Annotated in this window: 46 protein-coding genes, 1 rRNA gene and 1 other RNA gene (2 of these 48 running past the window's edge); 32 read left to right on the forward strand and 16 right to left on the reverse strand. The window is 30.4% G+C overall.

Annotated features, from left to right (window positions below):
• Positions 1-2644, forward strand: a 23S ribosomal RNA gene (locus tag M9396_RS02910); it begins 336 nt to the left of the window's first position.
• Positions 2645-2722: 78 nt separating this feature from the next.
• Here the strand turns inward: M9396_RS02910 and pssA are convergent.
• From pssA to smpB, 4 genes are all read right to left on the reverse strand, one after another.
• On the reverse strand, positions 2723-4099 hold the full coding sequence (gene pssA, locus M9396_RS02915) for a CDP-diacylglycerol--serine O-phosphatidyltransferase (protein WP_250256629.1): 1377 nt from the start codon (positions 4097-4099) through the stop codon (positions 2723-2725).
• A 482-nt stretch (positions 4100-4581) separates the two neighbouring features.
• Positions 4582-4911 (reverse strand): DMT family transporter, encoded by a 330-nt coding sequence (locus M9396_RS02920; protein ID WP_250241490.1) that lies wholly within the window; start codon positions 4909-4911, stop codon positions 4582-4584.
• A gap of 301 nt (positions 4912-5212) precedes the next feature.
• Positions 5213-5604, reverse strand: a transfer-messenger RNA (tmRNA) gene (ssrA, locus tag M9396_RS02925).
• A gap of 55 nt (positions 5605-5659) precedes the next feature.
• Positions 5660-6124 carry an SsrA-binding protein SmpB gene (gene smpB, locus M9396_RS02930; protein WP_250241488.1) on the reverse strand — a complete coding sequence of 155 codons (465 nt, stop codon included), beginning with the start codon at positions 6122-6124 and terminating at the stop codon, positions 5660-5662.
• Positions 6125-6216: 92 nt separating this feature from the next.
• On the opposite strand from smpB, the gene M9396_RS02935 reads away from it, so the two are divergent.
• Positions 6217-6663 (forward strand): type II toxin-antitoxin system RatA family toxin, encoded by a 447-nt coding sequence (locus M9396_RS02935; RefSeq protein ID WP_250256630.1) that lies wholly within the window; start codon positions 6217-6219, stop codon positions 6661-6663.
• 23 nt (positions 6664-6686) lie between these two features.
• On the opposite strand, the gene M9396_RS02940 is transcribed toward M9396_RS02935, so the two are convergent.
• Positions 6687-6947 (reverse strand): outer membrane protein assembly factor BamE, encoded by a 261-nt coding sequence (locus tag M9396_RS02940; protein ID WP_250256631.1) that lies wholly within the window; start codon positions 6945-6947, stop codon positions 6687-6689.
• A 183-nt stretch (positions 6948-7130) separates the two neighbouring features.
• A complete protein-coding gene (gene nadK / locus M9396_RS02945; protein ID WP_250241482.1) occupies positions 7131-8024 on the reverse strand; it encodes an NAD(+) kinase in 894 nt (297 codons plus the stop codon).
• A gap of 130 nt (positions 8025-8154) precedes the next feature.
• Here nadK and grpE point away from each other — a divergent pair, with 130 nt between their 5' ends.
• Positions 8155-8742: a nucleotide exchange factor GrpE gene (gene grpE, locus M9396_RS02950; RefSeq protein ID WP_250256632.1), complete on the forward strand. Its 588-nt coding sequence runs from the start codon at positions 8155-8157 to the stop codon at positions 8740-8742.
• A gap of 369 nt (positions 8743-9111) precedes the next feature.
• On the opposite strand, the gene ung is transcribed toward grpE, so the two are convergent.
• The gene (gene ung, locus M9396_RS02955; protein WP_250256633.1) at positions 9112-9792 is read right to left on the reverse strand and encodes a uracil-DNA glycosylase; all 681 of its coding nucleotides are present in this window, start codon (positions 9790-9792) and stop codon (positions 9112-9114) included.
• Positions 9793-10182: 390 nt separating this feature from the next.
• Between ung and lepA the strand changes: the two genes are divergently transcribed.
• From lepA to glyA, 7 genes are all read left to right on the forward strand, one after another.
• The gene (gene lepA / locus M9396_RS02960; protein ID WP_250256634.1) at positions 10183-11985 is read left to right on the forward strand and encodes a translation elongation factor 4; all 1803 of its coding nucleotides are present in this window, start codon (positions 10183-10185) and stop codon (positions 11983-11985) included.
• Positions 11986-12003: 18 nt separating this feature from the next.
• On the forward strand, positions 12004-12999 hold the full coding sequence (gene lepB / locus M9396_RS02965) for a signal peptidase I (protein WP_250256635.1): 996 nt from the start codon (positions 12004-12006) through the stop codon (positions 12997-12999).
• 118 nt (positions 13000-13117) lie between these two features.
• A complete protein-coding gene (gene rnc / locus M9396_RS02970; RefSeq protein ID WP_250242474.1) occupies positions 13118-13831 on the forward strand; it encodes a ribonuclease III in 714 nt (237 codons plus the stop codon).
• Between the two features lie 673 nt (positions 13832-14504).
• A complete protein-coding gene (pdxJ, locus tag M9396_RS02975) occupies positions 14505-15239 on the forward strand; it encodes a pyridoxine 5'-phosphate synthase (protein ID WP_250241468.1) in 735 nt (244 codons plus the stop codon).
• Positions 15239-15619 carry a holo-ACP synthase gene (acpS, locus tag M9396_RS02980; protein WP_250242472.1) on the forward strand — a complete coding sequence of 127 codons (381 nt, stop codon included), beginning with the start codon at positions 15239-15241 and terminating at the stop codon, positions 15617-15619. The genes pdxJ and acpS overlap by 1 nt, the downstream gene beginning before the upstream one ends.
• Positions 15620-15764: 145 nt before the next feature.
• A complete protein-coding gene (gene tadA, locus M9396_RS02985) occupies positions 15765-16232 on the forward strand; it encodes a tRNA adenosine(34) deaminase TadA (RefSeq protein WP_250256636.1) in 468 nt (155 codons plus the stop codon).
• A 303-nt stretch (positions 16233-16535) separates the two neighbouring features.
• Positions 16536-17789 carry a serine hydroxymethyltransferase gene (gene glyA, locus M9396_RS02990; RefSeq protein WP_250256637.1) on the forward strand — a complete coding sequence of 418 codons (1254 nt, stop codon included), beginning with the start codon at positions 16536-16538 and terminating at the stop codon, positions 17787-17789.
• Positions 17790-17886: 97 nt separating this feature from the next.
• On the opposite strand, the gene M9396_RS02995 is transcribed toward glyA, so the two are convergent.
• Positions 17887-18681 (reverse strand): inositol monophosphatase family protein, encoded by a 795-nt coding sequence (locus M9396_RS02995; protein WP_250256638.1) that lies wholly within the window; start codon positions 18679-18681, stop codon positions 17887-17889.
• 846 nt (positions 18682-19527) lie between these two features.
• Between M9396_RS02995 and M9396_RS03000 the strand changes: the two genes are divergently transcribed.
• The 6 genes from M9396_RS03000 to der all read left to right on the forward strand — a co-directional run bounded on the left by M9396_RS03000 (position 19528) and on the right by der (position 27409).
• Entirely contained in the window at positions 19528-20697 is a 1170-nt protein-coding gene (locus tag M9396_RS03000; RefSeq protein ID WP_250241456.1) for an IscS subfamily cysteine desulfurase, read from the forward strand.
• A 537-nt stretch (positions 20698-21234) separates the two neighbouring features.
• Complete coding sequence (gene ndk, locus M9396_RS03005) at positions 21235-21645, forward strand: nucleoside-diphosphate kinase (protein ID WP_250241452.1); 411 nt, start codon at positions 21235-21237, stop codon at positions 21643-21645.
• A gap of 204 nt (positions 21646-21849) precedes the next feature.
• The gene (gene rlmN, locus M9396_RS03010) at positions 21850-22968 is read left to right on the forward strand and encodes a dual-specificity RNA methyltransferase RlmN (RefSeq protein ID WP_250256639.1); all 1119 of its coding nucleotides are present in this window, start codon (positions 21850-21852) and stop codon (positions 22966-22968) included.
• A 223-nt stretch (positions 22969-23191) separates the two neighbouring features.
• The gene (ispG, locus tag M9396_RS03015) at positions 23192-24322 is read left to right on the forward strand and encodes a flavodoxin-dependent (E)-4-hydroxy-3-methylbut-2-enyl-diphosphate synthase (RefSeq protein WP_250256640.1); all 1131 of its coding nucleotides are present in this window, start codon (positions 23192-23194) and stop codon (positions 24320-24322) included.
• 13 nt (positions 24323-24335) lie between these two features.
• Positions 24336-25643 (forward strand): histidine--tRNA ligase, encoded by a 1308-nt coding sequence (hisS, locus tag M9396_RS03020; RefSeq protein WP_250241443.1) that lies wholly within the window; start codon positions 24336-24338, stop codon positions 25641-25643.
• Positions 25644-25993: 350 nt separating this feature from the next.
• A complete protein-coding gene (gene der / locus M9396_RS03025; protein WP_250256641.1) occupies positions 25994-27409 on the forward strand; it encodes a ribosome biogenesis GTPase Der in 1416 nt (471 codons plus the stop codon).
• A 95-nt stretch (positions 27410-27504) separates the two neighbouring features.
• Here the strand turns inward: der and mqo are convergent, their stop codons facing one another.
• On the reverse strand, positions 27505-29052 hold the full coding sequence (mqo, locus tag M9396_RS03030) for a malate dehydrogenase (quinone) (RefSeq protein ID WP_250241436.1): 1548 nt from the start codon (positions 29050-29052) through the stop codon (positions 27505-27507).
• Between the two features lie 616 nt (positions 29053-29668).
• Here mqo and guaB point away from each other — a divergent pair.
• The 9 genes from guaB to upp all read left to right on the forward strand — a co-directional run bounded on the left by guaB (position 29669) and on the right by upp (position 40123).
• On the forward strand, positions 29669-31138 hold the full coding sequence (gene guaB, locus M9396_RS03035) for an IMP dehydrogenase (protein ID WP_250256642.1): 1470 nt from the start codon (positions 29669-29671) through the stop codon (positions 31136-31138).
• A gap of 140 nt (positions 31139-31278) precedes the next feature.
• Positions 31279-32856, forward strand: coding sequence for a glutamine-hydrolyzing GMP synthase (gene guaA / locus M9396_RS03040; RefSeq protein WP_250241427.1), 1578 nt, complete (start codon positions 31279-31281; stop codon positions 32854-32856).
• 398 nt (positions 32857-33254) lie between these two features.
• Positions 33255-34091 (forward strand): urease accessory protein UreD, encoded by an 837-nt coding sequence (locus M9396_RS03045; RefSeq protein WP_250256643.1) that lies wholly within the window; start codon positions 33255-33257, stop codon positions 34089-34091.
• 14 nt (positions 34092-34105) lie between these two features.
• Positions 34106-34408, forward strand: a complete 303-nt coding sequence (locus tag M9396_RS03050) for an urease subunit gamma (protein WP_250256644.1) — start codon at positions 34106-34108, stop codon at positions 34406-34408.
• Positions 34409-34431: 23 nt separating this feature from the next.
• Complete coding sequence (locus M9396_RS03055; RefSeq protein ID WP_250242470.1) at positions 34432-34740, forward strand: urease subunit beta; 309 nt, start codon at positions 34432-34434, stop codon at positions 34738-34740.
• A 2-nt stretch (positions 34741-34742) separates the two neighbouring features.
• Positions 34743-36446, forward strand: coding sequence for an urease subunit alpha (gene ureC, locus M9396_RS03060; protein WP_250256645.1), 1704 nt, complete (start codon positions 34743-34745; stop codon positions 36444-36446).
• Positions 36447-36910: 464 nt separating this feature from the next.
• Positions 36911-37597: an urease accessory protein UreF gene (locus M9396_RS03065; protein ID WP_250256646.1), complete on the forward strand. Its 687-nt coding sequence runs from the start codon at positions 36911-36913 to the stop codon at positions 37595-37597.
• 81 nt (positions 37598-37678) lie between these two features.
• Positions 37679-38302 carry an urease accessory protein UreG gene (ureG, locus tag M9396_RS03070; protein WP_250241412.1) on the forward strand — a complete coding sequence of 208 codons (624 nt, stop codon included), beginning with the start codon at positions 37679-37681 and terminating at the stop codon, positions 38300-38302.
• A gap of 1194 nt (positions 38303-39496) precedes the next feature.
• Positions 39497-40123: a uracil phosphoribosyltransferase gene (upp, locus tag M9396_RS03075; protein ID WP_250242468.1), complete on the forward strand. Its 627-nt coding sequence runs from the start codon at positions 39497-39499 to the stop codon at positions 40121-40123.
• 134 nt (positions 40124-40257) lie between these two features.
• On the opposite strand, the gene bcp is transcribed toward upp, so the two are convergent.
• A complete protein-coding gene (bcp, locus tag M9396_RS03080; RefSeq protein WP_250256647.1) occupies positions 40258-40740 on the reverse strand; it encodes a thioredoxin-dependent thiol peroxidase in 483 nt (160 codons plus the stop codon).
• Between the two features lie 465 nt (positions 40741-41205).
• On the opposite strand from bcp, the gene dapA reads away from it, so the two are divergent.
• Positions 41206-42105 carry a 4-hydroxy-tetrahydrodipicolinate synthase gene (gene dapA / locus M9396_RS03085; RefSeq protein WP_250256648.1) on the forward strand — a complete coding sequence of 300 codons (900 nt, stop codon included), beginning with the start codon at positions 41206-41208 and terminating at the stop codon, positions 42103-42105.
• A 47-nt stretch (positions 42106-42152) separates the two neighbouring features.
• On the forward strand, positions 42153-42437 hold the full coding sequence (locus tag M9396_RS03090) for an outer membrane protein assembly factor BamC (RefSeq protein ID WP_250256649.1): 285 nt from the start codon (positions 42153-42155) through the stop codon (positions 42435-42437).
• A gap of 174 nt (positions 42438-42611) precedes the next feature.
• On the opposite strand, the gene dapE is transcribed toward M9396_RS03090, so the two are convergent.
• From dapE to M9396_RS03105, 3 genes are all read right to left on the reverse strand, one after another.
• A complete protein-coding gene (gene dapE / locus M9396_RS03095; protein WP_250256650.1) occupies positions 42612-43766 on the reverse strand; it encodes a succinyl-diaminopimelate desuccinylase in 1155 nt (384 codons plus the stop codon).
• A gap of 180 nt (positions 43767-43946) precedes the next feature.
• Positions 43947-45944 (reverse strand): transketolase, encoded by a 1998-nt coding sequence (tkt, locus tag M9396_RS03100; protein ID WP_250256651.1) that lies wholly within the window; start codon positions 45942-45944, stop codon positions 43947-43949.
• Positions 45945-46056: 112 nt separating this feature from the next.
• A complete protein-coding gene (locus M9396_RS03105; RefSeq protein ID WP_250256652.1) occupies positions 46057-46905 on the reverse strand; it encodes a transaldolase family protein in 849 nt (282 codons plus the stop codon).
• Positions 46906-48111: 1206 nt separating this feature from the next.
• Between M9396_RS03105 and cysP the strand changes: the two genes are divergently transcribed.
• The 4 genes from cysP to cysA are packed head-to-tail and all read left to right on the forward strand — an operon-like array spanning position 48112 to position 51916.
• Positions 48112-49134: a thiosulfate ABC transporter substrate-binding protein CysP gene (gene cysP / locus M9396_RS03110; RefSeq protein WP_250241398.1), complete on the forward strand. Its 1023-nt coding sequence runs from the start codon at positions 48112-48114 to the stop codon at positions 49132-49134.
• The gene (gene cysT, locus M9396_RS03115; RefSeq protein WP_250256653.1) at positions 49134-49967 is read left to right on the forward strand and encodes a sulfate/thiosulfate ABC transporter permease CysT; all 834 of its coding nucleotides are present in this window, start codon (positions 49134-49136) and stop codon (positions 49965-49967) included. Before cysP ends, cysT begins: the two co-directional genes overlap by 1 nt.
• Positions 49967-50827, forward strand: a complete 861-nt coding sequence (locus M9396_RS03120; protein ID WP_284308598.1) for a sulfate ABC transporter permease — start codon at positions 49967-49969, stop codon at positions 50825-50827. The genes cysT and M9396_RS03120 overlap by 1 nt, the downstream gene beginning before the upstream one ends.
• Positions 50828-50848: 21 nt before the next feature.
• Positions 50849-51916: a sulfate/thiosulfate ABC transporter ATP-binding protein CysA gene (cysA, locus tag M9396_RS03125; RefSeq protein WP_250241394.1), complete on the forward strand. Its 1068-nt coding sequence runs from the start codon at positions 50849-50851 to the stop codon at positions 51914-51916.
• Positions 51917-52375: 459 nt separating this feature from the next.
• Here cysA and ptsI read toward each other — a convergent pair whose 3' ends face one another.
• The 3 genes from ptsI to cysK all read right to left on the reverse strand — a co-directional run bounded on the left by ptsI (position 52376) and on the right by cysK (position 55767).
• The gene (ptsI, locus tag M9396_RS03130; protein ID WP_250256654.1) at positions 52376-54109 is read right to left on the reverse strand and encodes a phosphoenolpyruvate-protein phosphotransferase PtsI; all 1734 of its coding nucleotides are present in this window, start codon (positions 54107-54109) and stop codon (positions 52376-52378) included.
• A 64-nt stretch (positions 54110-54173) separates the two neighbouring features.
• Complete coding sequence (locus M9396_RS03135) at positions 54174-54431, reverse strand: HPr family phosphocarrier protein (RefSeq protein WP_250241389.1); 258 nt, start codon at positions 54429-54431, stop codon at positions 54174-54176.
• Between the two features lie 391 nt (positions 54432-54822).
• On the reverse strand, positions 54823-55767 hold the full coding sequence (gene cysK / locus M9396_RS03140) for a cysteine synthase A (protein ID WP_250241386.1): 945 nt from the start codon (positions 55765-55767) through the stop codon (positions 54823-54825).
• 363 nt (positions 55768-56130) lie between these two features.
• Between cysK and ligA the strand changes: the two genes are divergently transcribed.
• On the forward strand, positions 56131-57671 hold the 5' portion of the coding sequence (gene ligA, locus M9396_RS03145) for an NAD-dependent DNA ligase LigA (RefSeq protein ID WP_250256655.1). Its footprint extends 247 nt past the window's final position; only the first 1541 of its 1788 coding nucleotides appear in the window; its start codon is at positions 56131-56133; the stop codon falls past the right edge of the window.

The following is a 57671-nucleotide window of genomic DNA, read 5'->3' on the forward strand; positions in this document are numbered from 1 at the left end:
GATAGCCTCGTATCTGAAAATATATTAATTACCATGACTCAATGAGTAGGACGGGACACGTGATATCTTGTCTGAAGATGGGGGGACCATCCTCCAAGGCTAAATACTCTTGACTGACCGATAGTGAACCAGTACCGTGAGGGAAAGGCGAAAAGAACCCCGGCGAGGGGAGTGAAATAGAACCTGAAACCGTGTACGTACAAGCAGTAGGAGCGTGAATGTTGTTTGTTTGCGTGACTGCGTACCTTTTGTATAATGGGTCAGCGACTTATATTCTGTAGCAAGGTTAACTAAATAAGGGAGCCGCAGGGAAACCGAGTCTTAACTGGGCGTTAAGTTGCAGGATATAGACCCGAAACCCGGTGATCTAACTATGAACAGGTTGAAGGTTAGGTAACACTGACTGGAGGACCGAACCGACTAATGTTGAAAAATTAGCGGATGATTTGTGGTTAGGGGTGAAAGGCCAATCAAACCGGGAGATAGCTGGTTCTCCCCGAAAGCTATTTAGGTAGCGCCTCGTAAATTCATCTTTAGGGGTAGAGCACTGTTTCGACTAGGGGTCCATCCCAGACTACCAACTCGATGCAAACTACGAATACTAAAGCATGTTATTACGGGAGACACACGGCGGGTGCTAACATTCGTCGTGGAGAGGGAAACAACCCAGATCGCCAGCTAAGGTCCTTAAGTCATGATTAAGTGGGAAACGATGTGAGAAGGCTTAGACAGCCAGGATGTTGGCTTAGAAGCAGCCATCATTTAAAGAAAGCGTAATAGCTCACTGGTCGAGTCGGCTTGCGCGGAAGATGTAACGGGGCTAAATCATGCACCGAAGCTGCGGCAATAGAATTTTATACTTAAATATTTTTAAATTTATGATTTATTAATTATTGAGCATAAAACTATTGGGTAGGGGAGCGTTCTGTAAGCCTGAGAAGGTATGTTGTAAAACATGCTGGAGGTATCAGAAGTGCGAATGCTGACATAAGTAACGATAAAGCGGGTGAAAAACCCGCTCGCCGAAAAACTAAGGTTTCCTGTCCAACGTTAATCGGGGCAGGGTGAGTCGACCCCTAAGGTGAGGCCAAAAGGCGTAGCTGATGGGAAACAGGTTAATATTCCTGTACTAGATATAACTGCGATGGGGTGACGAAGAAAGCTAGGTTCGCCGAGGATCGGTAGTCTCGGTTTAAGCGTGTAAGCAGAAAGATTCGGAAAATCTAATTTTTCTAGCGCTGAGGCGTAATGACGAGTCATTAAATATGGCGAAGGAATTAATGCTATACTTCCAGGAAAAACCTCTAAGCTTCAGGTTATATCTAATCGTACCATAAACCGACACAGGTGGTTAGGTAGAGAATACTCAGGCGCTTGAGAGAACTCGGGTGAAGGAACTAGGCAAAATAGTGCCGTAACTTCGGGAGAAGGCACGCTGGGATGTAAGTGAAGGAACAATATTGCTTTTGGAGCTGAAACCAGTCGAAGATAACAGCTGGCTGCAACTGTTTATTAAAAACACAGCACTGTGCAAACACGAAAGTGGACGTATACGGTGTGACGCCTGCCCGGTGCCGGAAGGTTAATTGAGAGGGTTATCTTCTTCAGAAGAAAAGCTCTTGATCGAAGCCTCGGTAAACGGCGGCCGTAACTATAACGGTCCTAAGGTAGCGAAATTCCTTGTCGGGTAAGTTCCGACCTGCACGAATGGCGTAATGATGGCCAGACTGTCTCCACCCGAGACTCAGTGAAATTGAATTCGCCGTGAAGATGCGGCGTACCCGCGGCAAGACGGAAAGACCCCGTGAACCTTTACTATAGCTTGATACTGAATATTAAATATTGATGTGTAGGATAGGTGGGAGGCAATGAATTAAGGGCGCTAGTTCTTATGGAGCCACCCTTGAAATACCACCCTTTAACATTTGATATTCTAACTTAGATCCGTTATCCGGATCAAGGACAGTGTCTGGTGGGTAGTTTGACTGGGGCGGTCTCCTCCCAAAGAGTAACGGAGGAGCACAAAGGTTAGCTAATCACGGTTGGACATCGTGAGGTTAGTGCAAAGGCATAAGCTAGCTTAACTGCGAGAGTGACGATTCGAGCAGATGCGAAAGCAGGTCTTAGTGATCCGGTGGTTCTGCATGGAAAGGCCATCGCTCAACGGATAAAAGGTACTCCGGGGATAACAGGCTAATACCGCCCAAGAGTTCATATCGACGGCGGTGTTTGGCACCTCGATGTCGGCTCATCACATCCTGGGGCTGCAGTAGGTCCCAAGGGTATGGCTGTTCGCCATTTAAAGTGGTACGCGAGCTGGGTTTAGAACGTCGTGAGACAGTTCGGTCCCTATCTGCCGTGGGCGTTGGAAGATTGAGAGGGGCTGCTCCTAGTACGAGAGGACCGGAGTGGACGCACCACTGGTGTTCGGGTTGTCATGCCAATGGCATTGCCCGGTAGCTATGTGCGGAAAAGATAACCGCTGAAAGCATCTAAGCGGGAAACTTGCCTCAAGATGAGTCTTCCCTGAGGGTTAAAATCCTCCTGAAGGGACGTTAAAGACGATGACGTTGATAGGTCGGATGTGTAAGCGCTGTGAAGCGTTAAGCTAACCGATACTAATGGCCCGTGAGAGCTTAACTTCGCAATCCTGAAATTTCCAAACAATTAACGATTGCAATACAAAATAGAGAAAACAGAATACGCAAGTTACATTTAATTTTTATAAAATACGATTAATTAGTCGATCAAATCTAATTTTATGTATTCTATAAAGTAATTGTCCTATTTTTGTAGGATAATCAGATATATGTTGTAATGATGTATAATGCGCTATATAACTCGTATGCATACGAATCATATTTAATTCTTTATTTCTTTGATGAAATAACAATTTACATGGGTCATGAACAAGTAAAGCATTCTCTAAATCAAATCTTACAGATCTAGGATTTAAATTATTTCCAGTAATCAACTGCCATTCATCATCTACCCAAATACCCTTAACATGATACCCGTTATTACCTTCTTTCCACATCCGTACTAATAATCGTTTATTATCAACATATTTTTGCAACTTTTTTAAAAAATAACGTAAATTTAATTCATATAAATATGGTAAAGTACTAATTAGTGTGAATGGCTGATGTACAGGCACATAGAAATCATTAGCAATTTTATCTCCCACAATAATTTCTATATTTATTCCTTGACGTAACAAAGAAATCAAGGCACGTATTAATACAGTAGGCATATTAAAATAAGGTGTACACAATACAACTTGATTTCTTGCAGAATAAATTAAATGATAAATAGTTTTATTAAGAGCACTATTTTTACCTAAACCAACTAATGGTGAAATTGCTAATTCATTAAATGTAGCGTTACCTTGATAACGATAACAAACTCTTCGTAAATTACGACGCAACAAACGAATATTATTCTTACTGTTTTTTAGTTTTTTTAAAGAATTTCCATATCCCAAATTGTTAGTCACTTTTGCAGACAATAATTCTCTATCAATATAATTCAACATAACATCAGATAATTGCGGATTACGTATTATATGATATCGATCGTATCTATATTTAGTATTTATATGTAAATACTCATCATTTAAATTAGCACCACTATACAATATCTGATCGTCGATAATAAATCCTTTTAAATGAAGGACTCCTAAAGCTTCATTTACATGGATTGGTATTCCGCATATTGCAATCTCAGTGTTAGGATACTGTTTTATAATATCTGTATACCAATCAATATTTGTATATTTTTTAGAAGAACCGATACGGACTCTTCGTGCACGATGCCAATCCACTAAAATTCTAATTTTAATTTGAGGACGAAGTTTTTTAACATGAAGTAAAGCATCGATAATTTTTTTACCACCTTGATCATCATCTAGATACAATGTAACTAAACAAATATGATTGTTTGCCCTAGAAATAGCATGCAATAATGCGGTTCTAAATTCTTTAGGGCTGAATAAAATCTTAAAATAATCTACTTTTTGAATAATTTTAGGCAATTCTCTAAGAAATCTTTGATGATCATCATATTTATTCAATTCATTATATTTTCTTTTTTTTATCATAACAAATAAAAATATCTTGTCTTAATTTTAGAAGATACATTACAAAATATAATAATCATACATAATACGAATAATTCAATAAATCAACTCGAATATCATATGCGCATAGAAAGAAAGTGAATGCCATAATATCTAAAATTTTTTAAAAATCCTTTTTATAAAAACTGAATTATTACGAATGATGCTAATATTTTATTATTCACAATATACACATTAAATACATACTTCATCTAGATGAAAACTTTAATAATACAGTACACCATAATATTTCTTAAATAAATCAATTATAAAATAATAGTAAACCGTAATAAATTTCAATAGAAAACTATATATGAAGTATATCGTATGTATTACAAACAATAAATAAGTTAAATACGCTATTTATAATTAAACATTATTAAACATAATAAATATACCTGAAAAATATCCTATACATATCTTCAAAAACACAATAAATTAGTAAATTACTTCTTTAAAAAAAATTAGTGTTCTATCGTGTTAGAAAACATATTAATTAATACAACACCAATAATAATTAAAGCAATACCAATAACAGCTAAACTATCCAATTTTTGATCATAAAATACATATCCTGCTGCAGTAATAAACACAATGCCAAGTCCAGCCCAACAGGAATATGCAATACCCATCGGTATTGTTTGCAATACTAGAGATAACAATACAAAAGAGAGTGTATAACCAATTACTACTACAATAGCAGGATATAATTTACTAAATCCTTCAGATGCTTTTAAGTAAGAGGTAGCAATAACCTCGGAAAGAATAGCAATAAATAAATATAAATAATCCATAATATTTTATTCTTCATTCTTTAAAACTTTTTAATTGCATACAATAGATATTCTTGTATTGAATAAAATTCTTTTATGAAAAAATCTTTTCTTTTATGAAAAAGAATAAACGAGAAATAAACATGATCTCATTAGAGAAATTTTTGAGTGGTGATCAAATAAAATAGAATTTTTATTGATCTAATAAATAAGCTATAACCAAAACTTCAAACCATTCCAAAACATAAAAACCCCTGTAAATTTCATCATCCTGCATCATTCAATTTTTTTCTATTTTCTATTTTATTTGATCTTTAAATCATGGTGGAGCTGGCGGGACTCGAACCCGCGTCCAGAATTCTTTTTATTCTTAGTAACCTACATGCTTAGGTCTTGAATTACATTTAATTGGTGTAGATATATCAAGACCAATCACTAACCAACTAACTTTTTAGTTACTTAACGCTCAGCCAAAAGCAAGCATTTACGCGCACTCTTATTTATATGACCTCTCTATTTATTTTAATATCTAAGAGTAAATATTGAAATGAGAGGGAATCTTCAGAAGTTTAATCTGATTTAAGCTGCTAAAGCAACAGATTCTTTATATGTAGTATTATTTGCATTTATTTTTTGAGGCTTTTTACGAGGCCTGCCTCACCTCGGCATGCACTTTAAATAATAAGATACTCCGTCGAATCCAAAATCAGCCCCATTCTAACATTGAAAGCGATTATATCATCGAAATATTATATATGCAAAACAATTATTATTTCATATATTTTAAGATACGTATTTTTTCTTTCTTCCATTTATGCATATGTATTATATTTCTTTTGTCGTATTTTTTCTTACCTTTAGCAATTCCGATGTTCACTTTAATCCAAGAATTTTTCCAATACAAATCCAAAATAATTGCAGTATAACCTTTTTGATTAATTTTTTCCATTAAAAATGATAATTCATTTTTTTTTAATAACAACTTACGCACACGAACGGAATTGTGAGTTTCATTATAAAGTTGAGTTACATTTGATTGAAATATAGAATTACAAATATACGCTTCCTTGTTATAAAAAGATACGTAACTATTATTAATAGTTACCATATTAGAACGCGCAGATTTTACTTCCCATCCTAATAATGAAATTCCAGATTCAATTTTTTTTTCAATAAAATATTCATGATATGCATGTTTATTTTGCGTAATTTTCTTTAAAATTAACTGATTCATAATAATTTTTTTTAAAATATTATTTTTTTATTACTAAAAACCATTATATTAATATGCATGTAATATTCAAACCCATTCAAAACAGGATTGATATGGCTTACATCAAATATTTTGTCTCAGTACCGTATAGTGTAGAGCAAATGTTTAATTTGGTAAATGATATTAACTCTTATACTAAATTTCTTCCTGGATGCAATGTAAGTAAAATTTTAGAACAAAATAATAACGAATTAATTGCTGAAATGAATATAGTTTCTAATGGAATCGTTAGGTCATTGGTTACTCATAATTTTTTTATAAACAATAAAAGTATCTCAATGCTTTTAGTAAGAGGACCATTCAAATCATTTTATGGATATTGGGAATTTATTCCTATTACTTCTGCTGTCAGTAGAATTGAATATTTTTCTCATTATGAATTTAAATCAATATTTATCGAAAAAATTTTTAATCATATTTTTAAAACTAAATATAAAAACATAATTACAGCATTCATTTCCAGAGCTCATATAATATACGGTACATATCACGCGTTATAACATAAAAACACGTAGGGGTATTATTATCTTTTGTTCATAGTTACCAAAGTATCATGAGCATCAAATTTTAACATTAAAATTTGATGCTCCGATATTTTATTGCCACTACGATAATAAAAAATATAATACCATATATTTGGGTTTAAAAAACCTTCTAATGTCGGATCTCCGATATTAGAAGATATTTCCAGTTTTGTCATTCCAAGACGAATCTTTTTAATATCATATTCATTTAAATAATTGCCTTGTTGAATATCAGAAGATCGAGGCATATATTGCAGCATAGTACAACTCACGCTACATACCAGCATTGTAAAAAAAATACTGGTATGTAACATTCTAAAAAATACTTTCAAATACATAATTTTCTGATCAATCTATTTTTCAAATACAATATAAAATATATACTCATACAATTATTGTTTAATTACACCTATGATCTTTTTGTTGTAATTACCAATACGATATTATTTTTTCATTTCAGCAATATTTTGTGACCAACCAAGCTTAATATTTAACGTCTTAAAATAGTTATAATTATTAGGATGAATCAAATCAAGATAATGATTACTACGTTGAATAAAGATTTCTTCTTCTTTGCATACTAAAACAGGAGTGTGATTATCATAACCTATTTTCAATTCAGATGTTATTTTAGAAAATTTCAGGCAAATCATACTTTTACTATTAATCACAACTGGCCGAGATGACAAAGTATGAGGGCATATTGGTACTAATAAAATAGCATCTACTGTAGGACTAAGAATAGGTCCTCCAGCAGATAAAGCATATGCGGTTGATCCAGTTGGAGTAGAAATAATTAAACCATCAGATCTCTGTGAAAAAATAAAATCATCATCAATATATAACTCAAATTCAATCATATGTCTAATTGTATTTGTATGTAAAATAACTTCATTAATAGCACTACCTAATCTGATTAGATTATTATAGCGTTGTACTGTTACATCTAATAAAAAACGTTTTTCGTTAATAAAATGACCTGATAAAACATCAGATAACTCCACTAGTGCTGAATTGGGATCTAAATCAGTAAGAAAACCAAGAGTTCCACGATTGATCCCAATAACTTTAATATCGTGCTGTGCTAGAATATTCGCAGCTCTTAACATATTGCCATCTCCACCTATAACTATAGCTAAATCTGCGTAATTTCCTATATCATTTAAATCACCTACAACTGCTTTTTGTACATTTAATAAACTAGCAGCATGATGTTCGATGATGACTGTAATCCCTTTACTATATAACCAATGATATAAAATATCATATGTATGTACAGCTTTCGGATAACGAGAATACCCGATAATACCAATAGTACGAAAAATAGAAGAAGTCATATTATTATTGAATCCTTTCTGTTTTTGTTATAACTTTATTCATAATAAATTGATGTCTTGAATACCTGTTATTCATCCTTATAATAACTGAATTATAAAACATATAATCAGTAAACGGAGGAGAAAATTCATGATAGATGATAATGTAAAAAACAATATCGATGAAAGTACATTACAGAATGAAAAAATAGAAAAAGAGGAACTGTTAGAATCTGTTTCGACAGTAGATAATGTTATTGATCCTAAAAATGATCAAATCATTAAATTACAAATAAAATTAGCACAACTTCAAGAACACGAACGTAATACGGTATTACGTCTTACAGCTGAAATAGAAAACATCCGTCGGCGTAACACCCAAGAAATAGAAAAAATCCACAAATTTGGATTAGAACGATTTATCTTTGAATTATTACCAGTAATTGATAATTTAGAACGTACAATGAATATTTCAGATAATTCTAATACTTTATTATCTGCTATAATAGAAGGTATTGAATTAACATTAAAATCTTTTTTAGACACTGTGCACAAGTTTGGATTAAAATCTATATATGAAATTAACGTGCCATTTAATCCTGAAATACATCAAGCAATATCTATAATAGAATCTGAAGACCATAAACCAAATCAAGTATTAACAATGATTCAAAAAGGATACATTTTGAATGGAAGATTAATTCGACCTGCTATGGTCACAGTATCACAATCCAAATGACGGACTATTATGTTTTTTAAAATGTTATAAATAAAAAACAGTACTCATTGTATATTTACAAGTTTCATGTACCTTTTCATGAAATAACAACGTGTTGTATTTTTTTTATCTAATTAATATGATCATACTTCACATAAAATTTTCCATAAATAATATAATTATATTTATTCAATTAATTTAAATTAAAATTTAATAATTGAATTCATTAAATATACAGATTTTTTTTAAAAATATTATAAATTATTAATATATCATTGTTGATTTATTACAATAAATCAACAATGATATCAAAAGTACAAAAGATAAAACAACTAAATTTACATGAAAAGAAGTTATCTTCCATAACATATTTTTAACTTATATTAGTTTTTAGTTAACTATTTTAGGTTGCCAATTAATAATCTGTTTATTTTGTTGCATTAATAATATATTAACCTTATAAAAATGATGACATCCTAAAAATCCACGTCGAGCTGATATAGGTGAAGGATGTGACGCAGTTAAAACATAATGTTTTTTATGGTTAATGATGTTACCTTTTTTTTGAGCATACTTTCCCCATAGTAAAAATATAATTTTTTCCTTATACGTGTTCAGCATACATATTATTTTGTCTGTAAATCGTTCCCATCCAATATCAGCATGAGAACAACTTCTTCCTTCCTCAACAGTTAAAATACTATTAAGCAGTAACACCCCTTCTTGCGCCCAACTCTGCAAACAACCGTGTTCTGGTATTATAAAATTGGGCATATCAGATACAAGCTCTTTATAAATATTCCTTAAAGAGGGAGGAGGCAAAACACCAGGCAATACAGAAAAGGCAAATCCATGTGCTTGATTAGGTCCGTGATAAGGATCCTGACCTATGATAACAACTTTTATAGATTCAAAACTAGTAAAACGAAATGCGTTAAAAACATCCTTTTTTTTAGGATAAATCGTAATACCTTTTTTTTTACGTTCCTCTATGGTAAACAATATATTCTGAAAGTACGGCAATGTTTTTTCTTTTGATAACAAACACTGCCAAGTTAATTCTTGAGACATAGTCTATTTCCGTATTATTATTATGTAATCGTACAAATAAAATTTTCGCTTATCATTGATGTTTTTCATTTATCACTAAAAAATTTACGTATTTAAATACATATAATTTATTTGTAATTTTTTAATTTTAGCACTAAAAATTATAATAAACAGTTAATATCGAAAATTATAATAAATTTTTTACCATACTATATTATATAGTCTAATAATGAAGTATATCCAATGTCTGAATAGGTAACTGCACATACTTGCGAATAATTTTTCAAAACATCGTAAATATTCTTATACAATCATTTTCATATACATCTATAATATCTTATTATTACACTAATTAATCGCTATTTTTATACTAACTATATTTATTTTGTTTGCATTCGACTAATATTAATCATGATAAAATATATACGTAATTTTTCTATTATTGCGCATATTGATCACGGAAAATCAACATTATCTGATCGGTTGATTCAGACTTGCGGTGGATTAAACGAACGCGAAATGACATCCCAAGTATTAGATTCCATGGAGTTAGAAAGAGAACGTGGTATTACTATAAAATCACAAAATGTGACACTCAATTATACGTCTAAAAACGGCCAGCCTTATCAACTGAATCTTATTGACACGCCTGGTCATGTTGATTTTTCTTATGAAGTTTCTCGATCTTTAGCAGCATGTGAAGGTGCCTTATTAATAGTAGACGTTACTCAAGGAGTAGAAGCGCAAACTGTGGCCAATTATCGAATTGCTAAAGAAATGAATTTAAAAATTATTGTGGCATTAAATAAAATTGATTTATCAACAGCAGATCCTAATCGAGTATCTCAAGAAATTAAAAACATCATTGGTATCGACGTAAATAATGCAATACAATGTTCAGCTAAAACTGGTTCTGGCATACCAGAATTAATAGAGTGTTTAATTCATGATATTCCTCATCCTCAAGGAGATCCATGCGCTCCTCTGCAAGCACTAATTATAGATTCTTGGTTTAATAAATATTTAGGTGTTGTATCGTTAATATGTATTAAAAATGGCAAATTATATAAAGGTGATGTATTGAAATCAATGAATACAGGGCAAAAATATACTGTTGATCAAATAGGTATCTTCACTCCAAAACAAGTAAAACGAGAAATATTAGATTGTGGAGAAGTAGGTTGGTTAGTCTGTGCTAACAAAAATATCATAAAAACCCCTGTAGGAGATACATTCACTCTGTCAACTCGTCCCGCAAAAAAAGCATGTCATGGTTTTAAAAAACTTCAACCTTATGTTTATGCGGGATTATTTCCTATAGGTTCTAAAAATCAAAAAATCTTTCGTGACGCTTTATACAAACTTAGTTTAAATGATTCTTCTCTATTTTATGAGCCAGAAAGATCAGAATTTTTAGGTTTAGGATTTCGTTGTGGGTTTCTTGGATTGTTACATTTAGATATAATCCAGGAAAGATTAAGACGTGAATATTCACTTGATTTACTTGTTACAGCTCCAATGGTAATATATGAAATATTAACCATTGACAATCGAATAATGTATGTAGATAGTCCATCAAAATTGCTTTCTTTAACTAGAATTAAAGAAATACGTGAACCTATTGTTTTATGTAACATATTGCTTCCAAAAAAGTATCTTGGAGAGATTATTTCTTTATGCATTAAAAAAAGAGGTACTCAAATTGACATAATATATCATGGTGCTCAAATTACATTAACTTACGAATTGCCTATGTCTGAAATAATATTGAATTTTTTTGATCAAATAAAATCAGCATCTCATGGATATGCTTCATTTGAATATAAATTCATTCGTTTTCAGATATCGAATATAGTATGCATAGAAATATTAATTAATAAAAAACGTATTGATGCATTAACGGTAATTACGAATCAAGAACAATCTATATATCATGGCCGTCTATTAGTTAATAAATTACAAAAATTAATCCCAAGACAACAATTCGATATTGTGATTCAAGCAACTATTGGTAAGAGAATAATATCACGTGATATTGTAAAACAACTGCGGAAAAATGTTTTAGCAAAATGTCATGGAGGCGATGTAACTCGAAAGAAAAAATTGTTATATAATCAAAAAGAAGGAAAAAAACGCATGAAACAAATAGGCAATGTTAATTTACCACATACCGTATTTCTAGCAATCTTTGATGTCAATAACAATAAAAAATAACTAAAGGATTTTATTTATATGATTAACGCATTTTCTTTAATCTTAGTAATTATTACGGGAATATCAGGTATTTTCTGGAGTATAAAAAAATTATATACATTAATGTATAATCGTGATCAACATAAAAAAATATTCCTTCAAAAATCAACCAATACTTATCAACAATCAAAAAATGCTTATTCATTGATAATTTCATATTGTTCAATAATTTCTGAATTTATGTCCTCAATTTTTCCGATATTATTATTAGTATTTATAATACGATCATTTGTTTTTGAACCATTCCGAATACCTTCTGGATCCATGATGCCTACTTTGTTAATAGGAGATTTTATTTTAGTAAAAAAATTCATATATGGCATTAAAAATCCTATTACTCAAAAAACATTAATTAATACTGGATATCCAAAACGCGGAGATATAATAGTATTTAAGTATCCTAAAAATACCGAACTAAACTATATTAAACGAGTAATTGGAGAGCCAGGAGACAAAGTAATCTATAACATTATTACTAAACAATTAATAATATATGCGAATTATGTTAATAATGCTGCATGCATACAACCATTACCCATTGTTTATAGCAATGTTGTTCCTAGTAATTTTATTCAAGTATTTGATAATGACGTAGACGGAAAGGTTAATTCTTCATTTATTCAAATAGGACCGCATCAAAAAGGTCCTCATGGAATTCGACTTATTCAAACCACAGAATCATTCAGTGGAATAGAACACAATATCTTAACAATGATACCACCTGGTGATCAAAACTTAATAAAAATGTATGATCAACATACAAAACACTTAATATCTGAGTGGTTAGTGCCCGCAGGTGAGTATTTTGTAATGGGAGATAATAGGGATAACAGCGCAGATAGTCGTTATTGGGGATTTGTTCCTGAACGCAATATAATAGGAAAAGCAATAATAATTTGGATGAATATCAAAAAACAACAAGAAGGGATATGGCCAATTAGTATCCAATTCCATAGAATTGGTAATATACAATAAGATGTTTATATTCTCTAATCATAGATTAGAATTATTGTATTACATTTTTTGTAATTAATCTGGTTAAAATTGATTATAAAAAATTTTTTTCCATTAACATTGTAAGAATATACAACCCATAAATATTATGTTAGTTAATACATTGCAAGAAAAACTTGGTTATATTTTTAATCGATATGACTTATTATTACAAGCACTAACTCATAGAAGTTCTAGCAATCGACACAATGAAAGACTAGAATTTTTGGGCGACGCTATATTAAACTATGTAATAGCTAACCTATTATATCATAGGTTTCCTCATATTAGCGAAGGAGATATGAGTAGAATGCGTGCAAATTTGGTACGCGAAAATACATTAGCAACACTAGCACGAGAATTTAATTTAGGAGATTATCTACAATTAGGACAAGGAGAACTAAAAAGCGGGGGATATCAACGTGAATCCATTTTAGCTAATACAATAGAAGCGTTGATAGGCGGTATATTTTTAGATAGTAATATTCAAACTATTGAAATATTAATTATTAATTGGTATAAAATTCGTATAGATCACATGGATCCTTATGCTTATGATAAACAAAAAGATCCAAAAACTCGTCTGCAAGAATATATGCAACATCGTCGTTTGCCGTTACCTGTATATTGGATTAATCAAATAATTGGAGAGGCGCACAATCAAATATTTACGATAAATTGTCAAGTTAGTGAATTAACACAACCGATTATTGGATGCGGTTCTAGTCGGCGTAGAGCTGAACAAAATGCAGCAAAAAAAGTTTTAGAAATACTAGAGAAGAACATAACCAAAACATATGATCTGATCACGTGATCATTGATCGAAAATCGCGTAATATATTAAGATCTTAAACAAAATCCCCTCATGTTATTAAGCTTATTCAATAAATAAGTATACAATTGTTAACAGGTATGTTTACTATTTTAAAACAATAACTTCACAAATTCAAAAATCAAATTAATTAATTTATTTCATTAATTACATTTTTGAACAAAAATCATCTCAAAAGAATTGTTAAGTCTAATTATATATTACACATATATAAACAAACGTTCTTTGTCGATCTATTTTATAGAGATATTTTTATTTTGTTGTAATTTCAATACTGCTATATTCATATTATTTGAATCGACACAAATAATTTCAAAGCTGACAATATCAATATTTTCAGTATTCTGTGGAAGTTTAATATCAATAATATTTATATGAATAAAAATCTACATCGTATAATAGTATATTCTTATAAAATGAAATTTATATATCTTCGCATAGTCCATTCAACCATTAAAGAATTATATGTAAAAATTGTAATTTTGAACTAGAAATAACTATTTGTTATCAACATTATATTTTAATAGATCAACAGTACGGCATAATGTAATTTAAATTAAATAGAAACAACAAAAAATACATTTAAAAAGAAATATATATAATTTATATTTATATTCGATAACTATCAAATAACTATATTTAAGGCATACATATAATGTCAAATTTATTATTAGGTGTAAATATTGATCATATTGCAACATTACGTAATGCAAGAAATACTATATATCCTGATCCTATATATGCTGCATTCATTGCAGAACAGTCAGGAGCAGATAGTATTACTATACATTTAAGAGAAGATCGTCGTCACATTACCGATCGAGATGTCGAAATGTTACGTAAAACTATACAAACATCTATGAACTTAGAAATAGCAGCAACAGATGAAATGATTAATATCGCATGTACATTAAAACCACATTGTTGTTGTTTAGTACCTGAAAAGCGTCAAGAACTTACAACTGAAGGTGGTTTAGATGTAATTAATAAAGCAAATAAATTACAAGATATAATATTTAAACTTACTGAAGCTGGAATTAGAGTTTCATTATTTATTGATCCTAATGAACAACAAATTAGTGTTGCATATAATATAGGTGCTCCTTATATAGAACTACATACCGGAATGTATTCTCATGCTACAGATGCAACAACTCAAAACTTAGAATATAAACGTATTAAAAAAAGTGTGCAATATGCTGTAAATAATGGTTTAAAAGTTAATGCTGGACATGGTCTTAATTATTATAACGTACGACCTATTGCGATGTTACCAGGAATACAAGAATTAAATATAGGACATTCTATAATTAGCCGATCAATATTTTGTGGATTATCTAAAGCTATTCAAGATATGAAGAAATTAATACAAGACTCAAGAAGAGGTTAATAGTGATTCACGGAATCGGCATAGATATCGTTGATATTAGGAAAATAAAAAAAATAATAACACATAGCGGAGATAAGTTAGCTACACGTATACTTAGTAAATCAGAATGGAAAATATATAAAAATAAAAAGCATCCTGTGCATTTCTTAGCAAAACGTTTCGCTGCAAAAGAAGCGGTAGCTAAAGCATTTGGCACTGGAATAAGCCAAGGAGTAACATTTAATCAAATTGAAATATTTAACGATAAACTAGGAAAACCAATGCTACATTTATTCTCATGTACAGCTCTATTAGCTAATAAATTATCATTAAAAAAAATGCATATTACTTTATCTGATACCAATTCGTATGCATGTGCGTTTGTTATATTGGAACGATAAAAAATAAGATATCAATATTAATGATCTTGTAATTAAAAAAATTATTTTTATGTTTTGTCGTAACACAGAATGAGTATCTCAATATGCATTTCAGAATGATTTTATTAATTGTGTGGTGTAATATTTTTTTTATTTTACAATCTGAATGTATGAAATAGAAGATGTAGATACGATATGGATGCGCCATGCTATTGCATTAGCTGCCCATGCTGAAATTATTGGAGAAATATCAGTAGGAGCTGTTTTAATTCAAAATGGTAAACTTATAAGTTACGGTTGGAATTCTTCTATTATATGCCATGATCCAAGTGCTCATGCAGAAATTGTAGCATTACGTACAGGGGGGAAAATTTTGGGCAATTATCGATTATTAGGTACTACTCTTTATGTTACTCTGGAACCATGTATGATGTGTATTGGCGCGATAATTCATGCTCGTGTTTATCGATTAGTTTGTGGTGCTAAAAACAGTAAAACGGGACAAAGATCATGGCTAAAAAATACACTCCACCATCCAATGAATAATCATCATGTATTTTTAACAACTGGGGTATTAGAGAAAGAATGTGCTTATCAATTGAATAAATTTTTTAAACGTCAACGTCAAACCTGATATCATCAAAGAATATCAATAAAATTGATAATATAAACCAACCTTATATTTGTTTAAACTACACATAAAAACCTATAGGAGAATATCGTAACAAAAAAAGATATAGACCATATCTTACTTAACAAGTAAGTGTTAATTTCATTAAAATAAATGTAATATACTCATATTTATATTTTTATATTTTATATATCATTAATAAAATTGTTATTAAAAGTAATTATTGCTTCATTTCAATTAAAATAGATTGATGTATTTTTACGTATACAATATATTTTTTTATTTAGATAAGATAAGAGGTTATATATGTCCATATGTACAAATTATGATATTGAATTGTGGAAAATAATACAACAAGAAACTATTAGACAAGAGGAACACATTGAATTAATAGCATCTGAAAATTATGTTAGCCCTCAAGTTATGAAAGTACAAGGCTCTCAACTTACTAATAAATACGCTGAAGGCTATCCAGGTAAACGTTATTATGGTGGATGCGAATATGTTGACATGATTGAACAATTAGGTATTAATCGTGCAAAAAAATTATTTTCTGCAGACTATGCAAATATACAACCACATTCTGGATCACAAGCTAATTTTTCTGTTTATAATGCCTTACTACACCCCGGTGATACAATTTTAAGTATGCATCTAAATCATGGAGGACATTTAACGCATGGCTCACAAGTAAACTTTTCAGGAAAATTATATAATGCTGTATTTTATGGGGTTGACGAAAATGGTTGTATTAATTATGAAAAAATATATCATTTAGCTGTAAAACATCAACCGAAAATGATCGTAGGGGGGTTTTCTGCGTATTCTGGTATTATAAATTGGTCTAAAATGCGCCAGATTGCAGATGCTGTTCAAGCATATCTATTTATTGACATGGCTCATATTGCAGGATTAGTTGCTGCGGGTGTATATCCAAATCCGTTACCACACGCACATGTAGTGACTGCTACTACTCATAAAACATTAGCAGGACCCAGAGGTGGTTTAATTTTAGCTAGCGGAGGTAATGATGTATTATACAAGAAATTAGATGCTTCAGTTTTTCCTGGTTCTCAAGGAGGTCCTTTGATGCATGTTATTGCAGCTAAAGCAATTGCTTTAAAAGAAGCCATGGATCCATCTTTTAAGGTATATCAACAAAAAATTGTTCAAAATGCTAAGATAATGGTTAAAGAATTTACATTACGCGAATTCCAGATTATCTCTGGAATGACTCATAATCATCTTTTTTTATTAGATTTAAGAAATAAAAATATCACTGGGAAAGATGCCAGTACAGCTTTAGAACGAGCTAATATTATTGTTAATAAAAATAGCATACCAAATGATTTTAGAAGTCCTTTTATTACCTCTGGTATACGTATTGGTACGCCAGCAATAACTAGACGTAATTTTAATGAAAACGATGTACGAAAACTATCTCATTGGATCTGTGATATATTAAATCATATCGATAACAATGAAATTATTTTTTCCATAAAAACCAAAGTTTTACGTATTTGTTCTCAGTATCCCATATATAATAATAAAAGTTATTAAAATAATATTACTGTAATAAATTATATCTAGAATAGAAAAATACAAATTTGTTCTTTCGAGATACAGAAACTTATTAATATCTTATTGAGGCAGATATTTAAATAATTTGTATAATTGATAAAATAGTCCGGATTATTCTCACATTACCCGCAATTATATTTCCAGACAGTAAATAATTGTCGGTTCCGGTAAAATCTATAATTAAACCTCCCGATTCACGAATTATTAAAAAACCACTAGCTAATTTATTAGTGTAGTTATTTTTTTTAAAAAAAATAGAAACACACCCATCTACACGTCCAACAGCAACATAGGCTAAATCTAAAATAGTTGATCCAGTATAACGAAAATATGCGCATTTATTACTAAACTTACTTAGTAGATTAATAGTCATATGTTGCTGTTCATAAGAACAAGATATAGCAATAATAGCCCTATGTAAACTTTTAGCAGTACCCACACGAATCCGATAACCATTAAGATGAGCTCCTTTTCCACGGCAAGCACTAAATAACTCATTATGTATAGGATCATATATTACTCCTATTTCGATATGGCCTTTAATAAATACGGAAATAGATAAAGCAAAAAAAGGAAACTGCTTAATAAAATTAATATCATTATCTATAGCTCCAATTATCCAGAAAACGCTTTCTTTGCAACTCACATCATTAATATCACGGGCATTCCATGTATTAATAACAGTATGTAGCGGATAAAATTTTCGAATAATTGCCGTAATAATGTAATATGACTCTTTATTGATTTTAGAAATAAGATTATTTATATGATTTGACTGTACACTATTTTTATCAAACAATTCATATTGTTTAACGACAAAGTTCCCCGCCCTTCTTATAGCTTGAATAGCAATATTAAGCATCGGATGCATAAAGTATTCATCCAGTAATTCTCATTAAATGAAAAATAGAACATATCAAAACCTGCCCACATATTATAAAACTATATTTTTTTAAATAACACAGATATTGTATTATAATTGAACTCACCACGTAATACATGTGTTCTTAACATACATAATCACTAAAAATACCTTCAATCTCATGTTATAAATAAAACATTCATTTTCATTACAAATATATGTAGGATATACGATACAGATCCGTTCATAGATTTATTATTTCTGTGAAAATAATAAATTGCATTACAATGAAAGATCGAATTCTTTAAAAATTAATTAAAAAAGTATTTTGTATGGACATGTTGATAAACAGTGATACACAATATAACAATCCACTATTATTTAATATATTTTTTAAAAAAAACTGCATTATTTTCACTAAAAATATTTTTTTATAAATAGTTAATTTTTATTACTACAAATAATACCAATACTTACAATCATTTGTTATGGTCAAATTTTTATTACAACATTACATACGAAAAGTATTGTACATAATTGAAATAACGCTTTACTATCGATTTAATATACACTGCTTACAGCATATATTATAAATATGATGTATCGTTAACATGTATTTATATAACCTCAATTAAACGTTTACAGAGATAAAAATATAAAATAGGTTTCAATATTTTATATAGTAACAAATAATAATATCATATAAAATGAATGTTTTGACGTAAAATATAAATCAATCCTAAGAATAAATATATTTTAGAGCATTTAATTTAATATATTATACAAATAGCGCTGATTTTATAATTTTTATATTTTATACATCAAAATAAGTTTTTGATTTTTGGAGTATGTTAGATGAAGTTACCAATATATTTTGACTATGCTGCTACTACTCCCGTAGATCCCAGAGTAGTAGAAAAAATGATACAATATTTTACCCTAGACGGAATATTTGGTAACCCGTCTTCTCGTTCTCATTATTATGGATGGAAAGCAGAGGAAGCGATAGATTTAGCGCGTAAACAAATTGCTCAGTTGATAGGTGCTGAATCACGTGAAATCATTTTTACTTCAGGAGCTACTGAATCAGTAAATTTAGCTATTAAAGGAATAGCTCAATCTTATCGCAAAAAAGGAAAGCATATTATTACCAGCATGACGGAACACAAATCAGTTTTAGATACTTGTCAATATCTTGAGAATAAAGGGTTTGAAATTACCCGTATAACTCCACAACCCAATGGTTTAATCGCTTTCGAACAAATTAGTAACGCACTACGTGATGATACAATTTTATTATCTATTATGCATGTAAATAATGAAATCGGTGTAATCCAAGACATCAAAAAAATTGGTGAATTATGTCGTCTACATGACATAATATTTCATGTAGACGCAACCCAAAGCGTTGGTAAATTACATATTGATCTATCTGATTTACCGGTGGATTTAATGTCTTTCAACGGCCATAAACTATATGGCCCGAAAGGTATAGGTGGTTTGTACATACGACAACATAGGTATCCAAAACTCCATATTACTGCTCAAATGCATGGAGGAGGACATGAATACGGTATGCGTTCTGGTACATTGCCAGTCCATCAAATAGTTGGTATGGCTGAAGCATATCGTTTAGCTAGAGAAACAATGACGACAGAAATGATTTATTTAAAAAAAATGAGAGATCGTCTATGGCAAGGATTACAACAAATTGAAGGAGTATTAATTAATGGCGATTTAGAGTATAGTATAGGCACATTGTTGAATATTAGTTTTAGTAATATTGACGGCGAAACACTAATTATAGCATTAAAAGATTTTGCATTATCTTCTGGATCTGCTTGTACCTCTGGCACTTTAAATCCATCACATGTATTGCAGGCTTTAGGAAGAAATAATGAACTAGCATATAATTCAATCAGATTTTCTCTAGGGCGTTTCACAACTGAAGAAGAAATAGAGTACGCTATCCATCATATAGCTGCTACTGTTATGAAATTAAATGCTATGATACATTTATTATAATTTTACAATAAAAAATAAATTAATTTATTTTTCATATATGAAGTTTATGACGATAATCAGTATATCTATAAAAAAATCCAAGAAATTTTATTAATATCATTCGAAATAATAAATAAAAAATAATTATTAAAAAGAATATTTTTTTGTAGATTAGGTTTCATCTCTTATTTTTTAATATTTTTATTATTAAGTTTTCCACATAATTAATTTCTATGTAACCATTTTTACGTATTTGTTTTAATGTTAAAAATTTAAGATATTGCATTAATGTTATTCGTAAACGGTAAGGATTTTATTATCAATCAACACTCGGATCATATAATTAAGATCGATAAAAATATTTTATTTCACAATAAAATACAAATATGGATATTTCTACTTGTCTGTTTTGTGTTTATTCTGAGTTTAATTTGTAGTTTTTGAATCGTTGTAGATTTCAAAAGCATTAAATAATATAAACAATATTATCTGTAATAATTATTGTTTTTATATTTATTTCCTATACAATTATATTAATAAAGACTAATAGGAGTTTTTATGGTTTGTAAAGAAAATACGCTGTCAATCATAAAACCAGATGCCGTTGCTAAAAACATAATCGGATCTATAATTAGTAGATTCGAGGCTGCTGGTCTTATTATTGTGGGAGCTAAACTATTACAATTAACATATATACAAGCTTCCGAATTTTATTTTGAACATCAAAAAAAATATTTTTTTGACAGTTTAATAAATTTTATGATTTCTGGACCAGTATTTGTACAAATACTGGAAGGTAATAATTCGATACAACGTAATAGAGAAATTATGGGAGCCACTGATCCAGCGAATGCGTTAGCAGGTACCATTAGATCCGATTATGGTTATAATTATACTAAAAATGCCATTCATGGATCAGATTCTAAAAAATCTGCTATACGTGAAATTTCTTATTTCTTTGATATATAAAAACATGCGGATACATTACCTGTTATCCATAAAAGTAATCATTTTAGCTGCGCAAAAAAACGGTTTTGATTAATGAATTAGTTTATCAAAAAAATATTAACGTAAAATATAGATCAATTTAAAGTTGAAAAAATAGTGGTAATGTAGTCAATTGCTATTGAGCTCGTGCTCATAGAGCATTGCTATTGATCAACTTTCGTAAAAATGGATCTTGAGAAATATATTTTTATGTATACAAAAAAAGTTAATTTACTTAACATGAACAAAGAAGAATTACTAATTTTTTTTGATAAATTAGGTGAAAAACCTTTCCGTTCTCATCAAGTAATGAGATGGATCTATCATTACTATTGTGACGATTTTAATTACATGACAAATTTAAGCAAGTCTCTAAAAATCAAATTGAAGCAAATAGCAGAAATCCGTGCTCCAATAATTATAAAAGAACAACTATCTTCAGATGGAACAATCAAATGGGCTATGAAAATTGATGAACAACAAATCGAAACAGTTTATATTCCTGAAAATAAAAGAACCACTTTGTGCGTTTCATCACAAATTGGATGCCCTTTAGGATGTAGTTTTTGTGGAACTGCGCAGCAGGGATTTAACAGAAATCTGAATGTATCAGAGATAATTGGTCAAGTTTGGAGAGCAGCACAACTTATTAATCTCAATAAAAAAATGAAAATAAAAAATAGATTTCCTATTACCAATATAGTATTTATGGGTATGGGAGAGCCATTGTTAAATATTGTTAATGTTGTATCGGCGATCAGAATTATATTAGATGACCTTGGTTTTAAATTATCAAAACGACGTGTTACGCTCTCAACTGCCGGAATTGTACCAGGCATAGAAAAATTAAAAAATATGATTGACGTACCGTTAGCTATATCTCTACATGCTCCAAATGATACCATTAGAAATAAGATTATGCCAATTAATAAAAAGTACAATATTAATAGCGTATTAGAAGCAGCACGTAGGTATTCGAGAGACACTAAATCTAATCACGGTAGAGTAACAATAGAGTATGTATTGTTAAAAAATATTAATGACGACGTCCTGCATGCCCATCAATTAGCAAAACAACTTCAAGGTATTCCGTGTAAAATTAACTTGATCCCATGGAACCCAATTCCGAATATACGATATGCATGTAGCTCACAGATTCGTATGCATGCATTTCTTAAAGTTTTATTAAAATATAATATAATAACCATCATACGCAAAATAAGAGGAGCGGATATTAGTGCTGCCTGCGGACAATTAACAGGAGAAGTAATTAACCGTATAAAATTACAATATAACTCATTATAAAACAATATCATTGTATTTAATACTATATAAAATTAATAAGACAAAATTTTTAAAAAAAGGGATCATAAATGCAATATAACAATTACGCATATTTACTGTGTATCCTAAAATTATAAAAATTATGATTCCTATTATAAATATAATTAAATCTCTTAATTGATATAATCAATAAATTTAAACAAATATATTTATTGTTTAAAAACATGAAAATATAGGAGATTATATGAATAATATTACGAACATTGTTCGTCGAAAATCTACACGTATTTATATTGGCAATGTTCCTATTGGAGATGGCGCTCCTATTGCGGTACAATCCATGGTAAATACTCGTACTACAAATATTGTAGAAACAGTTACTCAAATTAACGCCCTAAAAAAAGCAGGGGTAGATATTGTCCGAATATCGATACCTACTATGGATGCGGCTGAAGCTTTCAAAATAATTAAACGAAAAGTAATTAATATTCCATTAGTAGCAGATATTCATTTTGATTATCGAATTGCATTGAAAGTAGCTGAGTACGGAGCAGATTGCTTGCGTATCAATCCTGGTAACATCGGGAACAATAAACGTATTCGATCTGTAGTGCATTGTGCTCAAGATAAAAATATATCTATTCGTATTGGTGTAAATTCTGGATCTCTTGAGCGTGATTTACAAAAAAAGTATGACGGAAATCCAACAGAACATGTATTATTAGAATCAGCAATGAGACACGTAGATATTTTAGATAAATTAAACTTTCATCAATTTAAAGTTAGCGTTAAATCTTCTGATGTGCTAATAACAATACAAGCCTACCGCGCATTAGCATCAAAAATAGATCAACCATTACATATAGGCCTTACTGAAGCCGGAGCTTTACGTAATGGGACAGTAAAATCTGCAATGGCTGTAGGTTTCTTATTAAACGAAGGCATCGGGGATACAATACGTATATCATTAGCTACAGACCCTATAGAAGAAGTTAAGGTGGCATTTGATATTTTAAGAGCTTTGAAAATTCGTGCTCATGGTATTAATTTTATAGCTTGTCCAGGATGTGCGCGACAAGAATTTAACGTAATCAATGTAGTTAATGCGTTAGAAGAAAAAGTAAGTGATATTACAACGCCTATGGATGTATCTATTATTGGATGTGTGGTTAACGGACCAGGAGAAGCATTAAAATCAACCATTGGTGTTGCCGGTGCACGTAATAAAAGTGGTATATATGAAGATGGTATACGACAACAAAAACGCTGCGATAATATATCAATAGTTGAAGAATTAGAACGTCGTATTCGAGCTAAATCTAAATTATTAAATCAAAATAACCCACGACACTGCCCTATCACATATCATAAATAATCGAAGATTACAAATGCTTAAATATGATAAAAATATCCAATCTATCCGCGGTATGCATGATTATTTGCCGAAAGATACGATTCTATGGCAATACATAGAAAATATACTTATAACTATATTAAACAGTTACGGATACAAGGAGATTAGATTTCCTATTATTGAAGACACAAATTTATTCAAACGTTCAATCGGAGAAGTAACAGATGTAATAGAAAAAGAAATGTATAATTTTACTGATCGTAACGGTAATAATTTAACGTTACGTCCAGAGGGAACATCTGGATGCGTTCGAGCAGGTATTAAGCATGGTCTGTTTTATCACCAAGAACAACGTCTGTGGTATATTGGTCCGATGTTTCGCTATGAACGTCCTCAAAAAGGACGCTATAGACAATTTCATCAATTTAGTGCTGAAGCTTTTGGTCAAATAGGACCCGACATAGATGCTGAGTTAATTTTAATTACTGCTCGTTGTTGGAAAGAATTAGGAATTAATCATCATTTATCTTTAGAATTAAATTCAATTGGCTCTTTATCATCTAGAATAAATTATCGTAAAAAATTAATAACTTTTTTAGAAAAAAATTTAAACAACTTGGACAACAATGCTCTACGACGTTTATACTCTAATCCATTGCGCATCTTAGATACCAAAAATGCTAAAACTAAAGAATTACTACTTAATGCGCCTATATTAAGCGATCACTTAGATGATGATTCACGTGTTCATTTTTCCGAATTATGTCAATTATTAAATCTCTTAGGAGTGTCGTACAGGGTTAATCCGTATCTAGTACGCGGTTTAGATTATTATAACAAAACCGTTTTTGAATGGGTTACTGATAGTTTAGGAGTAAAAAAAACTATTTGTGCTGGTGGTCGTTACGATGAATTAGTCCAAGAATTAGGAGGGTATTCAGTACCTGCGATAGGATTTTCCATAGGATTAGAACGTGTAATATTATTAATGCAAGAAATTAACAATATTACCATTTTAAATAAAAATATATATATTGATGTATATTTAATTAGTATAGGAGATAATTCTCGAAAACACGCAATGTTATTATCTGAAAATATTCGCTCAACATTACCATCGCTTCGATTAATGGTACATCATGGAGGAGGTGACATAAAAAAACAATTTTATTGTGCTAATAAACATAAACCACAAATCATATTAATCATGAACGAAAAGAATGTTCTTGAAAAAACGATTATTTTAAAAAATTTACAATCAAAAACTCAAGAAATATTAAAACATGATGCAGTTTCCGAAAGATTAAAAAATATACTACATATTACATGCAATTCTACTTGATAATAAGTGATCACAAAAATGATATGAATTTTTCTATAAAATAAAATATCATTAATATTTAACGCATCTTAATAGATTTGAAGAATATACATGAAATTAAAATTATGACGATACAGATGAAAACTATTTAAACATTAATCTATTTATACTTATTTATACATACGTGCAAAAGATAAAAATCTAATCTTTCAGCAATCAATGAGGGCTATTTGCTGGCATTTGTAGTGATTATAATTATACTTTAACCATTCAATAATTACTCAAAACAGAAATAACTTTATTGTGTTATTTAAGACTAATATTATGTATGTTTATTTATATACAACCACTTATTTATGGATAATTAAATAATGCTACCTATCATCACGCTAATTGGGCAAAAAAATGTAGGTAAATCTACTTTATTCAATAAATTAACACATACACATGATGCTTTAATATCTACTTATCCAGGATTAACGCGAGATCGACAATATGGTTATTTTCAATGCAAACAATTTAAATCTATTCTTATTGATACTGGGGGTATTGATAAATTTTGTAGTACAAAAACAAAAAATATTCAAAGTTATGTAACCTATCAAACAACTCTCGCAATGCAAGAAGCTGATATTCTATTATTTGTTATGGATAGACACTCTGTAGGAACATCTATAAATTATGATATTTTTAATTTTCTAAAAAAAATAAAAAAAAACATATTTGTTGTCATTAATAAAATTGATAACATCCCACATCATATACATACCACGATGTGGGATTATTGTTCTTTTGGTATAAAAAATATTATCTTTATTTCAGCGATTCATGGGCATGGAATTGATAATTTATTAGAAAATATATCTTCATTAATTTCAAAAAATATATTTTTTTACAAAAATAAAATACCTGAAAGTAATATAAATAACACTATTTATCAAAACCACATCATTAATCCGTCATTTAATAAAGTAGATTCTGCTATCGCAATAGCTGTTGTAGGACGTCCTAATTCCGGTAAATCTACTTTTGTCAATCATATTTTAGGAGAAACTCGTATGATTGCTTGTAACACACCAGGAACTACTCGAAATTGCGTTCATACGCCTACAATATATGACAAACAAAAATACATATTGATTGATACAGCAGGCGTACAAAAAAGCAAAAGAATAGATAATGTAGCGGAGCAAATTTCTATTCTAAAAACATTTCAAATTATTAAGACCGCGCACATCCTATTATTCATAGGAGATGCAAATATTGGGATATCTGACCAAGATTTACATTTGTTACGATTTATCCTAAATAATGGTAAAACATTAATAATCGTTATTAACAAATGGGATTTGATATCTCCAGATTTGCGTGATACAATTAAAAAAAATTTATACGAAAAAATTAATTTTATTAGTTTTGCTCAAATACATTTTATTTCGGCATTGTACGGAAACGGAATTAAAACATTATTTCAAACAATCAAAGCAACAAACTTGCGGGCTCGTTATACAAAAACCATCAATACCGCACATTTAATTCGAACATTGCACGCTGCAATCGCTAAATGTCCACCTCCATTTTTACAAGGTAAAAGAATTAAACCCAAATATATTCATGTCGGACAACATGAACCATTGACTCTGATTATTCATGGCACTCACGTCAGCAAATTACCTGATGATTATAAACGATATCTAAAAAAACATTTTTATCGTATGTTAAACATCACAGGTATTTTATTACACATTCAATTTAAAGATAATATTAATCCATTTATTAACAAATAAAAATATGTCATATTAACACACACAGATGCAACGAAAACAACTGACATTTATATAGAATTATAGAATTGAAAAAAAATCAGCAAACATATTGAGCTTTAACGATCTATTGCTTCTATATAATTTAATTTCAAAGCATTACAAGTATATTGTCTAATTTTATTTACTAATATAAGATCACCATTTAAACTCTTAGTATATGACGGGATCATATCTATAAGTTTATTTTTCCACACATCACTATTAATTTTATTATTAAACATTGTATCCAAAAGTTGCAATATTATTGAAACTACAGTAGATGCTCCCGGAGATGCGCCAAGAAGTGCCGATAAAGTACCATCACTAGAATTAACTACCTCTGTTCCAAATTGTAACATACCTCTCTTGTTGCTATTTCTTTTAATAATTTGAACACGTTGTCCTGCTGTTACTAAAGTCCAATCTGACGGGTTAACTGCCGGATAGTATTCCCTAAGCTCATCAATACGGTCCATGTTTGACATAACTAACTGACTGATTAAATACTTAATCAAATCAAAATTATCTATCCCAACTTGCAAAATTGGAATAATATTATGCTTATTTAAAGAATGAAATAAATCTAGCCATGATCCATATTTTAAAAATTTACTGCTGAAAGTTGCAAATGGGCCAAACAACAAAATCTTCTCACCATTCAATATTCTAGTATCTATATGAGGTACTGACATTGGAGGCGTGTTAACAGATGCTTTTCCATACACTTTAGCTAAATGTTGTGCAACTATCTTCGGATTTTTTGTGACTAAAAACTGACCTCCTACCGGAAATCCAGCGTATCCACAAACTTCTGGAACTCCAGAACTTTGCAAAAGACTAAGAGATCTTCCTCCGGCTCCTATAAAAACATAATTTGTACGAATACATTTTTTGTGGTTACACCGTCGATCAATTACATGTACATCCCAAGTTGCATCGTTATTATTCTGTACAGATCTAACATCATGCTGTAAATACATTTTAAAATTTACATTTTTTTTCAATTCATTCAATAATTGTTGAGTAAGTGCTCCAAAATTAACATCTGTACCCATCTCCATGCGAGTAGCGGCTATTTTCTGCGATACATTACGTCCGTCAATAATAAGAGGAGCCCACTGACGAATTTGCTGTAAATCTTCCGAATATACCATACCACTAAACAAAACACTATTTAGCAATGCTTGAAAGCGTTTTTTTAAAAAACAAACGTTTTCTTCTCCCCATACAAAACTCATATGCGGTACATTATTAATAAAGGAACTCGGATATTTAAGTACTTTTATTTGTACTAAATATGCCCAAAATTGCCGCGATATTTCAAATGCTTCATTAACAGCAATAGCCTTTGAAATATCAACAGAACAATTTTTATTATTATATTGGGTATAGTTCAGCTCGCAAAATGCTGCATGTCCTGTACCAGCGTTATTCCATACATTAGAGCTTTCCTGTGCTGGCTGATTAAGACGCTCATATATATGAATTCTCCAAGTTGGCTCAAGAATTGTTAAGAACATACCAAAAGTTGCGCTCATAATCCCAGCTCCGATTAGCACCACGTCTGCTGAAGATGTAATTTTAATCAATCGATGTTGTTGATTTATAACAGCAACATTACTCATATAATTACTCAAATAATAGTATACTTAACGTATTTAGTTACCGTAATAAAAACAAAAAACTTTTAATAACATGCAATTTATACACCACACAAAAACCCTTATAATTAGGACCACATCTTAATAAAGAAATAAAAAATAAATTCCAAAAAAACAATTAAAAACAACATTAAATCATATTTTTAACGTTTAATACAAATAACATAATTAAAATAATAATTTTATTTTAACAAAAACTTAACTGTTGACGTTTCATGGATACATAATACACTTACAACTAATACCATATCAATTACACATAACTTTAACAAAATTCTATAATGATTAATTTTTATAAATTGTATTCTAAACTTGATTAATTACATAATTTATGATAGAACTAACACCGTTAGGTGTTAAAGAAATATAATATAACCCACATAATTATAGTCTACAGTGTGCTGTTCCTTGTTCTTCTAGAATTAGTTTGCTGGTGTTCGGGGTTTGGTTTTGGTTTGGTGTCTGTGTTTTAGTGTGCTTTAAATAAAAAAATTTCTTGGTACTGGAAGGTATGGTGATGAAATCGAATTGCCATCGTAGCAGTGTCGCTATTGTAGTTTAGGGTGTACTGATAATTGTAATGTTGACTTTTGTTAAAGAGGCTTTGACTTTTGATGATGTGTTGATCGTTCCGTCTCGTTCGAGAGTACTTCCTGCGGAGACGATTTTAAAAAGTTTTTTGACTAATGCTGTTTCTTTGAACATTCCTATTGTATCATCGGCGATGGATACAGTGACTGAGGCAAGTTTAGCTATTGCTTTAGCGCAAGAAGGCGGGGTGGGTTTTATTCATAAAAATATGTCTTTGGATCAACAGATTAATGAGGTGCGTCGGGTTAAACGTTATGAAAGTGGAATAGTAACAAATCCTCAATGTGTTACTCCTGATACGACTTTACGGCAAGTGAAGGAGTTGACTTCTCGCAATGGATTTGCCGGCTATCCAGTTGTGATGAACACAAATGAGTTAGTTGGAATCGTTACGAGTCGTGATGTTAGGTTTGTCAGTGATTTATCAAATTTTGTTTTTTCTGTTATGACTCCTAAAGAACGTTTGATTACAGTGTTAGAAAAGGAAAATAGAGAAGTAGTATTAAGTAAAATGCATGATAAAAGAGTAGAAAAAATTTTGTTAATTGATGCTTCATTTCGTCTTAAAGGTATGATCACCGCAAAGGATTTTGAAAAAGCAGAACGTAAACCATATGCGTGTAAAGATAATTATGGAAGATTATGTGTTGGAGCTGCTATTGGAGTAGGAAAGGATTATAAAGAGCGTGTTGAAGGATTGGTTGATGCTGGTTTAGATGTATTACTTGTTGACTCTTCTCATGGGCATTCAGAGAGAGTATTAGATTGTATTGCAACAATTCGAAATATGTATCCTAATTTATCAATTATAGGGGGCAATGTTGTTACGAAAGAAGGTGCATTAGGATTAGTCAAATCTGGTGCTAACGCAGTGAAAGTTGGTATTGGACCTGGTTCTATTTGTACAACTCGTATTGTTACTGGTGTAGGGATTCCGCAAATTACAGCTATTTCTGATGTGGCAGAGGCCTTAAAAAATACGAATGTCCCGGTTATTGCAGATGGTGGTATTCGGTTTTCTGGTGACATTGCTAAAGCGATAGCGGCTGGCGCACATTGTGTAATGGTTGGTTCGTTGCTAGCAGGTACAGAGGAATCTCCAGGAGATATAGAATTTTATCAGGGTAGATCTTTTAAGACTTATAGAGGTATGGGTTCTTTAGGGGCTATGTCTCAAGGCTCTGCTGACAGATATTTTCAACAACAGGATCCTGTTATTACTCATAAACTGGTTCCGGAAGGGATAGAAGGACGTGTTCCTTACAAAGGAAAATTAGAGACGATTATACATCAATTGATGGGGGGCTTGCGTTCTTGTATGGGTTTGACGGGCTGCGTTACTATTAATGATTTGAGAACGCAAGCTAGGTTTGTGCGCGTCAGCTATTCGGGCATGCAGGAAAGTCATGTGCACGATGTGATAATAACAAAGGAATCGCCTAATTATCGTTTACGATGATTATTATAGTCAGTTAAGTTTAAGTGTGTATGAATGCATTATTTTTGCAGTTTGTGCGGTGTGGTGCAATGAACGTTGTTGATCATTAATGTGTCGTTGATCAATGATAGATTAATATAAATAATAGAATAATCTATAATGTGAAATGTAACAATTATCGTATTTTAGTGATAGATTTTGGATCTCAATACACTCAGTTGTTGTTGAGAAGAATTCGTGAATTAGGAGTATACTCTGAATCTTGTTCTTGGAACATCAGTGAATCTCAAGTATATGCATTTAATCCTAATGGTATTATTCTTTCTGGAGGTCCTCATAGTGTTATCGATAGTTATTCTCCGTATATTCCTGAATTTGTGTTTCAATTAGGTGTGCCGATATTTGGAATTTGTTATGGTATGCAAATTATGTCGTTTCAATTAGGTGGACGAGTAGAACGTGTTATTGCGCAGCGTGAATTTGGTTGTACTCAAGTAACAATTCTTTCTAAAAGCGTTCTTATAAATGATATCTATGATTATGTTGATGGCGTTACGGGGCGTTTTGCTCTTGATGTATGGATGAGTCACGGGGATGTTGTTACTACTGTTCCCAAAGATTTTACGGTTATTGGTATTAATAAGCATCAACAAGTTGCTATGATGGCTAATGAAAATCGTCATTTATATGGTGTTCAATTTCACCCGGAAGTTACTCATACTAAAAAAGGAAAAAGTATTTTAGAACGTTTTATTACGTGTATTTGTCGCTGTAAATCTTCTTGGAAAATAGCGAATATTATTGATGATATTGTTATGGATACTCGTGTAAAAGTAGGTAATGATAAAGTAGTTCTTGGGTTTTCAGGTGGCATTGATTCCCTTGTTACAGCTTTATTATTACGACGCGCAATTGGTCATCAGTTTATCTGTATTTATATTGATAATGGGTTATTATCAAATTATGAATTTGATCGAATTAAAAATTTTTGTGCTCTAAATTGTAATTTAGATATTATTTATCTGTCGAAAGAACAACGATTTTTCAATGCTTTGATTGGAGTTAACGATCCAGAGAAAAAAAGAAAAATAATTGGTAGAGTTTTTACAGAAGTTTTTGAAGAGCAAATTCGCAATTTAGTAGCTGTAAAATGGTTGGCTCAGGGTACTATATATTCAGATGTTATTGAATCTGGTGTATCTTTATCTTCTTTTAAAAATGTGATTAAATCGCATCATAATGTAGGTGGTTTTTGTGGAATTACGAATATTCAATTACTAGAGCCGATAAGAAATTTATTTAAAGATGAAGTTCGCAGTATTGGATTGGATTTAGGGATACCTTACGATATAGCTTATCGTCATCCATTTCCAGGACCTGGATTAGCTATTAGAATATTAGGTGAAGTAAAAAAAGAATATTGTGATATTTTACGTAGAGTAGATTTGATTTTTATCGAAGAACTTAAGCGTGAACATTTATATTCTAAAATTAGTCAGGCCTTCGCAGTATTTTTACCGACGCATTCAGTAGGAATACAGGGTGATCAGCGTAAGTATAAGTGGGTAATTGCTCTTCGTGCAGTGGAAACTATAGATTTTATGACAGCGCATTGGGCTTATTTATCTTATGATTTTTTAAACAAGGTATCTAATCGTATCGTCAATGAAGTTGAGGAAGTATCTCGTGTGGTGTATGATATTTCCTCAAAACCTCCGGCTACTATTGAATGGGAATAAATGTATTGTATAATATTAATATATTATAGGTTGAATATTTTTGTGTGCTTTTATTGTTTTATGTGACGATAATTTAGATATGTGTTTCCATAGTGGGAGTACTATAATTTACTTACTAAATGTGTATCAATAGTAAAAAATTTATAATAAGACAGGAAGAGTATGTGATGAATGCTGTAAAATTAAATAAGTATGTATGTCATGAGGATTTGTATTTATGTGGATTATTCTGTATTTCTTGCAGAGGTGTTTTCTCTACTTAAAAATAAATAAATATATATATGCATGATAATTATTTCATAGTGTTTAATAAAAGTTAATGTAGTTATTATTGTTTTAATAATTTTTTTAATGGATTTATTGTTTTAATTTTTGAAAATATTTTATTTTTCATTTGAATGAGTGACGAATTATCTCGGAAGTTGATTGACGGTTGGCTAGCGGAGCTAAGATTAAATTTTGCTTTACGTGGTGGACGTAGTGTGTTGACTAAATGCAGGCATGTTGGTCCATTTTACGTGAAAAAGGTTTTTTACTCGGAAAATGATGACATTCCACATGTATATTTGTTACATCCTCCTGGTGGGTTAGTGGGAGGGGACAAATTGGTACTGGATGTTAAATTGGAGTCAGATAGCCGGGTATTATTAACGACCCCTGGTGCTGCTAAATTTTATCGTAGTAACGGTATGTATGCAGAACAGAAACATACGTTTAGGTTAGCACGTAATACTGCTTTAGAATGGGTTCCTCAAAGCAGTATTTTTTTTCCTAAATCTAAAGCAAAAATAGATACTACTTTTATTATAGAACAAGGATCTAGAATTATATCATTTGATATGTTATGTTTTAGAAATTTATCATTAGGAACTTCTATTTATCCAGAGGAAGTAGATATCCATTTGAATATTTGTTTATCTGATTCGATTGGATTACAGGAACGTTTGCGGATTAATGAATCAAATTGTGTTATGAAGTTAGGCGGATTCCGAATAAGTGCTTTACTTTTTGCTGTTCCATCGGATGAAAAAATATTATATGAGGTACGTAAATTAATAACATCAGTTAAACATTTTCAAGTTGGAGGCGCTACATTGTTAGATGAGATTCTTGTAGTACGATTATTAGGTAATGATAATCAGTATTTAAAAAAAATGCTTCATCATATTTGGTATGTTATACGTCCTTTTATAATGGGGAGAAAAGCTATGCTACCTCGTATTTGGCTGACATAAGCTAAGGAAGATCTATGAAGTTATTACCTCGTGAAAAAGATAAATTATTGTTATTTACGGCAGCATTGTTAGCAGAAAAGCGTCGAAATCGCGGGTTAAAATTAAATTATCCAGAAGCGATAGCATTAATTAGCTCTGTAATTTTGGAGGGTGCTCGTGAAGGGAAAAGTGTTGCAGAATTGATGGATATAGGTAAAAACGTATTGACTAGAGATGATGTTATGATAGGAGTGCCTGAAATGATTACTAATGTACAAGTGGAAGCTACTTTTAGTGATGGAACCAAATTAGTAACAGTACATGATCCAATAATTTAATGAATGAAGATACCAATAATATTATGATACCAGGTGAATTCTACATTTCTCATGGAAATATAGAATTGAATGTTGGAAGACAAAAAGTGTTAGTAACCGTTGTAAATACTGGAGATAGACCCATACAGATTGGTTCTCATTTTCATTTTTATGAGGTTAATAGTGCTTTAAAATTTAATCGAGTTATCGCTCGTGGGTTTCGCTTAAATATTCCATCAGGAACAGCAATACGTTTTGAACCAGGACAGTTTAGGACCGTGGAACTTGTAAGATATGCAGGTGCATGTAAAATTTATGGGTTTTGTAAAGCCATTATGGGAAAGTTAGATTAGTTATGTTATTATCTAAACATAATTATGTCTCTCTATTTGGACCAACTATTGGTGATTCTGTGCGATTAGCAGATACTGAATTGTGGATAAGAATAGAAAAAGATTTTACTGTGTATGGGGAAGAAGTAAAATTTGGGGGAGGCAAAGTTATACGAGATGGTATGGGTCAAGGCCAAATGAGTAGTAAAGATTGTGTTGATTTAGTATTGACTAATGCAATAATTATTGATTATTGGGGAATAATAAAAGCAGATATTGGTATCAATAATGGGCGTATATCAGGTATTGGAAAAGCAGGAAATCCGGATGTACAGCCAGATGTGACAATATTTATTGGCCCTGGAACAGAGATAATAGCAGCGGAAGGTAAAATTGTTACAGCTGGAGGAATTGACGCTCATGTTCATTTTATTTGTCCTCAGCAAGTAGAAGAAGCACTGAGTTCTGGAATTACTACATTTATCGGAGGTGGCACTGGACCAGCAACAGGAAGTAATGCAACTACCTGTACTCCAGGTCCTTGGTTTATATCTCGTATGCTACAAGTAGCAGACACCTTGCCTATTAATATTGGGGTTACCGGTAAAGGTAGTGCTTCTTTCCCTGATGCTTTAGAAGAACAAATAATCGCAGGGGCGATTGGTTTAAAGGTGCATGAAGATTGGGGTGCAACTCCTGCTGCTATCGATTGTTGTTTGAATGTGGCTGATCGTTTTGATATTCAGGTTTCTATTCATACTGATACTTTAAATGAATCAGGATTTGTTGAAGATACCTTATCTGCTATCAAAGGCAGAACAGTGCATGCTTATCATACTGAGGGCGCAGGCGGAGGACATTCTCCAGATATTATACGCATGTGTGGATTTACCAATGTGTTACCATCATCTACTAATCCTACTATGCCTTATACTGTTAATACAATAGATGAGCATTTAGATATGATGATGGTTTGTCATAATCTGAATCCTAATCTTCCTGAAGATATGGCATTTTCAGAGTCTAGAATTCGGAGGGAGACAATTGCAGCTGAAGATGTACTACATGATCTTGGAGCTTTATCTATGATTTCTTCTGATTCTCAAGCTATGGGACGAGTTGGAGAAGTGATTTTACGTACTTGGCAGACAGCGCATAAGATGAAACTACAGAGAGGTTCATTATTAGGTGATGCTACTAGATATGATGATAATGTTCGCGTAAAACGGTATGTTGCTAAATATACAATTAATCCGGCGATAACTCATGGAATTTCTCATGAAGTTGGTTCTGTTGAAATAGGAAAATTGGCAGATTTAGTATTATGGTCTCCTGTTTTTTTTGGAGTTAAGCCAGAGTTAATAATTAAAGGCGGTATGATTATCTCTTCTGCTATGGGAGATCCTAATGCTTCTATACCGACTCCTCAACCAGTACATTATCGATTAATGTTTGGAGCACTTGGTAAAGCAAAACATGCTACACGTATGACTTTTGTATCTCAAGTTGCTTATAATTCAGAGTTAACAGATTATTTAAAGTTGGTTAGTTTGATTGGTGAGGTTCGTCATTGCAGAGATATTCAAAAAAAGAATATGATTAATAATTCTTGGCAACCAATTATTGAAGTAGATTCTCAGACTTACCAAGTACGTGCTAATGGAGAATTATTAACTTGTGAGCCCGCATCTGTATTACCAATGTCACAACGTTATTTTCTGTTTTAATATGAAATATAATCACATGTGATATATATATGATGTGGATATTGTTTTTTATTAAATGCTTTGAATAATTTTTTGGTATTGGGATAATAACAGAAATTATTAGTGTTATAATATTCGGTGGTAATGAAGAATTGTATATGTGATTTGTAATGTTTAGTGATCTTTAATGATATTGTATGGAGATAACTGGAAATCCAAATAAATATATTATAAGGATGGATGTTTATGATATAGGTAGAGTTTAATGTTATATTTACACTTATATATTCTTATTAATAAGATTTACAATATAATGTATCGTGGTATGTATTAAGTATATTTAAACAAAATTGCTGATATACTAAAATAAATATTCTTGCGAATAAAGAAACAGAGTTTTTTGTGATTGTTATTTCTGTAATAATTCGAGACTACAATGATATTTATATTAGTAATTTATACATATTATGTAGATTATTATAATTATGTGTGCTGATCACGGTATTAGTTCAGTCTTGTCTTTGATGCAATTGGTTAGTTCTAACTTTCCTGTGGGAGGTTTTTCTTATTCACAAGGTTTAGAGTGGGCGGTAGAATGTAATTGGGTTAATTCTGTAGAAACTTTTTATTCTTGGCAACAACAATGGATTGATGGGCCATTAATTTATTTAGAGTGGCCGATGCTTAAGCGTTGCTACTATTATACTCAAATTAAAGATGAAATGAGTTTTTTTCAATGTGCATTAAGGATATTGTCTTATCGCGATACTCATGAGCTTAGATTAGAAGAACAACAACGCGGAAAAGCGTTGTCGAGAATCATATTGCAATGGTATCCATTTACGGATGGTGGGACTTGGTTATCGGCTTTAGAACATAGTGGCTTAGCATCTATAGCATGGTTAGGGTATATGTGGGATATTTCTTTAGAAAATTTAGCGTTAGGGTATGCCTATAATATGTTGGAATCTGCTACAATGACGGGACTGAAATTAGTGCCTTTTGGGCAAATAACTGCTCAGAAATTATTAAGATCTTTGGTGGAGCGCCTTCCGAATGATTGGAAGAAATCTGATATGATAACAGATCATGAATTGGGCAATGGCTTTCCGTTGCAATCCATAGCATCCTCCTGTCATGAGACACAATATTCACGATTATTTCGTTCCTAAAAGTATTTTATTTTTAATAAAATATACGTATTTAGAATATATTATGTGGATAATCAATTTTTAATTGAGGGAAAATGCATTTTGTTATTAAATCAATATAAACAACCATTTCGTATAGGTGTAGGCGGTCCTGTAGGATCAGGTAAAACCGCATTACTTGAAGTGTTATGTAAAAGAATGAAGGATAGCTATCAATTAGCGGTAGTAACCAATGATATTTATACTAAAGAAGATCAACGTATTTTGATAGATGCAAATGCTTTGTCGGCTGACCGTATTGTTGGAGTAGAAACTGGAGGATGTCCACATACTGCTATTCGTGAAGATGCTTCTATGAATTTATTAGCTGTAGAAGAATTAATATCAAAATTTAATAATTTGGATATTATTTTTATTGAAAGTGGTGGAGATAATTTGAGTGCTACTTTTAGTCCAGAATTGTCAGATTTAAATCTATATGTTATTGATGTAGCTGCAGGTGATAAAATACCGCGAAAAGGTGGACCAGGTATTACACGTTCTGATTTTTTAATAATTAACAAAATTGATTTAGCTGAATATGTGGGAGCATCGTTAGAAATAATGAATCGTGATACAAATATTATGCGTAAAGGTTTACCGTGGTCTTTTACTAATTTAAAAACAGGTTATGGTGTACAATCTGTTGTTGATTTTATTTTGACACAACGATTATCTTTTCGGTAGAACAATATAGTTCATTGAAATTTTTTCGTAATAATGATTTTTTTATGAAAAATAAATGCATGAATTTTTTAAAAATTATATAGATATATATGTTAATTATGTATTTGAAGTAGATGTTTCACATCTACTTATATTTGTGTTTTGTCGTTTTGACGGTCGCTTGATATCAGAACGAGAAATATAAAAATTATTTAATTAAATATTAACTTAATGGACGCGGCGTTTCCGTATGTAACATTCTAGAGCGGTAGTACTATCATAGATAGATTATTGTTTAATTAATGTTATATAGTAGAGTAGGAGGAGTAACAACATTGTTATTATAGGTTTTGTGGTAATTCCAAGCGTTTATAGAAGCGTAGATTAGTCTAGCAAATAATATTGTAAAACTAATTAATAATATCCATTTGGCAACGCGTATTTTTTTCTTTTTTCTTTTCATAAATAACAATAAGAAAATTATTAAAACAACCCCATTGTAACATTTATTGATAAAAAATCACAAATATTCTATGAAATATATATTTTTATTTAATTCTAAAATTATTATTTATTAAAGTATGGAAATGCATTTTCATTGTAAAATGTGTTTTTTTATTTAAAATATTAAATTAAAATTAATAAAAGTTATTTATTTTCGTTTTTGAAGGGATTGATTTTTTTATGGATTTAAAAAATTAATTATTAAATAATTTTTTCGGTTGTTTATTGTATTTATTTTGACGTGAACGATTTTTACGTGAATGAATATATAGAAGTTTTAATTATTGTCAAAATAGCATGAAATATTCATAATCATACTTCTAATTTTTGGTATAGACGTTTTTATATTAGTTTATTTATAGATAAGTACATTGTTATCATAACACACTGTATTTGAATATTTATTTTATTTTTAAACACAAGATAATGATACTATTTGCAATAGTTGTAACGTAAAATGATATCTATTAATTAAATTTAGAAGATTATGTTAAATAATCCTATGTTTACATTTGGTTTGCATTGTATATAGGAGAGTAAATGATTTAATATATTACAAGTGAGTTTTTATTTTATCAATAAAATTCTTCAAATATCAATTTAAATAATATCCCATATTTATTATCTAAATATGGGATATTATTTAAATTGATATTTGAAAGTATAATTGCTCAGTTTTGAGTATTTGCTTTCATGGAGAACAAAATTGATATGAAAATAGTTGAAATTAAACATCCATTAGTACGTCACAAATTAGGATTAATGCGTATTTGTGATATTAGCACTAAACGTTTTAGAGAATTGTCTTCAGAATTAGGCAGTTTATTAACTTATGTAGCTACCGATGACTTAGAAATGGAAATAGTAACTATTAAAGGGTGGTGTGGATTGGTGAAAATTGCGCGTATTAAGGGAAAAAAAATAACAGTGGTACCAATTTTACGCGCTGGATTAGGCATGATGAATGGTGTATTAGAGCATCTTCCAAGCGCACGTATTAGTATAATAGGGATTTATCGTAATGAAATTACTTTTGAGCCGATTCCATATTTTCATAAATTAGTTTCCAATATTCATGAACGTATGGCTATGGTGTTAGATCCTATGTTAGCTACTGGTGGATCAATAATTGCTACTATTGATTTATTAAAGAAATTTGGATGTAATAATATAAAGGTTTTATCGATAGTGGCGGCCCCAGAAGGAATTGAAGCCTTAGAAGAAAAACATCCAGATATTGAATTATATTTAGCTTCTATAGATCAAAAAATTAATAAAAATGGTTACATTATACCAGGATTTGGAGATGCTGGCGATAAAACATTTGGAACTAAATAATATATAATCTTTTATATTAAGAATTTTTTAATTGTTTTAAATCTATTTGCTATATGGATCTTATATTATGGATTTTTCGTCAATAATTAATAATAATATAAAGATGAATGCATATATATATGCATATGCTGTTATCAATGTGATTGATGTTTGTTATTTAGATAACGTAATACGATCTGATCATGATCAATAGGTTTAAAATGTTTAAATACTTGTTCGATAGTACCAGTTTGGTCGATGATGAAACTAATACGATGTATGCCGTTATATGTTTTTCCCATAAACTTTTTTTCTCCCCATACTCCAAATTTCTTGGAAATTTGGCAGTTTTCGTCATAAAGTAAAGTAAAGTTTAGCATTTCTTTTTCAGAGAATTTTAAAAGTTTTTCTGATTTGTCGTTACTAATTCCAATTACCTCTATACCTAATTTTCTGAATGTATCCATATTGTCTCTTAATTTACATGCCTGTATAGTACATCCTGGTGTCATAGCTTTAGGATAGAAATAAATAAGAATTTTTTTTCTTCCTATATACGAATCAATACTAACTAAAACATCATTTTGATCAGGTAAATTAAATTGAGGTACTGTGTCTCCAGGCTGTAATAATGCCATTGTATGCTCCACCAATAATTAATAGTTATATACATATTAGATAACTCACGATTAATTTTAATATTATTTTCAACTTCTGTATAGAAATATACATAAATTATTTAATAAAAAATTTTATGTTTATGTATGGTCATGAAAAATTAGGATTTAATATAAGAAAGCGATTAAACTATTTTTAAAGAATTTTAAATTATAATATTTCAACATATTGTTAACGAAGAATAATTTACTTAATAATTAAAAATATAATGAAAATAATTTTTAATTAATTTAAAATATTAAACGGTAGTAAAAGATAAGCATGTTTATTAATAAATATATATTTTAATATTATTAAAAATGACGGTATTGTTTGTTATATATGAAGAACGATAAATATTTTGTTTGATATTTTTTCCATTTTATTGGGATATTTTTATTGAATAACAATATTTTACAGATTCTGTTTATTGGAGACAATAATTCATGTTTACGGGAAGTATAGTAGCGTTAATTACCCCAATGGATCTAAAGGGTGCTGTAGATCGAATAAGTTTAAAAAAACTTGTTGATCATCATGTAGTTAGTGGTACGTCAGCTATTGTTTCCGTCGGTACAACTGGAGAGATGTCTGGGCTTACACATGAAGAGCATGTTGATGTGGTTATGCGAACCTTAGAGTTTAGCGATGGTAGATTGCCCATTATAGCGGGTACTGGTGCTAATTCAACGGCAGAGGCGATTGAATTAACTAATAAATTTAATGATAGTGATATAGCAGCTTGTTTAAGCGTAACCCCTTATTATAATCGTCCCAATCAAGAAGGATTATTTCAGCATTTTAAGGCTATTTCAGAAAGCACAGAGTTACCTCAGATATTGTATAACGTTCCAGTACGTACTGGTTGCGATATGTTACCGATTACTGTTTCTCGTTTAGCAAAGATAAAAAATATAGTTGGTATTAAAGAGGCGACAGGAAACTTAAATCGAGTAAATCAATTAAAACAGTTAGTTCATGAAGATTTTATTTTGTTGAGCGGAGATGATTTAAGTGCATTAGATTTTATGAAACTTGGGGGAGTTGGAGTAATTTCCGTTACAGCAAATATTGCTGCAAAGGAAATGGCTGAGTTATGTAAGTTAGCAAATGAAAACGATTTTTCAAACGCACAACATATTAACCAGCGCTTGATGCCTGTGCACCAAGCGCTATTTATTGATTCTAATCCTATACCAGTGAAATGGGCTTGCAAAGAATTAGGATTAATATCGCATTATGTTTTGCGTTTGCCTATGACTGTTTTATCTGAAGTACATCGTGATGTGCTAAAAAAAGCTTTAATAGATTCAGGGTTATTTTATGATCGGTCTAATTATAAATAATTATTTGTATAAGGGTTATAATGTTAACTTTTTTAGAGATTTTGTGTATGGTATTATTATCAGCTTGTTCTTTCGGAATATGCAAGGAAGATCGTTGTAAGCTGAATGGTGATTTATCATATTTAGATGTTGCATCTTTGGAGGAATTAAATATACCGGAAGATTTAGATGGCGCATTACCTATATCATATGATGATTATGTTGTTCCTGATGTTATCAGAGAAGATAACATCATTTCTCAAAAAGTAGGTAAACAACTAAACATATGTCCTCCGTCAATTTTTTCTACAGATATGTCACATGAATCATGTTTAATTAACATTGAAGATTAATTTTAATATAAGTATCAGGTAATGCCTGTTTGTTGAAATTATTTTCAATATATGTATTAAAAAATAATTACTACATGTTTATTATTCGGTTATTAAATTGCTCCTTCATATATATATTCCCATAATAAAAAATGTATCTTAGCCTCAGAGCTGTTACAATAATACATTATGCATTTATTGTACTAGTATTAAATCTTCTATAATTTTTTTATATATAGAGCTAAGTAATTTTAAATCAATTAGATCAATGTATTCGTTAACTTTATGAATCATATGGTTACGTGCTCCTAATTCTATGACTTCTGTCCCCATTTTAGCTATAAAACGCCCATCAGAAGTACCTCCTGTAGTTTCTAATCGAGGTTCAAATTTTTGGTAATATTTAATTGCATTGACTACAACATTAGTTAATTGTCCAGGGTTACTAAAATAAGGCTCCGCAGAAAGTTTCCAATCGATATTATAAGGTAAAGTATGACGTGTGAATATTTCATTTATGTATCTTTTAATATTGTCAATAGAACATTTATCATTAAAGCGTACATTGAAATTTAATATAACCGCATGGGGGGTAACATTATTGTTGTTATTATTAGAATAAATATTAGTAATTTGTATAGAAGTAGGAGGAAATAATATACTTCTTTCTCGATCCCATGTAGTGTTTAGTAAATCTGACAGCGCTGGAATGATTAAATGTATTGGATTTTTAGAGAATTGAGGATATGCTACATGTCCTTGAGATCCATGTACTGTCAGTTGTCCAATAAGCGATCCACGTCTACCATTTTTTATAACATCACCTAGTTGATTTTGACTGGATGGTTCTCCGACTATGCAATAGTCTATATGTTCATCGCGCGCAATTAGAGATTCTACAACTTTTGTGGTTCCGTTGATGCCACTGCCTTCTTCGTCAGAAGTGATAAGAAACGCAACTCGTCCTTGATAATTGGGATGTTGGTCGATAAAATTGGCAGCGGCTACTAACATAGCTGCTAATGCCCCCTTCATATCAATTGCACCTCGTCCATGTAATATATTATTATGCACTAATCCTGAGAACGGGGGGTAATCCCAGCATTGAAGATCCCCAGGATCGACTACATCAGTATGTCCAATAAACAATAATGTTGTGCATTTTTGTTGTTTTTTACAACCATGAAATGCCCAAAGATTAAGAGTGTTATCAAAGCGCATTAATTCTACATTAAAATTTAGTTTTTCTAAATAATTTGCAATTATTTCATGACAACTATGATGGTTTGAGCTAACCGAAGGTTGCTGAATTAATTTTTGAGCTAATGTTATTAGTTCTGAATAATCCATTTTATATTTTCTCGTGGTAATAGTTCTGATTAAATTATTTTAAATTTAATAATTCACACGAATAAATCATATATATAATTAATACAAAATTCAGATATACGACTATACCGACAAATATCGGTATAGTCGTATATAATAGATGCCTTTTATAAAAATTAAACATTTTGGTGATCTGTTGTTTTAGGATTTTTTGAGTAATTTATATGATTTATTGATCACGTAGTCTACAGTAAAGTCAAAAAATTTAAATAATTGATGTGATGGAGCTGATTTTCCGAATGTGTTCATACCAATGATCTCACCATATATTCCAACATACTTATACCAATAGTCAGTGCTGCTAGCTTCGATAGCTATTCTATTAATTACTGTATTTGGTAACACGTATTCACGGTATGATTTATCTTGCTGATCAAATATATCAGTAGAAGGTAATGAGATGACTCGTATTTTGTAGCCTTCATCAGTTAATCGGTGATATGCTTGTATTGCTAATATTATTTCTGATCCAGTAGCAATTATAATTAATTCAGGAATATTTTGACAATCTTTAAGAATGTATCCTCCGCGAGTAATGTTATTAATTTGTGTTGATGTGCGTTCTTGTTGCATGAGATTTTGTCTAGATAAAATCAATGCGGTTGGTCCATGGTGTTCAATTGCTGATTTCCAGGCAACTGCTGTTTCTACTTGATCACAGGGACGCCATACTATTACATTGGGAGTCATGCGTAAACTTGATAATTGTTCTATAGGTTGATGAGTTGGACCATCTTCTCCTAATCCAATAGAATCATGAGTATAAATCATAATATGATGACTATTCATTAATGCCGCCATGCGAACCGCGTTGCGTGCGTATTCAACAAATGTTAAAAATGTAGCAGTATAAGGTAAAAAAGCTCCATAATTAGCAATTCCATTGGCAATAGCAGTCATTCCGAATTCACGTACACCGTAATGAATATAATTTCCGGCAGGATTTTTCATAATAGAAGAAGATTGAGACCAAGTTGTCAAATTGCTGGGTGTTAAGTCTGCTGATCCACCAAAAAGCTCTGGCAATTCTTTAGAAAAAAATTCAATTGTAATTTGAGAAGCTTGACGTGTAGCAATATTTTGAGAATGCACCTGTAAATTTTCAATAAATTTTTGTGTTTTTTTATGCCAATCTTCGGGTAATTTTCGTTGTATTCGTCTTATTAATTCTTTTGCTAAATTAGGATAGGTAACCTGGTATTTGCGAAAAAGTTGTTGCCAATTATCTTCTTTTTTTTGTCCCAGTATCGTGGCATTCCATGATTTATATATTGCTTTTGGTATGACGAATTGAGGTTCATCCCAATTAAGCGCTTTTCGAGTAGCAGCCACTTCTTCTGCTCCTAATGGAGCGCCATGAGCGCTATGTGTTCCGCTTTTATTTGGAGCTCCAAAAGCAATAATAGTATTACATATTAACAATGATGGTTTATTTAATGTGGATTTAGCTTGATCAATTGCAGCTTTAACAGAATTTCTATTATGTCCATTTATATTACGTATTACATTCCATCCATAAGATTCAAAACGCATGGCAGTATCATCTGTGAACCATTCTTTTACATTCCCGTCTATAGAAATACCGTTATTATCGTAAAATATAATCAATTTATTTAATTTCATAGTCCCAGCTAGCGCGCAAGCTTCATGAGAAATACCTTCCATCATGCATCCATCTCCTAAAAATACATAAGTATAATGATTGATGATATTAAACTGTGCGCGATTAAATTGAGCTGCTAGTGTCCGTTCAGCAATTGCAAACCCTACAGCGTTAGCAAGACCTTGTCCTAAAGGACCTGTTGTAACCTCAATTCCATCGGTAAGCCCATATTCTGGATGACCGGGTGTTGTTGAATTTAATTGTCTAAAATTTTTTAGATCTTCTATAGATATTTTGTATCCTGTTAAATGTAGTATGCTGTATAGCAGCATTGATCCATGTCCATTAGATAAAACAAATCGGTCTCTATTAATCCAATTAGGATTGTTTGGGTTGTGATTTAAGTAATCCCTCCATAATACTTCAGCAATATCCGCCATACCCATGGGACATCCGGGATGCCCAGAATTAGCTTGTTGTATAGCATCTATGCTCAATATACGTATGGCATTAGCTAATATTTTTTCTGATAACATAAAGTGTTTTCCTAATATTGAATGTTTTAATTAAACGATTATAAATTCTTCTCTCTTGTAGAGAATTATCGAATACGTTTAGTGAATTTTTTCATACTTATTTTATTATTTTTTAAAAGTTTAATTTATACACAGAAATAGGTTTATTAAATTTTTTATTTAAAAAAGAAAATACACAAAATTTGACAAGTTGTGTATGAAAAATTAATTGACCGTCTTGCTTGAGTAATTTCTTAGCACTTGTTAAGTAATCATATTCATTTGTAACTATTATTGGGTCATCTGTACATAAATTAGTATTTATAGAAATATTGTTTTCGTAATATTTATTATGGTCAAAATAATTTTTATTTATTTTTTGTATGATGTTAGGATAATTATAAATACTGCATAGTACATATTGACTATACCAGTTGCAAATAAGCTTTATAAATGGATAAATGAAATATAGATTTAATTTGATATATGTGCATTTTTGATATAAAGATAGTAAAAGTATTAAATTAATTTGGATATTGTTTTTTTTTAATTCTGTTATTTTTTTTATGTTTTTCCAATTGATAGTGATTTTTATAATAAAATAAACTGAATTTGTCTTTTGATTTTTATAGATTGCGATAAATTTGTAGTATTTTTTTATTCTACAATATTTATTAGAAGAAGATATTATATGCATTTTTATGCAGGAATGTCCTGGAATATTGTCTAAAATTTTAGTGTCGATATGATTGTTTAACTCATTTATTGTGTTAATTGTACTAATACGTGTAACATCATTTTTTTTTACAGTATAAATTATTGTATATCCAATTAATTTGCAATGAGAACTAAAAAATGGTTTCAGAGTAAGAAACGGATTAGTAATAGCATTGTTACGTGGATGGTAATACCGAATGGTGTCAATATTTTTGATATTCTCTACAATTACGGAAATTTTTATTAAACCATTTGATGGATTCATTACTGACTCCGTATTACCTATTATAATTGAGTAATGTTAACGATATTTATAATCATTTTACATTCATACAATAAATAATATTTATACTTATAAATATTATTTATTGTATGTTTTATTTCTATCAAAACATGTTTTATAATATATATATTATACAAGTTGTATCATATATCTCAATATGAGATGTGTGAACATTGTGTATCTATAAACACTTTATTAATTAATGTGCGTACATCTGTATGTCAGGTGATTGTATTAAAATAGTAAAAATTATTATTATCATCATAATTTCATGTTGATTGTAGTTTTATTATATAACTGTAAATATTATTATGATTGAAGTAATGTTTTAAACATTAAGTTCATGAGATTTTATTTTTTAGAGTGTAACAAAAGTACATTATACTATGTGATTAATATCACATTACATATAATACATCATAAGCAATGATTCTGAAGCGTGAATGTTATTATGTCATGTGTGATGGCATTTAAGATTATATAGGTGGTTTAATTTTTTATATTGTATGATCTTTCTATAATAAAATTATATGTTGTGTAGTACATAACTAATTGACAGTAAAAAATAATATTTGAATTTATTTAAAATAATTATTTTTATTTTTCTTTTGCAACGGGCTATTTTGTTTATATTACAATTATAGTACAGCACAAATTTTATTGTAGTATTAACCATAATAAGCATCGCTTAAATTGTATAAAATTAATCGAAAATCTTAATACATAAAGATAATCATCTGTTACATAAATGATTTATTACAACAGAATTATTTTTTAATTTTTAAATTTTAATTATTTATATGATTATATTGAGAATTATTTTAGGTTTTAAGTCGATTTAACGAAAATATCTATATTTATATGTAGAAATCATTTTTTAAATTATCTTTATATCTTTATATAAGATCTTTTTTATGCAGTTTAAAAATAAAGATAATATTACTATATTTTATTATAAATTATAATATTGAATATGGTAGTATTTTTACAGAGAGAAGTATAGAAAAAATTAATCAAATATATGATTGATTTAAATTTCATTCAATTAATAATTAGTTGCAAAAATTGTGTGCAAATACAAATTTGCGTGCAGTCTATGTCTTAATTACGCATGTATTATATAATGATATTCTATCAACTGAAAGAAAAATCTCTATTTTGAGTAGATATGTTTGTATTCGGATATATATGATTATTATGCATATTATTTTAAAAATAATTAAAGTGACAACATTATTATATTGTGTTTTTTGCGTTCCAATATATGGAACTATTTTATTAAATAGTTCTTATGATGTGTCTAGAGAATTATTTTTAAAGATTAATTCTGATTTTATCGAATATTGGAAGGATCTTCATCCTGAAGATAAGTTAATCATTCGTCAATCTCATGCAGGATCTACTAGACAAGCTATGGCTATATTACAGGGACTTCGAGCGGATGTGGTGACATATAATCAGGTGATAGATGTACAAATTTTGTGTGATCGCGGACACTTAATTCCTAAAAATTGGCAAGATCGATTTCCAAATCATAGTTCGCCATTTTTTTCAACTATGGCTTTCTTGGTGAGACGAGGTAATCCAAAAGGAATTTATAATTGGCATGATTTAACTAATAAAGGCTTGAAAATAATATTTCCTAACCCTAAAACTTCTGGGAATGGACGTTATACTTATTTAGCGGCTTGGAGTTTTTTTTTAAAAAATAGTGACGGAGATATAGAGCAAACTCGAATTTGGATGCAAAAATTTTTGAAAAATGTAGAAGTATTTGATACTGGAGGACGCGCTGCTACCTCTACTTTTGTTGATCGTAATCAAGGAGATGTGCTAATTAATTTTGAATCTGAAGCAAAATTAGTTCGAAGTCAATATGGATTCAATAATTATGAAATTGTTATACCCACTCCGAATGTTTTGGTAGAATTTCCAGTGACTTGGATAGATAAAAACGTCATTAGAAATGGAACCAAAGATGTAGCACGAGCTTATTTAGATTACCTATACATCCCTGCAGCACAAAAGATTATTACCAAGTTTGGGTACCGCGTCAACACAACTAACATTGCTCAAATATATCCGAATGGATCTTCTGGGAGTCAATTATTTAGAATAGAGGATCAATTTGGTAATTGGAATACTATTATGAATACGCACTTTAAACGTGGTGGTGAATTAGATCAATTATTATCAATAGGACATCGTTGATGTTATTTTCTTCATTTAAACATACTTTACCTGGGTTTGGTATAGCACTGGGTGGAAGTTTATTGTTTGTTTGTTTGATTCTATTATTACCTTTAAGTGCGTTAGTTATGCAATTATCTCAGATGAGTTTTTCTCAATATTGGGATGTAATTACAGATCCAGCATTATTGGTTTCTTATCAAATCACCTTATTAGCTGCCGGGGCAGCAACATTATTTAATGCTATATTTGGACTGTTGGTATCATGGGTAATAACTAGATATCAATTTCCTGGTAGGAAATTATTAGATGCGTTAATAGATTTACCTTTTGCTTTGCCTACCGCGGTGGCGGGATTAACTTTGGCAACGTTGTTTTCAACATCAGGTTGGTATGGGTCTTGGTTATCTCGATTTGGCATCACAGTATCATATACGTGGATAGGTATATCTATTGCTATGATTTTTACAAGTATTCCATTCGTAGTACGAACCGTACAACCGGTGCTAGAAGAGTTTACTGTAGAATACGAAGAAGTAGCAGAAACTCTTGGAGCTGATGATTGGCAAATTTTTTGTAATGTAATTTTTCCAGAATTGGCACCAGCTTGGTTGTATGGCGTAGTATTGTCGTTCATACGAAGTTTAGGGGAATTTGGCGCGGTTATTTTTATAGCTGGAAATGTTGCCTGGAAAAATGAAGTTATCTCTTTAATTATTTTTATTCGTTTACAGGAATTTGATTACCCAGCTGCCAGTGCTATTGCTTCTGTAATTTTAATTATTTCTTTATTATTATTATTTTTTACTAGTATGTTTCAATTACGAATAAACAAGAGGTTTCAGGGATCTTAATGATCAGCATGTTAAATAATTATGTCAATAGAAATTACAATAATAATTATAACAGTAGTATTAAATGGAATCAATGGATTCTAATTAGTTTCACTATGTTTATATCAATGATGTTATTGTTAGTTCCTGTAATTGTGATTTTTGTATCTGCTTTTTCAGAAGGTCTAAAAATAGTAATAGTAAATTTAATAAATCAAGATATGTTACATGCTATTTTTTTGACGGTTATTGTAGCGTTATTTACGGTACCTATTAATGTATTTTTTGGCATATTAATGGCTTGGTTAGTGACTCGTTTTAAATTTTATGGAAGACAGTTATTGTATATTTTAATAAATATACCCATCGCTATTTCTCCAGTAATTGCTGGATTATTGTATTTATTGCTTTATGCAAACAATAATGCAATAGCAAATTGGTTAGATTTGCAGAATATACAAATAATATTCACATGGATAGGATTAGTGTTAGTTACTATTTTTGTTACTTGTCCTTTTGTGGTACATGAGCTTGTTCCTATGATGGTGAATCAAGGAAGACAGGAAGACGAGGCAGCGATACTTCTTGGAGCATCTGGTTGGATGATGTTTCGCTATGTTACTTTTCCAAATATTCGTTGGGCTTTGTTATACGGGGCTATTCTTACTAATTCTCGTGCTATTGGTGAATTTGGAGCAGTATCTATAGTATCAGGATTAATACGGGGTGAAACATATACTGTTTCGTTGTATGTAGAATTATTATATCAAGATTATAATACTGTAGGCGCATTCGTTGCGGCATCATTATTAGCTTGTATTTCAATTCTTATGTTGTTTATTAAACATTATTTACAAAGTCGTTTAAAACGTACTAATTAATATTATGATCAAGGATAAGAAATGAGCATTGAGATAGATGGAATCACCAAGTTTTTTGGTCATGATAAAATATTGACTAATGTTTCTTTACATATTGAATCTGGAGAAATAATAGCATTATTAGGACCATCCGGTTCTGGAAAAACCACATTACTACGTATTATTGCTGGGCTAGAACATTATAATAGTGGTTGTTTGCGTTTTAGAGGTAAAGATGTTAGCCATCTTAGTGCACGTGATCGTCATGTTGGTTTTGTTTTTCAAAATTATGCTTTGTTTCGTCATATGACAGTATCAGATAATATTTCTTTTGGAATAAGAATGTTGCCGCGCCATAAACGCCCAAATTCTCATATAATTAGTAAAAAAGTTACGCAATTATTAAGTATGGTTCAATTAGAACGTTTGGCAAATAGATATCCTACTCAACTTTCTGGGGGTCAAAAGCAACGTGTAGCTCTGGCTCGTTCTTTAGCAATTGAACCAGAAATTTTACTGTTAGATGAACCATTTGGTGCATTAGATACACAAGTTAGAAAAGAATTGCGTCGTTGGCTGCGCAAGTTACATAATGAATTTAAATTCACTAGTGTTTTTGTTACACATGATCAAGAAGAAGCTATGGAAGTTGCTAATAGAATAGTAGTGATGAATCGAGGAGTTATTGAACAGATAGGTACACCTAAGGATATTTGGTGTGTGCCGGCTACTCGTTTTGTTTTAGAGTTTATAAGCGAAGTGAATTGTTTACAAGGAGTAGTGTGTGGATCGGAATTATTTATTGGGCCTTATCATTGGTCTTTACCATATATTCCAGCTTTACAAGGAAAAGTAGAATTATTTTTTCGTCCGTGGGAGATGGATATGAGTAAAGAGCATAACGTGCTTTATCCGTTACCGGCTAAGATTGTAAATGTCAGTTTGCATGGTTATTATTGGCAATTAAGTGTAGAGCCTTTAGGATGGCATCAAGATTTATTGACTATAATTTTGGGAATTAAAGATATTTTTGGTGTTCCAGAATGTGGTGCATATTGCTATTTAAGCGGACGTAATGCACGATTATATTCAGGGGAAATAGTGTTGTAATTAATGTTTTTTGAGATTCTGTAACTTATGTAATTAGTAGTCAATATTGTTTTCAAATGTGTGGTTTATTTAGAGCATGGTTTTGGTGTAGATAGTGTTGTATGTAGATAATTAATAATGTTCATATTTATCGTTGTATATAAGAGTTAGGTTTTTTATTTATGAATTTTTGGTATTAGGCTATTTGAGTAATCAGATTTTAAAATATGTTGTAAGAAGATATATAGCCAATTAAAAAATTTTTTGTATATATTATTGCTGATTCTATTTATGAAATAGATTGTTTTTATTTATACGATATATTGGTTATTTTATTTGTGTATAAAATATAGGTATAGTACTAGGTTAAATTTTTTCAAATAAACTATACGATGATTTATTTATAAAATTATAAAAAAATTTTTGTTGTTAAATTATATGTTTATTAATCATAATAAATGTTTTGACAAAAGAATAGTTTTATAATTTTTGTGTATTATTTGATACATGTGTATGCGTAAGTAAATGCATTAATGATTCTGTGGTTGAATAGTTCAATGCTTTTTGTGCCAATTTTTTTGCATCGTGATAATATGCGTTACGGATTATGTTTTTTATGTGTGGAATAGATATGGAGCTCATGCTAAATTCATCTAATCCCATTCCTAGTAATAGTAGAGTAGTACGTTCATCGCCTGCCATTTCTCCGCACATAGCTGTCCATTTTCCTACAGTATGTGAAGCTTCAATGACTTTTTTAATTAATATTAGAATAGACGGAGATATGGGATTATATAGATGAGATATTAATTTATTACCGCGATCTACTGCAAGTGTATATTGAGTTAAATCGTTAGTTCCGATACTGAAAAAATCTACTTCTTTAACTAAATGATGAGCGATAATTGCAGAAGCAGGAGTTTCGATCATGACACCTACTTTAATATTTTCGTCAAATTTTTTTCCTTCTTGACGTAGTTGTGTTTTTAAAAAATTTAATTCTGTATTTAAAGTTTTTACTTCTTCTACTGAAATAATCATAGGATACATTATGCGCAATTTACCAAAAAAGGAAGCTCGTAAGATGGCGCGTAATTGAGTATGTAATATGTCTTTTCTGTCTAACATAATGCGAATTGCGCGCCATCCAAGAAATGGATTTTCTTCGTTTGGGAGGTGCATGTAAGGCAAATTTTTATCCCCCCCAATATCCATAATACGTATGACTACAGCTTCGTTAATCATGGATTCAGCGGCATTTTTATAAGCTTTAAATTGTTCTTCTTCTGTGGGGAATGAATTACGATTCATAAATAAAAATTCAGTTCTATATAATCCTATTCCTTCAGCTCCGTTTTCTTTAGCTCTAACTATATCGTGTATCGTACCGATATTAGCGCATATTCGTACTTGACGTCCGTCGAGAGTAATAGCTGGGAGATTCTTTAATTTAGTTAACTCATATTTTTCAGAAACATATTTCTTTTTTAATGTGTCTATATTTTTAATGATGTCTGGGGTTGGATTGATGTAAATTTTGTTATTTAAGGCGTCGAGTATTATAAAATCTCCATTGGACACTCTTTTTGTAATTATACCAGTTCCTACGATGGCTGGTAGTTCTAAAGAACGCGCCATAATAGAGGTGTGTGAAGTTTTCCCGCCGGCATCAGTAATAAATCCCAAAACTTTTTTTAAATTTAATTGTGCAGTTTCCGATGGACTAAGATCTACTGCAATAATAATTACTTCTTCAGTAATAGAATTTAAGTCGATAATTGGAATTCCTAGAATGTTTTTTAATAAACGATTTCCAATATCTCGTACATCAGTAGCGCGTTCTTTTAAATATTCATCCTCTAGTTGTTCTAAAGCTTTTGCTTGGGTTTCAATTACTGAATGTACAGCAGCATCAGCGCTGAATAATTCTTCTTTAATAAGAGTAATAATATCTTGTTCAAGTTCTTCATCTTCTAGTAATATAATATGGCCTTCAAATATAGCTTCTTTTTTAGAGTCTAATTGTTTTTTTACTTTATTTTTAATTTCTTTCAATTGCCTGGAAGTTTCGGAACGTCCGGAGAGAAATCGATTGATTTCTTGTTCAATAGTATCAATGTTAATTTTTTCTAAATTGATAAGGATTTTTTTTTCTTGTAATAGCAACGCTTTTCCGAAGGCGATGCCAGGTGATACTGAAATTCCTGAAATCATAATTTTACCTTCATTAGAGTTATAAATAGTGCAATTATCCGAATATTGATTGACTATATTGTGTTTATTTAAGTTCAGTAATAAACTCGATTAAATATTGTACTGCTTGTTCTGCGTCTGTGCCATCGGCGGAAATGACAACTATAGATCCTTTGCTTAAACCTAGTGTTTGTAGTTTAAATAAACTTTTAGCGCTTGCTTTTTTTCCGTTAGAGATTACTGTAATTTCAGAATTAAATTTTTTTGCTGCCTTTACAAATTGAGTAGCTGGACGGGTATGTAAACCATTGGAAGCAGTGATTATAGTTTCTTTTTGATACATTTTTATCTCCATTTAATTTAACAATATGATAAAAAATATTATTTTCATGTAAATTTACTAAAATTAAATATTTTTTATTAATGAAACATAGACGCATGAAACTGTTATACGTATACATGATCTATTAATTTTTTGTTTCTTTCCCATGTATATCACATTCAAAATAGAATATGCACTAAAGATATTTTTTCATTGGATCGCCTTATTTTTTTAATGTTTTAAAAAGATAGTATTCTATTTACATAATGTAATTAATTCAATATTATTATAAATTTTGCAATAAATAAAATATACAAATTGTTTTTATTTATGTAAAAATAAATATAGAAAACATCACACATGAATGTTTTCTATTTTTTTTGAATGTTAATAGAAAATAAAAATTTATTTTTTATAACTTTGAAAACAATACAGTACTTAAATATCGTTCACCAGACGATGGAAGTATAACTACTATATTTTTATCAGCATAGGTTTTGTTTTTTTGTAGTTGTACCGCTGCTGCTAATGCTGCGCCCGAAGAAATTCCAGCTAAAATTCCTTCTTTCTTCATTAAATATTTAGCGTAGCTGACAGCTGCGTCTATGGTTACTGTTTCTACATGATCAATTAAAGTTAAGTCGAGATTTTTTGGAATAAAACCAGCACCAATACCTTGGATTTTATGTGGTGCTGGTTTTATGTTTTGACCTGATAATGTCTGGGTAATGACTGGAGATTCTTCTGGTTCTACTGCCACGACAATAATTTTTTTATTTTTTGTATGTTTGAAAAATCGTCCAACTCCGGTGATAGTACCTCCTGTACCAACTCCAGCTACAAATACATCTATTTTTCCGGCCGAGTCATTCCAAATTTCAGGTCCTGTGGTTTTTTCATGAATTTCTGGATTTGCAGGATTGCTAAATTGTTGTAGTAATAAATAATGTTTGGGATCAGCAGCAACAATTTCTTCTGCTTTAGCAATAGCTCCTTTCATTCCATTACATCCTTCTGTCAATATAATTTCGGCTCCTAGAGCTTTAATTAATTTAATACGTTCAACGCTCATGGTTTCTGGCATGGTTAAAGTTAATTTATAATGTCGTGCGGCTGCTACGTAAGCTAAAGCAATTCCAGTATTACCACTCGTTGCTTCTATAAGTCTCGTATCTAATTTTAATAAGTTTCTTTTTTCTGCATCCCAAATCATATTAGCGCCAATACGACATTTAACGCTAAAGCTAGGATTTCTAGATTCTATTTTAACAGCAATATGACCATTGCCAATATTATTAAGACGGACTAATGGAGTATGACCAATAGTGTAAGAATTATCTTGATAAATTTTATACATATTTAATAATTCCTCAAGTGTTATGCAATACTACGATGATGGGTTTGTGATATAGAATATCTTTTAAATATAGTCTGGACAAATAAAAATATAATTTTTTTATTCTGATATAAATATTAGAATAAAATTAGCTATTATGCATTAATTATAGACGTGTATTCAATAATATTGCTGTCATCTTGTTAATATAGATAATTCATAAAAAATTAATTTGATATTGTTGATATTTAAACAGTGATTATATTAAACAACTGTATGTTTAAAGATATTTTTATCATAAAATGTTAAATCACATGTAAATAAAAATAATGATTTTAAATATGAATTAATTATCGCAACCCATATAATTGGGATATCTATATTATGAAATTTGCTAAACAAAAAATACAAAAATTAAGAAAAAAATTACGTCATTGGGAATATTTATACTATACAAAAAATGAATCTGTAGTATCCGATGAAAAGTATGATGCGATGTTAGAAAAATTAAATCAGTTAGAACAAATTTATCCACATTTGATTGCAGAAAATTCTCCTACTCAACGTATAGGAGGTGTGTCTCAATATAATTTTAAAAAAATATGTCATAAGGTGCCAATGTTATCTTTAAATAGTATCATTGCATCGTTTCAATTGTTGTCATTTGATAAACGAATAAAAATTAAACTTCATGCTAACCATATTATGTCATATTGTTGTGAATTAAAAATAGATGGGGTGGCAGTTAGTTTATTGTATAAAAAGGGGAAATTAATTTATGCGGCAACTCGAGGTGATGGTAAAATTGGAGAGGATGTTACTGAAAATATAAGCACTATTCGTGCAGTACCCATGTATTTAAAAATAGATTCTAATAAATATGGTAAGTTACCATATTTATTAGAAATTAGAGGAGAAGTATTTATATCTAAATTATGTTTTTTACAATTGAACAAAATAACGATACAACAAGGCAACAAACCTTTTTCTAATGCACGAAATGCTGCTTCTGGTTCGTTGCGTCAGTTAGATCCTAGTATTACGGCCACACGCCCATTAAGTTTTTATTGTTATGGTATTAGTAATTATTGTGGAGAAAAGGAATTACCAGATAGTCATTGGGAACGATTACAATTATGCAAAAATTGGGGTTTACCAATTAATAATTATATCCGGTTAATTAGCGGAGTTAATAAAGTATTAGAATATTATTCTTATATAAAAACAATACGATCCAATTTGGAATTGGACATTGATGGAATAGTTATCAAGGTAAATAGTTGCGCATATCAAAGTAAATTAGGTTGTGGATCTAGAGCGCCTCATTGGGCTATTGCTTATAAATTTCCTTCGGAAATAAGTTCTACTAAAGTAAATAAGGTAATTTTCCAAGTTGGGCGAACAGGTATTATTACCCCAATAGCTTATTTAGAGCCTATTGTAATTTCTGATGTTACAATTAGAAAAGTAAACATGCATAACATCAATGAAGTTAAAAGGCTTGGATTAATGATTGGTGATACAGTTCGTATACAAAGATCTGGTGATGTGATTCCTAAAATTGTAGAAGTAATTTTATCAGAACGTACCGATCATGTAAAAACTATAGAATTACCACGATTTTGTCCGGTATGTGGGTCTCGTATTAAAACATGGCATAATCAATCAATATTACGTTGTACGGCTGGATTAGCGTGCCTTGCTCAACGAAAGGCAGCGCTTGAGCATTTTGTTTCTAGAAAAGCAATGAACATTTATGGAATGGGAAATAGAATTATTGATCAATTAGTTAATCAAGGTTTAATATTTACTTCATCTGATTTTTTTCATTTAAATAAAAATAAGTTACTTTGTGTGGAGGGTTTTGGTTTGGAAAATATTGAACGTTTATTAAGGTCTATCGAGAATTCTAAAAGGATTACTTT

The sequence above is a fragment of the Blochmannia endosymbiont of Camponotus modoc genome, assembly GCF_023585785.1.
Lineage (GTDB): Bacteria > Pseudomonadota > Gammaproteobacteria > Enterobacterales > Enterobacteriaceae > Blochmanniella.

Excerpts from the sequence above, each read along its gene's own strand:
- M9396_RS02995 (WP_250256638.1), bottom strand. The coding sequence starts at position 18,681 with ATGCATCCGATGCTTAATATTGCTATTCAAGCTATAAGAAGGGCGGGG.
- ureC (WP_250256645.1), top strand. The coding sequence starts at position 34,743 with ATGTTATTATCTAAACATAATTATGTCTCTCTATTTGGACCAACTATT.
- mqo (WP_250241436.1), bottom strand. The coding sequence starts at position 29,052 with ATGAGTAATGTTGCTGTTATAAATCAACAACATCGATTGATTAAAATT.
- M9396_RS03055 (WP_250242470.1), top strand. The coding sequence starts at position 34,432 with ATGATACCAGGTGAATTCTACATTTCTCATGGAAATATAGAATTGAAT.
- hisS (WP_250241443.1), top strand. The coding sequence starts at position 24,336 with ATGCTTAAATATGATAAAAATATCCAATCTATCCGCGGTATGCATGAT.
- lepB (WP_250256635.1), top strand. The coding sequence starts at position 12,004 with ATGATTAACGCATTTTCTTTAATCTTAGTAATTATTACGGGAATATCA.
- cysP (WP_250241398.1), top strand. The coding sequence starts at position 48,112 with ATGATTATTATGCATATTATTTTAAAAATAATTAAAGTGACAACATTA.
- dapA (WP_250256648.1), top strand. The coding sequence starts at position 41,206 with ATGTTTACGGGAAGTATAGTAGCGTTAATTACCCCAATGGATCTAAAG.
- M9396_RS02940 (WP_250256631.1), bottom strand. The coding sequence starts at position 6,947 with ATGCTGCAATATATGCCTCGATCTTCTGATATTCAACAAGGCAATTAT.
- cysA (WP_250241394.1), top strand. The coding sequence starts at position 50,849 with ATGAGCATTGAGATAGATGGAATCACCAAGTTTTTTGGTCATGATAAA.
- grpE (WP_250256632.1), top strand. The coding sequence starts at position 8,155 with ATGATAGATGATAATGTAAAAAACAATATCGATGAAAGTACATTACAG.
- M9396_RS03045 (WP_250256643.1), top strand. The coding sequence starts at position 33,255 with ATGAGTGACGAATTATCTCGGAAGTTGATTGACGGTTGGCTAGCGGAG.
- pssA (WP_250256629.1), bottom strand. The coding sequence starts at position 4,099 with ATGATAAAAAAAAGAAAATATAATGAATTGAATAAATATGATGATCAT.
- ndk (WP_250241452.1), top strand. The coding sequence starts at position 21,235 with ATGGTTTGTAAAGAAAATACGCTGTCAATCATAAAACCAGATGCCGTT.
- cysK (WP_250241386.1), bottom strand. The coding sequence starts at position 55,767 with ATGTATAAAATTTATCAAGATAATTCTTACACTATTGGTCATACTCCA.
- guaB (WP_250256642.1), top strand. The coding sequence starts at position 29,669 with ATGTTGACTTTTGTTAAAGAGGCTTTGACTTTTGATGATGTGTTGATC.
- M9396_RS03120 (WP_284308598.1), top strand. The coding sequence starts at position 49,967 with ATGATCAGCATGTTAAATAATTATGTCAATAGAAATTACAATAATAAT.
- smpB (WP_250241488.1), bottom strand. The coding sequence starts at position 6,124 with ATGAATCAGTTAATTTTAAAGAAAATTACGCAAAATAAACATGCATAT.
- M9396_RS03065 (WP_250256646.1), top strand. The coding sequence starts at position 36,911 with ATGTGTGCTGATCACGGTATTAGTTCAGTCTTGTCTTTGATGCAATTG.
- dapE (WP_250256650.1), bottom strand. The coding sequence starts at position 43,766 with ATGGATTATTCAGAACTAATAACATTAGCTCAAAAATTAATTCAGCAA.
- ung (WP_250256633.1), bottom strand. The coding sequence starts at position 9,792 with ATGTCTCAAGAATTAACTTGGCAGTGTTTGTTATCAAAAGAAAAAACA.
- glyA (WP_250256637.1), top strand. The coding sequence starts at position 16,536 with ATGTCCATATGTACAAATTATGATATTGAATTGTGGAAAATAATACAA.
- M9396_RS03050 (WP_250256644.1), top strand. The coding sequence starts at position 34,106 with ATGAAGTTATTACCTCGTGAAAAAGATAAATTATTGTTATTTACGGCA.
- bcp (WP_250256647.1), bottom strand. The coding sequence starts at position 40,740 with ATGGCATTATTACAGCCTGGAGACACAGTACCTCAATTTAATTTACCT.
- ispG (WP_250256640.1), top strand. The coding sequence starts at position 23,192 with ATGAATAATATTACGAACATTGTTCGTCGAAAATCTACACGTATTTAT.
- lepA (WP_250256634.1), top strand. The coding sequence starts at position 10,183 with ATGATAAAATATATACGTAATTTTTCTATTATTGCGCATATTGATCAC.
- M9396_RS03000 (WP_250241456.1), top strand. The coding sequence starts at position 19,528 with ATGAAGTTACCAATATATTTTGACTATGCTGCTACTACTCCCGTAGAT.
- tadA (WP_250256636.1), top strand. The coding sequence starts at position 15,765 with ATGTATGAAATAGAAGATGTAGATACGATATGGATGCGCCATGCTATT.
- M9396_RS03090 (WP_250256649.1), top strand. The coding sequence starts at position 42,153 with ATGGTATTATTATCAGCTTGTTCTTTCGGAATATGCAAGGAAGATCGT.
- M9396_RS02920 (WP_250241490.1), bottom strand. The coding sequence starts at position 4,911 with ATGGATTATTTATATTTATTTATTGCTATTCTTTCCGAGGTTATTGCT.
- der (WP_250256641.1), top strand. The coding sequence starts at position 25,994 with ATGCTACCTATCATCACGCTAATTGGGCAAAAAAATGTAGGTAAATCT.
- cysT (WP_250256653.1), top strand. The coding sequence starts at position 49,134 with ATGTTATTTTCTTCATTTAAACATACTTTACCTGGGTTTGGTATAGCA.
- upp (WP_250242468.1), top strand. The coding sequence starts at position 39,497 with ATGAAAATAGTTGAAATTAAACATCCATTAGTACGTCACAAATTAGGA.
- ptsI (WP_250256654.1), bottom strand. The coding sequence starts at position 54,109 with ATGATTTCAGGAATTTCAGTATCACCTGGCATCGCCTTCGGAAAAGCG.
- M9396_RS03135 (WP_250241389.1), bottom strand. The coding sequence starts at position 54,431 with ATGTATCAAAAAGAAACTATAATCACTGCTTCCAATGGTTTACATACC.
- tkt (WP_250256651.1), bottom strand. The coding sequence starts at position 45,944 with ATGTTATCAGAAAAAATATTAGCTAATGCCATACGTATATTGAGCATA.
- nadK (WP_250241482.1), bottom strand. The coding sequence starts at position 8,024 with ATGACTTCTTCTATTTTTCGTACTATTGGTATTATCGGGTATTCTCGT.
- pdxJ (WP_250241468.1), top strand. The coding sequence starts at position 14,505 with ATGTCAAATTTATTATTAGGTGTAAATATTGATCATATTGCAACATTA.
- M9396_RS02935 (WP_250256630.1), top strand. The coding sequence starts at position 6,217 with ATGGCTTACATCAAATATTTTGTCTCAGTACCGTATAGTGTAGAGCAA.
- M9396_RS03105 (WP_250256652.1), bottom strand. The coding sequence starts at position 46,905 with ATGAATCCATCAAATGGTTTAATAAAAATTTCCGTAATTGTAGAGAAT.
- rlmN (WP_250256639.1), top strand. The coding sequence starts at position 21,850 with ATGGATCTTGAGAAATATATTTTTATGTATACAAAAAAAGTTAATTTA.